Here is a 57671-nt window from a genome sequence, read left to right on the forward strand (position 1 = left end):
TCCGTATCGTCGGTCGCAACCTGGAGGCATGAGACATGGCGCGGATGGCGACGAGGCAGCGGGTGGTGGTCTCGACCATCGGGGCATGGTTCTTCGGCTTCCTGATCTTCTTCCCGATCCTGTGGATGGTGCTGGCGAGCTTCAAGACCGAGCTCGAGGCTTTTGCGATCCCCCCGTCCTTCCTGTTCTTCCACTGGACCGCGGAGAACTACGCGACCGTGCAGGAGCGCAGCGACTATTTCCTCCACGCGATGAACTCGATCATCATCGCCGGCGGCTCGACGCTCATTGCGCTTTTGATCGCGATCCCCGCCGCCTGGTCGATGGCGTTCTCGCCGACGAAGCGCACCAAGGACATCCTGCTCTGGATGCTCTCGACCAAGATGATGCCGCCGGTCGGCGTGCTGGTGCCGATCTATCTGATCTACAAGTCCTTCGGCCTGCTCGATTCCCGCATCGGCCTCGTCTTCATCCTGTGCCTCGGAAACTTGCCGATCGTGATCTGGATGCTGTTCACCTATTTCAAGGAGATCCCGCGCGACATCCTCGAAGCCGCGCGCATGGACGGCGCTACCATCGGTCGGGAACTGATTTACGTACTGACGCCGATGGCGATCCCGGGGCTCGCATCGACCATGCTGCTGAACCTGATCCTGGCCTGGAACGAGGCGTTCTGGACGCTCAATCTGTCGACCTCGAACGCTGCGCCGCTCACCACGTTCATCGCGTCCTATTCGAGTCCGGAAGGGCTGTTCTGGGCAAAGCTGTCGGCGGCTTCCACGTTGGCGATCGCGCCTATTCTCGTCCTCGGTTGGTTCAGCCAGAAGCAGCTCGTGCGCGGGCTCACCTTTGGCGCGGTAAAGTAGGAAGGGCTGCCGGATCATGGGTCAGATCACACTTCAGGATGTGCAGAAATCCTTTGGCCCCGTGCACATCATCAAGGGCGCGGACCTCGAGATTGCCGACGGCTCCTTCGTGGTGTTCGTAGGTCCCTCAGGCTGCGGCAAGACCACGCTCTTGCGGCTGATCGCGGGGCTCGAGGACGTCTCCGGCGGCAAGATCCTGATCGACGGCAAGAACGTGGTCGACACGCCGCCGGCCAAGCGCGGGCTCTCGATGGTGTTCCAGTCCTATGCGCTCTATCCGCATATGAGCGTGCGCGGCAATATCGGCTTCGGCCTGAAGATGGCGGGGCTGGCCAAGGACGAGATCAACCGCAAGGTCGAGGCCGCCGCCGCAACGCTGAACCTCACACCTTATCTCGACCGCAAGCCGCGCGAGCTCTCCGGCGGCCAGCGCCAGCGCGTCGCGATCGGGCGTGCCATCGTCCGCGAGCCCAAGGCGTTTTTGTTCGACGAGCCGCTCTCCAATCTCGACGCGGCGCTGCGCGTGCAGATGCGGATCGAGGTGACGCGGCTCCAGAAGCAGCTCGGCACCACCGCGATCTATGTCACCCACGACCAGGTCGAGGCCATGACCATGGCCGACAAGATCGTCGTGCTCAACGGCGGCAAGATCGAGCAATACGGCTCGCCGCTGGATCTCTACGAGAAGCCGGCCAACCTCTTCGTCGCCGGCTTCATCGGTTCGCCCAAGATGAACTTCGTCACCGGCGAGCACGCCTTGCAGAAGGGCGCGGCAACGATCGGCGTACGGCCGGAGCATCTCAAGATCGAGCGCGACGGTGCCGGCGGCTGGCAGGGAACGATCGCGGTGGCCGAGCATCTCGGCAGCGACACCTTCCTTTATGTCGATGCCGGTCAGCTCGGCATGCTGACGGCGCGCTACATCGGTGAATTGAGCCTGCACGCCGGCGACCATGTATCGCTGGTGCCGGAGCCCGCGCGCATCCATCGCTTCGACGCGAGCGGTAACGCCATCCGAAGCTGACAAGAAACGGCAAGAAAACCGGAAAGACCAAAATGTACCTGGAAAAATTCAAGCTGAACAGCAAGATCGCGTTCATCACCGGCGGCGGGCAGGGCATTGGGCTCGCCTGCGCCGAAGCGCTGGCTGAAGCCGGCGCCCGGGTCGTCATCGGCGATCGTGACAGCAAAGTCGCCGACAGTGCGAAAGCCGAGCTGAAGGCGAAAGGCTACGACATCGAGACGGCGATCATGGACGTCACCGACACCAGGCGCGTGGCGGAAGTGGCCAACGGCCTCGTTGCCCGCCACGGCAAGATCGACATCCTCGTCAACAATGCCGGCATCGCCCGCAGCGAGACACCGGCGGAGACCGTGACCGACGAGCACTGGCTCAACGTCATCGACGTCAATCTCAATGGCACCTTCTGGTGCTGCCGCGAGTTCGGCAAGCACATGCTCAACGCCAGGAGCGGTGCCATCGTCAATGTCGGATCGATGTCCGGATTCATCGTCAACAAGCCGCAGGAGCAGTGCTTCTACAACGCGTCCAAGGCCGGCGTGCACCATCTCACGAAATCGCTCGCCGCCGAATGGGGGGCGCGCGGCATCCGCGTGAACGCGGTCGCGCCGACCTATATCGAGACGCCGCTCAACGCCTTCGTGAAGAGCAATCCGAGAATGTACGATGCCTGGATCGGTGGAACCCCGATGGCACGGATGGGGCAGGTCGAGGAGATCGCCTCCGTCGTGCTGTTCCTGGCTTCTGAGGCCGCGAGCCTGATGACCGGCAGCATCGTGCTGGTGGATGGCGGCTACACTTGCTGGTAGGCTTGCGTCAAAATTGACGAGAGCTTCCGGGGGCGACAATGCCGCGAGCGTATATCGGCGTCGATGTAGGGACCAATAGCACGCGGGCAGGGGTGTTCGACGAGGCGGGCACCTTGCTGGCGACGGCCAAACATCCGATCAGGATCTGGCATGAGGCCGGCGATGTCGTCGAGCAGTCGTCCCAGGATATCTGGGACGCTTGCACGGCGTCGGTACGGGCCGCGATGGCGGAAGCTACAATCGCGCCCGACAGCGTCGGCGGTATCGGTTTCGATGCCACCTGCTCCCTCGTGGTGCTCGACCGGCAAGGCGAGCCGCTCACCATCAGCGCCTCCGGCGACAGGCAGCGCAACGTCATCGTCTGGATGGATCACCGCGCCACGGCCGAGGCGCGGCTGATCAACGAAACCGGTGATGCCGTGCTGCGCTATGTCGGCGGCTCGATCTCGCCCGAGATGGAGATGCCGAAACTGCTGTGGCTGAAGCGGCATATGCGCGTGAGCTTCGACACCGCAGGGCACTTCTTCGATCTTGCGGATTACCTGACCTGGCGCGCCACTGGCTCGTTGCAACGCTCGACCTGCACGGTCACTTGCAAATGGAACTATCTCGCCCATGACGGCGGCGGCTGGAGCGCGCCATTCTTCAAGCGCATCGGCCTGTCGGACTTCGTCAACGAGAAATACGCCCGCATCGGGACCGAGATTGTCGCGCCCGGCACGCGGCTCGGCGCCGGTCTAACCGGTACGGCAGCTGCCGATCTTGGCTTGTCACCGGGCACGCCGGTCGGAGCGTCCCTGATCGATGCCCACGCCGGCGGCATCGGCGCAATCGGCGGCCGCGACGGGTCGGACGGCGCCACAGATGTCTCCGACCGCCTTGCCTACATCATGGGAACGTCGGCCTGCATCATGGCGACGACCAAGGAGCCGTGCTTCGTGCCGGGCGTGTGGGGTCCTTATTACTCCGGCATGGTGCCGAATTTCTGGCTTAACGAGGGCGGGCAGTCCGCTGCGGGCGCTGCGATCGACCATCTTCTCAAATCGCATCCCGGCCACGCCGAAGCGAGCGCGGCTGCGCGCGGCGACGGCCTCGACCTCATCGAGTTTCTCGAGCGCCGCATCATCGCACGCGCAGGCGGCGCCAGCCGCGCCGCGCTGCTGGCCCGCGACGTCCATGTGCTTCCCGAGTTCATCGGCAACCGCTCGCCCTACGCCGATCCTGATACGCGCGCGGTGATCGCGGGCCTCGATCTCGACACCGACATCGCCTCGATGGAACGGCTGTTCGTCGCCGGTCTGTGCGGGCTCGCCTATGGGCTTGCCGAGGTGATCGAGGCCTTTGCCGCGCATGGCGTCCATTCCAGCATCATGATCATGGGCGGCGGCGCCAGCCGCAGTCCGCTGGTGCGGCAGATCATGGCCGATACGACTGGCCTCACCGTGGCGCTGCCGCAGACCACGGAGCCGGTGCTGCTCGGCGCCGCCATGCTTGGCGCCGTCGCCGGCGGCGCCTATGCCTCGATCGGGGAGACCATGGCAAAGATGTCGGCGCTGGGACGGAAGAGCGAGCCGACCACGCCCGACATCGCCGCCTTTCACGTCCGCAAGCGCGAGGTCTACAGATTGCTGCGCGAGGTCGATCGCCGCAGCCGCTCCGCGATGCGAGTGGGAGTTTGAAAACGGATGTTGATTTCCTGCGGCGATGCGCTGATCGATTTCGTCCCGACGCCAAACATTGACGGGCGCGAAGCGGTGATGCCCGCCGTCGGCGGCTCCTGCCTCAACGTCGCGATCGGCATGGCGCGCCTGGGCGCGCCGGCCGGCTTTGTCGGCGGCATCTCGACCGACCTGTTCGGGCGCATGATCGCCGACCACGCCGCTGCATCCAATGTCGAGCTCGCGCTCGCCACCCGCAGCGAACACCAGACCACGCTCGCCTTCGTTCGCATCGTCGCCGGCGAGTCGCATTACGCCTTCTACGACGCCGAGACCGCGACGCGGAACTGGACCTACCGGCGCGGCTCCATTCCGTTCGATACTGTTGAAGCCCTCCATGTCGGCTCGACCACACTGGTCAACGACCGGGGCGCGACCGAGACCAGGACCCTGATCGCGGACGCACGAGCGTCCTCGACAATCTCCTTTGATCCGAATTGCCGGCCCAACCTCGTGAAGGACAAGCCGGCTTATCTCGCGCGCATGGCCGAGTTTGCGGCCAGCGCCGATCTCATCAAGATGTCGGACGTCGATTTTACCTATCTGTTCGCCGACGAGCTATATCACCAGCGTGCGAGCACGCTGCTCGCACGGGGCGCGGGCCTCGTCGTCATCACCCGTGGCGACAACGGTGCGATCGCGTGGCATGCGGGGGCAGGGCAGATCGAGGTCGCCGCCCCCAAGGTCGTGGTCGCCGACACCATCGGCGCGGGTGACAGTTTTCAGGCGGCGTTGTTGTTCGCCCTGCACAAGCAAGGACGTCTCGCCCGACAACAACTAAAGGATATCGGCGCGGACGAGCTGGGCCGCGCGCTGTCCTTTGCCGCCAATTGCGCTGGGCTGACCTGCACCCGTCCGGGCGCCGATCCGCCCTGGAGCCACGAGATCAGTTGGAGCTGGTAATTCGCTTTTTCCTTCTCCCCTTGTGGGAGAAGGTGGCGCGAAGCGCCGGATGAGGGGTTGCTTCCGCGAATTCACAAGCATGAGGTCACGCGCGGAGAGAACCCCTCACCCGTCTCGCCGCTACGCGGCGAGCCACCCTCTCCCACAAGGGGCTTGTTGCGTAATCCGTCAATTGTGATTCTCTAAGGCAAAGCGTTGGAGGAATGACGATGGCGGTGAAGCAGACGGGGCAGCCGAGTTTTATTGAGGCTTGGCTCCCGAAGGGAGCAGGTGCCAATGCAGCGCCGGATCGGCTGTCGGGGTTAGTCAAGTGGTACCGGTTCGAGAAGCTGATCGGCCATTTGCGGGATGAAGGGAGCCCCGGTCGTCCAGGCTATCCGGTGCTGGTGTTGTTTCGCGCCCTGCTATTGCAGTCGCTCTATGGTCTGTCGGAACGCGAGCTCGAAGAGGCGCTGAGCGACCGGTTGTCGTTCAAGCGCTTCGTCGGTCTAAGCCTCGAAGATGCGACACCCGACCACACGGTTCTGAACCGTTTTCGGAACCAGCTGGTTGAAGAAGGTCTGTTGGAGAAGCTGTTTGGCGAACTGGATCGTCAGCTTGAGAATGCCGGCGTCATCCTCAAGCGCGGCACGATGCTGGACGCAACCTTGATCCAGGCGGTGTCGGCTCCTCCCAAGGAGGATCGTCCTTCAAACGATCCCGACGCCCGTTTTGCCAAGCGGCAGGGCAAGAGCGGTTCGACCTTCGGTTACAAGGCCCATGTGGGTGTTGATGAAGGATCCGGCTTGATCCGCGCGGTGCTGACGACGCCCGCCAATGTCAACCACCACGCCGGCTGATGAGTTGATCCGTGGCGATGAAGCCGTGGTGTGGGCCGATGCGGCTTACGATACCCATGCCAGACGAGCCCGGCTGAAGGCGGAAGGCAAAAAGCCCCGCATCGCCCGGCGTCCCAACCGCCATCACCCAGAGTTGCCACCGAGGCTCAAACGCTACAACCTACTCATCTCTCGACGACGGGCGACGGTAGAGACCACCTTCGCTACCCTCAAACGCCGGATGCGGCTGACCTACATCCGTTACGTCGGTCTCATGAAGGCAAGCGGACAAATCCTGCTCGCCTCCATCGCATTCAACATGAGGAAATGGGCCGCGATCGCGGCCTGAGCCGCCCGCCGAGGGCGACAATCACAGTCTTGGCCGGAGCCTGTCGCGACCCAGACCTTCTCTCTCGACGTCTTCAGCCTCAAAAGCCAATAGCGCAACAGGCCCACAAGGGGAGAGGGGAAGCACGTCTCACAGCCGCGCGACCGCCTTCTCGGCGCATTTCAGGAAAGTGTGGATCAGCGGAGTCTGGGAGTCGCGCCGCCAGCAGACCGCGATGTCGATGGAATCGCTTGCATCGCGCAACGGCCGGAACACGACCCCGCGCGGCGCCCCGAGCTGGGCACAGGCCGGCAGGATGGCGAGGCCTTCACCGGCGAGAACCAGGCTCATCGCCGAATGCACCGTCTGCACCCGGCTCGCAATCGGCATCACGATCTGATGCCGCCGCAGCAGGGCTGCGACCGCGGAGGAGGAGGGGTCCCGCTCCGGCGGCGGCAGCGCGATCAGCGGACGGCCCTGTAGTCGTATCATCGGCACCGCGCTCAGGCGCGCAAGCGGCGAACGGTGTGGTACCGCCAGCATGAACGGCTGCGCGCCGATCCGGGCCACCTGGATCTCGGGATGGTTGATGGCTGGCATGCAGAGCGCGACGGTGACGCTGCGGTCGAGCAGCCGCGCCTCGCGGGTCGAAGCACTGAGCTCGGCGAAATCGAGATCGATGCCGGGAATGGATCGCCGGAGCTCGGGGATGAGACGCGGCAGCATCGCGTTCGCCAGCACGAACATGTAGCCGACGGACAGCCGACCACGGCTGCCGGCCGCGACCGCGCGCGCGGCCTCGATGCCGTCAGCCGCCAGCGCCAGCGCCTCGCCGGCGCGCGCTAGCAGCGCCTGGCCCGCTTCGGTCAAATCCATGCCGCGCGTGCCGCGGCGGAACAGCGGCGCGCCGACCTCGGCCTCCAGCTTGCGGATCTGGACCGAGAGCGGCGGCTGCGCCATCCGCAGCCGCTCGGCGGCCTTGCCGACGCTGCGCGCCTCGGCGACGGCGACGAAATAGCGGAGCCGGCGAAGATCCATTGGCATACCGAAAACGTATGGGTTGGTGTTCAAAATCGTATTGGCGGCGAGTTAACAAAACTGTCATCCTGGCTGTCAATGCTATCGGCCACCGGCGGCCGGGTTCGGAGCGAAGTGACGATGAACGGTGATCCCTGCCTGCTGTCCGCAACCGTGCTGCGCGGCCTCATCGCGACAAAGCAGATCTCGCCCGTCGAGCTCACCCGCGCGGTGCTCGCCCGCGCCGAAGCGCTCCAGCCCGAACTGAACTGCTTCATCACGATCTGCGGCGACGAGGCGCTTGCCGCCGCGCGCGAGGCAGAGCGCAAGCTGATGGCCGGCGGGCCGCTCGGCCTGCTGCACGGCATCCCCGTCACCGTCAAGGACATTGTCAACACCAAGGGCGTGAAGACCAGTTTCGGCGCCATTCCCTACAGGGACAATGTTCCGGACGAGGATGCCGTCGCGGTTGCGCGGCTTCGCGCGGAAGGCGCCATCCTGATCGGCAAGACCACGACGCCCGAATTCGGCAGCAAATGCCTGACCGACTCGCCGCTGTTCGGCCGCACCCGCAATGCGTGGAGCGCCGAGCGTTCCTCCGGCGGCTCCAGCGGCGGCGCGGCGGTGGCGGTGGCGAGCGGCATCGCGCCGCTGGCGATCGCGACCGATGGCGGCGGCTCGACGCGAATTCCCGCCGCCTGCAACGGCGTTGTCGGGCTGAAGCAGAGCAACGGCGTCATCCCGCATAGCCAGGCGCTGGACGTGTTCGGCAACCAGACCTATGTCACGCCGATGACTCGGACCGTCGCCGACACCGCGCTGATGATGCAGGCGATGGCCGGCGAGGATTCTTGCGATCCCTGGTCGATCGGCGTTCCCGTGCCCGACTTCGTCGGCACGGCCGCGCCGCGCGGCGATCTGCGTGGGCAGAAGATCCTGTACTGCCTTTCGCCGCCCGGACGCCCCGTCTCTGCCGATGTCGAGGCCGGCTTCAAGGTGAGCCTCGATCGGTTGGCAGGGCTCGGCGCCGAGCTCGAGGAATTCTCCGGCGAGGGGTTCGACATCGAGCCGATCTGGCGCGCCATCAATCACACGGTCTGGCGGACGCGCTTTGCAAAGCTCGCGGCCGAGCATGGGGACGCGCTGAGCGAGGCCTTCCTCAAGCAGCTTGCGCTTGCCACCGACGTCAGCGGCGTCGCCTATCAAGAGGCGATGTTCGCCCGCACGGTGCTGTTCCGCCGGGTGCAATCCCTGCTTGCGCGCGGGCATTTGCTGGCGATGCCGACCATCACCCGCACCGCCCTGCCGATCGATCAGGATCTGTTCGGCACCATCGAGATCGACGGCAGGCAGTTTGACAGCGTCCGGCCGCACTGGTTCCCTTGGACCATGCCGTTCAACATGACCGGGCACCCCGCGATCAGTCTGCCCTGCGGCTTTGGCCGCGACGGCCTGCCGATCGGCTTGCAACTCGTGGGCCGCTTCCGCAGCGATGCCGACTTGCTGCGCGCGAGCGCGTTGTTCGAAGCCTCGCATGACCTCCTGTCCCGCTGGCCGGCTTGAGGAGAGGGACATGCAAAGGACTTGTTCGCAAAGCACTTGCCTCCGGTGCTCGGACATGTTGATCGTGCTGCGGATGAGCCCTGAATCCGAGCGCGCATGAGCGTATTTGTCCTCCGACGTGTGCTGACCTTGCTGGCGACGCTGGTCGGCGCGTCCGTGATCATTTTCCTGGTGCTGGATGCTCTTCCGGGCAACGCCGCGCAGATGCTGATGGGCGCCGACGCCTCGCCAGATGCGGTCCGCGCGCTCACCGTCAAGCTCGGGCTCGACCAGCCGCTGGCGCTTCGCTATCTGCAATGGATCAAGGGGCTGCTCGTCGGCGATCTCGGCAACTCCTATGTCTACGGCACGCCGGTCGCAAGCCTGATCGCGGAACGGCTGGTGCTGACCATTCCGCTCGCGATGATGTCCATGCTGATCACGGTGACGCTGGCGCTGTCGGCCGGCATCTACACCGCCGCCAACCACAACAAGCTCGGCGACGTCGGCGTGATGTCACTGACGCAGGTTGGCATCGCGCTGCCGAATTTCTGGTTCGCGATCCTGCTGGTGCTGTTGTTTTCGGTGCGGCTGCAATGGCTGTCCGCGGGCGGCTTTCCCGGTTGGGAGGACGGCATCTGGATCGGGATCAAGTCGCTGCTGCTGCCGGCGGTATCGCTCGCGGTGGTGCAGGCCGCGATCCTCGCACGCGTCACGCGCTCGGCGGTGCTGGAAGTGCTGCGCGAGGATTTCGTCCGCACGGCGCGCGCAAAAGGGCTCGGCAAGCGCGAGGTGCTGTGGAAGCACGTGCTGCGCAATGCCATGATTCCCGTGATGACGGTGATGGGCCTGCAATTCGCCAATCTGCTCGCCGGCACCATCGTGATCGAGAACGTGTTCTATCTGCCGGGCCTCGGCCGCCTGATCTTCCAATCGATCGCCAACCGCGACCTCATCGTGGTGCGCAACTGCGTGATGCTGCTCGCGACCATGGTCGTCATCGTCAATTTCGTGGTCGACGTGCTCTATGCCTTCGTCGATCCCCGCATCAAGGTCCACGATCTGTGAGCGCGCCGCTGACCACCCTCGTCGATGCGCCGGCCACAGCGCGCCCTCTGCCGGCCCGGACCTTCTGGCGCCGCGCGCTGCGTCATCGCAGCTTCGTGCTCGGCGGCGCGCTGAGCCTGCTGGTTCTCGCCTCGGCGCTGCTGTCGCTGCTGTGGACGCCTTGGTCGCCCTATGAGATCGACATCGCCGCAAAGCTCCGGCCGCCCTCGGCCGCGCACTGGCTCGGCACTGACGTCTTCGGCCGCGACATCGTCTCGCTGCTGCTGGCCGGCGCCCGCTCCACCATCATGGTCGGCATCATCGCGGTCAGCATCGGCCTCACCTTCGGCGTCTGTCTCGGTCTGATCGCGTCGGCCAGGCGGGGCTGGACCGAAGAGATCATCATGCGCTTCTCCGATTTCACCTTCGCCTTTCCGGCCGTGCTCTCCGCGATCATGCTCGCCGCGGTCGCGGGGCCGGGCATGGTGACCTCGATCGTCGCCATCGGCATCTTCCAGATCCCGACGCTGATCCGGCTGACGCGCGGCTCGGCCAACGCGATCTGGGCGCGCGAATTCGTGCTGGCCGCGCGCGCGGCAGGCAAGGGCAAGTTTCGCATCACCATCGAGCACGTGCTGCCCAACATCCTGTCGATCCTGATCGTGCAAGCGACGATCCAGTTTGCGCTCGCGATTCTTGCCGAAGCCGCCTTGTCCTATCTCGGTCTCGGCACGCAGCCGCCGCAGCCGTCTTGGGGACGGATGCTGAACGACGCGCAGACGCTGCTGTTCCAGTCGCCGATGCTCGCGGTCTATCCGGGCGCTGCGATTGCAATCGCGGTGCTCGGCCTCAATCTGCTCGGCGACGGACTGCGCGATCTGCTCGACCCTCGATTGGCGCGGGAGCGATGAGGATGGGTGAGCGCTCGACCATGCCGCTGATCGAGGTTGCGAACCTGGGCGTGCGCCTCAACACCAGCCGCGGGCCGGCCCAGGCTGTGCGCGGCGTCAGCTTTGCCCTGAAGCGCGGCGAGACGCTCGGGCTCGTCGGCGAATCCGGCTGCGGCAAGTCGGTGACGGCGTTGTCGCTGATGGGGCTGCTGCCGGACAGCGCCGTCGTCACCGGCAGCATCAAGCTGGATGGTGGCGAACTCGCTGGTTTGTCGGACGCGGATTATTGTCGGCTGCGCGGCAATCGCATCAGCATGATCTTCCAGGAGCCGATGACCGCGCTCAACCCGATGCACACGATCGGCCACCAGGTCGCCGAGCCGCTGCGGCGTCACAAGAAATACTCGGCATCGCAGGCGCGGCGAGAAACGATCGCCCTGCTCGACCGCGTCGGGCTGCCCGATCCGGCGAGGCGCGTCGATGCCTATCCGCACCAGTTCTCCGGCGGCCAGCGTCAGCGCGTCACCATCGCGATGGCACTCGCCTGCGAGCCGGACCTTCTGATCGCGGACGAGCCGACCACGGCGCTCGACGTCACTATCCAGGGCCAGATCCTCGACCTCGTCGCCGATCTCGTCGAGGAGCGCGGCATGTCCATGATCCTGATCTCGCACGATCTCGGCGTCATCGCCGAGAGCGTGCAACGCATGATGGTGATGTACGGCGGCACGATCATCGAGAGCGGACCGACCGACGAGGTGTTCCGCCGGATGGGACATCCCTACACGCAAGGCCTGTTCCGCGCCCGGCCGAAACTCGGCGCACGCAAGGGGACGCGGCTGATGACGATATCGGGCACGGTCCCGGAGCTCGCCGATCTGCCGTCCGGTTGCACCTTCGCCGATCGGTGTCCGCTCGTGATCGAGCAGTGCCGGGCCGCGCTTCCACCGATGGTGGACGTCGGACCCGGCCACTTCGTGCGCTGCATCCGGACCGACGTCTCCATGGCCGAACGCGTCGGAGCGCTGACCGCATGAGCACGGCGCCTCTTCTCGACGTCAAGGATATCGTGCAGCGCTACACGCTGCCGCGCGAAAGCGTGTTCCGCCCGCCGGGGCAGGTGCGCGCGCTCAACGGTGTCAGCGTGCGGGTCGACGCCGGCAAGAGCCTCGGCATCGTCGGCGAATCCGGCTCCGGCAAGTCGACCTTCGCGCGGGTGGTGATGGCGCTGGAGCGGCCGACATCGGGGCAGGTCGCGCTGCTCGGCCGCGACCTCAACCGCATCTCCGCCGACGAATTGCGCCGCGCCCGCCGCGATTTCCAGATGGTGTTCCAGGATCCCTATGGATCGCTGGACCCACGCCAGACCATCGCGCGTATCGTCGCCGAACCGCTGACCGTGCTGGAGGGGATTGATCGCACGACGCTTCATGCCCGCGTCTCCGCGGTGCTGCGGCAGGTGGGCCTGCGCGATGCCGATACGGAGAAATATCCGCACGAATTCTCCGGCGGCCAGCGCCAGCGCATCGCTATTGCGCGCGCGCTGATCACCCAGCCGAAGCTGATCGTCGCCGACGAGCCGGTCTCCGCGCTCGACGTCTCCGTGCAGGCGCAAGTCTTGAACCTGATGCAGGACCTCCAGGAGCAGTTCGGTCTCAGTTACGTCCTGATCAGCCACGATCTCGCCGTCGTCGACTATCTCTGCGACGAGGTCGCGGTGATGTATCTCGGCCGTGTCGTCGAGCAGGGGCGGCCGGAGGATTTGTTCGAGCGCTGCGCCCATCCCTACACGCGAGCGCTACTGGATGCCGTGCCGCGGGTGCGCGCCGGCGGCGGCCGGCGCCGGCGCGGGGCCCAGGCGATCGCCTCGCAATCGGCGGCCGCGACCGGGTGTCCCTATGTCTCGCGATGCGCGCTGGCCGATCAGCATTGCCGCGAGGTTCTGCCTGAGCTACGCAAGGTGGGCGAGACGCATCTGGCCGCCTGTCACAAGGCGGAAGCCGTGATGGCGTTGCCGCAATTGCCCGTCGAAGGTTAGCGTCCGCGCCGGGATTGGCGTAGGCTGGGACAACAGAAGGCCGGGGAGTTACGCATGTTCAGGAAATTATTCGTCGTTGCATGTGCCGCTGCGTTTGCTGCGGCACCCTTGCCGGTACTGGCGCAAGGCAAGAAGGACAGCGTCGTCATGGGCATGACGCTGGAGCCCCCCGGGCTCGATCCGACCAACGCCGCCGCAGCGGCGATCGCCGAAGTCACGCTCTACAACATCTACGAGACGCTGACCAAGATCAACGAAGACGGCTCGACCTCGCCATTGCTGGCGGAGAGCTGGACGGCCTCGCCCGATCTGAAGACCTATACGTTCAAGCTGCGCAAGGGCGTCAAATTCCACAATGGCGAGCCGTTCGACTCGGCCGCGGTGAAGTTCTCGTTCGAGCGCAATGCTGTCGCCACCAGCACCAACAAGGACAAGAGCCTGTTCCAGAGCTTCGAGTCCGTTGCCGCGCCCGACGCCGACACGGTCGTGATCACCCTGAAAAACCCCGAGCCGAACTTCCCGTTCTTGATGGGGCAGGCAAGCGCCTCGATCGTCGAGCCGAAAAGCGCTGCCACCAATATCACGCAGCCGGTCGGGACCGGACCTTACCAGTTCGGCGCCTGGGCCAAGGGGTCGTCGATGACCCTGAACAAATGGGCCGACTATCGCAACGCATCGGCGATCAAGCTCTCCAAGGTGACGATCCGTTTCATTTCTGATCCCGCGGCTCAGGCCGCGGCGCTGCTCTCGGGCGACGTAGACGCTTTTCCGCGCATCGCGACTCGCGTCGTTGCCCAGTTCAAGGCCGACCCGCGCTTCACGGTGCTGATCGGCGGCTCCAAAGCCAAGACCATTGTCGCCATCAATCATCGGAAGAAGCCGCTCGACGACGTCCGCGTTCGCCGCGCGATTCTCGCTGCGATCGACCGCAAGGCGATCATCGAGGGTGCCGTCGAAGGATTCGGCACGCCGATCGGCAGCTTCTACACGCCGGGATCGCTCGGCTATGTCGATACCACCGGCATCAACCCTTACGATCCCGACAAGTCCAAGAAGCTGCTCGCCGAGGCTGGAATCACCGCGCCGCTCGAGCTGTCGCTGAAGCTGCCGCCGCCGCCCTATGCGCGGCAAGGCGGCGAGATTGTCGCGGCCCAGCTCGCCAAGGTCGGCATCATCGCCAAGATCGAGAACGTGGAATGGGCGCAATGGCTGTCGCAGGTGTTCGCGCCCAACGGCCCGCATAATTTTGATCTCACCATTGTCAGCCACGTCGAGCCATTCGACCTCGTCAAGGTCACCGAGCCCGACTATTACCTCGGCTACAACAACGACGCCTTCAACGCACTGTACAAGCAGATCGTGTCGACGCCGGATGACACGGCGCGTGCCAAGCTTCTCGGCGACGCCCAGCGCATGCTGGCAACCGACGCAGCCTCCGCCTACCTGTTCCAGCCGCAATGGCCCACCGTCATCAGCAAGAAGCTGAAAGGCGTCTGGAAGGAGGTCCCGCAGTTTGAGAACGATTTCTCGATGTGGGCATGGGAGTAGGGTGGCGCAGGTCGATTGCGCGATTTCGGTGACGATCTCTCCCAACCGAAGCGATAGTCACGAGGCCGGTCCAAACAAAAACCTGAAAAACAACCCCATGCACAGTAGCCGGGGGTAGTTATTTCAATGACTTGCGCGTCACGCGATCGAATGGCTTCGCGTTGCGCGATGCCGTTGACGCGTCGGGCAAAACACTGGCATGATGGCATCATCGAAGAAGGCTGCGCCCGCTTGGTTTGATTCCGCCGGTTCGATGCTCCCCGACCTTGAACGTTCGGAACCCTCATGCGTTAGCTTGGCGCAGGATGGCCGCATGCCGTGCGATCCGGCGCGAGGGTATGCGGAGTTCGATTCTTGCTCAAACTGTACAGGTGGCCATCCGGCGACTGGCAGAAGATCGGCGCGCAGATGCCGTCCGAGATCATCTGGGCTGATCTCTTGGACGCGACCGCGGAGGAAAAGCAGTTCGTTGAACGATTGCTCGGGATACGCATTCCGTCCGAGGATTCGCTCAGCGAGATCGAAGCGTCGAGCCGCCTGATCCTCGACAACGGCACGCTCTATCTCAGCTCGCCGGCGGTCCGGCTCAACGAGGACAACGAGCCCGAGATCACTCCGGTGGGATTCGTCATCGGCCCGCGCGTGCTGGTGACGGTGCGCTTCGCGCAGCTGCCGATCTTCGACGACATCGGCGAGCGTATCGGTTCCGACGACAGCCTGGAGAACGGCATGTGCGTGTTCACCAGCCTGGTCGAGGCCATGGTCGACCGCGGCGCCGATGTTCTGGAGCATCTCGGCGCGAAGGTCGACAGGCTTTCGCGGGGCGTCTTCAAAGGCGGGCTCGTTCGCACCAAGCGGCCGGTTCGCTCCAGCCGGCGGATGCGCGAGGCGCTGGAGAACATCGGGGAGTTGGCCGATCGGCTCGCCAACGCGCGCGATGTCCTGCTTGGCGTCGGACGCGTCGCCTCGTTTGCCGGCGATGTCGGGAGTGAATGGATCACGGCCGCGTCGAAGAAGCGCCTCGAGGCCGTCTCGAAGGATGTCGCTTCGCTCGGCGATTACGAGACGCGATTGTCGGACAAGATCCAGCTTCTGCTCGATGCCGTGCTCGGCTTCATCAATATCCAGCAGAACGAGCTGTTCAAGATCCTGACCATCGTCTCGGTCGTCGGCGTGCCGCCCACGATTTTGGTCGGCATCTGGGGCATGAACTTCAAGCACATGCCGGAGCTGGACTGGACGTTCGGCTATCCGCTGGCCTGGCTTGCCATCATTGCCAGCGGCGTGCTGCCGCTGATCTGGTTCAAGCGGCGCGGCTGGTTCGAATGAAATAGCGGCGCACCGTTCGACAACGATGCGCCGCTCTTCGGGATCAGACGACTTCGGCGGCGAATGTGCCGATCCAGTCGCGGGCGAGCGTCACATCGGCTTGCGACAATTGATGGCCGGCCGGCAACACTTTGTGTTCGACCCGCGCTCCGGCTTCCGACAACAGCGAGGCAAGCTTCGCCGAATTGTTCGCCGGAACGATCGGATCAGCCTGCCCTGACAGAAGCAGGACGGGCTTGCCGCCGAGTTCAGCCTTCGGCGGATCCGACAGCGGCACCATGGCGCGCAGCAGGATCGCGCCTGCCAGCGCGTCCGGCTCCAGCAGCAACAGCGCGGCTGCGATGTTGGCGCCGTTGGAGAAGCCGACCGCGACCGGCGCGGCGAGGCCGTAGCGCTGCCGTGCCTCCGCGACGAAGCCGCCGAGTTCGTGCGCGCGGCGGCGCACGTCGTCCTCGTCGAACACGCCTTCGGCCAAGCGGCGGAAGAAGCGCGGCATACCGTGCTCGAGCACGCGGCCGCGCGGCGAGAGCAGGGCCGAGCCGGGCGAGATCATCTTGCCAAGCCCGAGCAGATCGTTCTCGTCGCCGCCGGTGCCGTGCAGCAGCAGGAGTGGAGGAGAGTCCGCGCTGGTTGCGGGCTCGAAACGATGGATGAATGAATTCTCGGTCACGACACCCTCTCTTCCAAATTCGGCAGAACACCCTCGATCTGCTTGCGCTGCGCTTCGAGGAAGCTCGGCAGCTTCAGGTCACGTCCCAGTGTCGCAACGGGCTCGTCGACGGCGAAGCCGGGGATATCGGTCGCGATCTCGAACAGCACGCCGCCGGGTTCGCGGAAGTAGATCGAGCGGAAATAATTGCGGTCCCTCTGCTCGGTCGGGTGCAGGCCGTGATTGGTGACGAGCTTTTGCGCCATCTTGCCCTGCTCGGCGTCGTCGACCGCGCGGAAAGCGATGTGGTGCACGGAGCCGCCGCCTTGGTGCCCGCGCAAGAAGCCCTTGGCCTCGTAGATGTCGACGACGCTGCCTTCGACATCGCCCGGTGCCTTGAAGCGGATCACCGAGCCTTCGCGCGCCGTCTCCTTGAAGCCAAACACGTCGGTGAGGACGGCCGCCGTCTTTGCCGCGCTGTCGAGCAGCAAGGTCACGCCGTGGAAGCCGCGGATCGCATGCTCGGCGGGGACGTCGCCATTGCTCCAGCCGGGCTCGCTCTCGGCACCGGGAATGCCCACGAGCGCGAGTGCCATGCCATCGGGGTCCGTGAACGGCAGCACGGATTCGCCAAAGCGCTTCTCCAGCGCCTCGTAAGCGATGCCCTTCTCGACGAAGCGCTGCGTCCAATAGCCGAGCGAGCTTTGCGGCACGCGGAAGGCGGTCTGGTGCGTCTCGCCGACGCCGCGGCGCCCGGCCGGCACGCCGGCCCAGGGAAAGAAGGTCAGGATGGTGCCGGGGCGGCCGGTCTCGTCGCCATAATAGAAATGATAGGTGCCGGGATCGTCGAAATTGACCGTCTTCTTGACGAAGCGCAGGCCGAGATCCCGGGTGTAAAAGCCGAAATTCCTGATGGGGTCGCCGGCGATCGCGGTGACATGGTGCAGTCCAGACATTGGTCGTCCTCCTGAATTCGGGGAGCGGTCTTGCTCTGGCCGGAAATATCGTTCCGCTTTAGATTGGAGACAATCCATGCAAATATGACGTCTATGTCTACGATTTGGAAACAATCGCCGGCGCCAGTCCATGGATAAGGTCGCCAGTCTCCGGGCCTTCGTAAAGGTGGTCGAAAGCGGCAGTTTTGCCGAGGCGGGCCGGCAGTTGCGGCTGTCACGCTCGGCGATCAGCAAATACATCGCCGATCTCGAAGAGAGCCTCGGCGTGCAGCTCCTTAACCGGACCACGCGCCATGCGAGCCCGACCGAGAACGGCCAGCGCTATTTCGAGCGCGCGGTCGTGATCCTGTCGGAGATCGAGGCGGCCGACCAGGCCGTGGCGCAAGCCCAGTCGGCGCCGCGCGGCCTGTTGCGCGTCAACGCGCCGATGTCGTTCGGCACCCTGCGGCTCGGGCCGGTGCTTGCCGATTTCATGTCGCGATATCCGGAGCTGCAGCTCCAGCTCGTGCTCAGCGACGATCTGCTCGATCCCGTCCAGGACGGCTTTGATGTGACCTTGCGGATCGCGGAATTGGAATCGTCGAGCTTGATCGCGCGAAAGATCATGCCGGTAGCGCGCATGATCTGCGCTTCTCCGGATTATCTGGCGCGTCACGGCACCCCAAAACATCCGCAGGATCTGCGCGGGCACGCCTCGCTGACCTACGGCTTCCTGCTCACGGGCAATCAGTGGAAGCTCACCGGCATCGACGGCGATCACTGGATCCAGCCGGCCTGGTCGCTCTGCGTCAACAATGCCGAAGTGCTGCGCGATGTCGCGATCAAGGGCAGGGGGCTCGCGCTGCTCCCGGAGTTCATCGCTGCGGATGCTTTGCGAAAGGGCGAACTGCGAACGGTGCTGGACGAGTATTCCGCGCCGCCGCTCGCGCTCTATGCGGTCTATCCGCCGACCCGGCATCTGTCGGTGAAGGTGCGGCTGTTCATCGATTTCCTGGTGGAGCGGTTTGGCCGGGATGACGAAGCGGGTGTGCGAACCCGCTAACGGGGCGCAGGGCTATGAGCGCACGACCAGATTTTCCCTAGTTTTCGATCTCGAACCGAACCGCGACATCCTCGCCAACGCGCGCAAGCCTACGCGCTCGTGTCCTCGCAATCGCAGATGAAAAGTCGTGGACCATCTCCTTGACGTCGGGCACCAATTTGGCCGTGGTCACGACTTTGATTACATAGGGAGGTTTGAGGGCGTTCATCCCGCCTCCAAAAATCGAGTCTAGAAAAGCTCCCATAATGTCGCCATGCCATTCCGGCGCCCCTATCGCAATCTTAAGCGCCAGTCGAAAGTCCTGAACAGTTTTCCAGCTGCTGGCGTCGAGTTCTATTTCGCGCATCGTCATGCCGAGGGGATCGTCTAGTTGACCGTACGATCTTCGGCAGGCCAGAGCAATTCATCCAGCGTACTCATCGAAGCGTTTCGAATCGCGGCGAGCTCGCGTGCGGCGCTCTGGGATTCCGGCGAGGACATCGAGGCTGCTGCCAGCTCGACCTCGCTGCAGCGCTCGAACAGGCGGACCAGGCCGAGCGCGCCGGCGGCGCTGCCGAGCTGGTGCGTGGACCGCGCGAGCTGCTTGCGATCGCCGGCCGCGGCGGCTTCGGTAATGTCCGTGATCAGCTTCTCGCTGGTCTCCCGCAGCAAATGATGGAGTTTTGCGATCTGCGCCGCGCCCAGCAGCTCCTTCTGGTCGGCAAGGAAATGCCGGTCGATCAATGCGCCTACCGCGAGCTGCGTCGCGGCCGGCTGGTTCTGGGCATCGTCCTCGATCGCCTCGCGCAGCGCATTGATCAGGATCGGCTTGCTGACGATCCTGGCAATGCCTGCGCCCGCGAGCCGCTCGCGGGCGCGGCGTGACATGTCGGCGGTTACCGCGATGATGCGCGGCATCGTGGGCAGACCGAGCTTTCGAATCCGCGATGCCGCCTCGACGCCGTCCATGTCGGGCATGTGCAGATCCATCAGGATGATATCGAACGCGTGATCGCGGGCGAGTGCGATGGCCGACGCGCCGTTCGTGGCGATGGTGGCGTGGTGGCCGAGCCTCTTCAACATCGCTTCGCCGACCTCGCAATTGACGGGGTCGTCGTCGACCAGCAGCACGCGAAGCTGCCGCGATGGCGGCTGGTCCGCGCCTTGCGCGATGCCGCTCGCGGCGAGGCCAAGCGGGACCTCAAGCATGAACGAGCTGCCCGCACCCGGCGTGCTCGCCACCGTCAGCTCGCCGCGCATCAGGTGGGTGAGGCGCCGCGCGATCGCCAGTCCAAGGCCGGTGCCGCCGAACCGCCGCGCGATGCTGTCGTCGGCCTGGACGAAATCCTCGAAAATCCGCTCGTGCATGTCGGGCGCGATGCCGATGCCGGTATCGCGAACGGTGATGCGCAGCAGGACATGATCGTCATGTCCGTCGGCCGCTGCGCTCAGGCCGATGCCGCCGCGCGGGGTGAACTTGATCGCGTTGCCGATCAGATTGAGCAGAATGCGATTGAGCCGCACCGGATCGCCGTGCACGGAGGTATTGATCGTCGCATCGCAGGCGAGATCGAAGGAGAGGCCCTTGTGAGAGGCCTGCGGCCGCATCAGATCGGCCGCCGTTTCGATGAGCTGGTCGAGGCGGAAATCGCGGGTCTCCAGAGTCTCGGCGCTGGCCTCCAGGCGCGCATATTCGAGGATGCCGTCGACCAGCGCGATCAGCGTTTCGCCCGACGCGGCCGCCGTCGTGAGGTGACGCCGCGGCGCCTCGCCGAGGCTGCCATCGTCGAGCAGTTGCAGCACGCCCATGACGCCGTTCAGCGGCGTGCGCAGCTCGTGGCTGACGACCGCGAGAAAGCGCGATTTGGTCTCGTTGGCCGCCACCGCCGCGCTGCGCGCGCGCTCGGCGGCATCGTGCTCGGCAAGGGCCTGGTCGCGGGTCTTTTCCAGTTCGGAGGTGCGCTCGATCACCTTGCGCTCGAGCGTCGCATAGGATTCGCGCAAGTGAGCGGCCATCCGATTGAACTGATCGCCCAGCGCCTCCAGCTCGTCACCAGTCTTGATCGCGAGCCGCAGGCCGAGGTCGCCACTGCCGATCCGCCGCGCGCCTTGCGTCAGGATCTGGATCGGCACGGTCATGCGCCGGCTTAGAAACAGAGAGACCAGCACCGCACATGCCAGCAGGATGACCAGGAGAAAAGTCGAGCGTCCGATCGACGCATAGATCGGCGCGTAGGCTTCGGTGAGCGGCAGCTCGACGAACACCAGCCAGCCCAGCGAGGGGACCGTCGCGGAGGTCGACAGCACGCGTTGACCGGACGGATCTTCCTTGACCAGGCCGCCGGCGGGCGGCCCGACGCCATCGAGCGCGGCGCGCACGTCGGCATGGCCGGAGAGATCGCTGCGACGCAATGCCGGCCACAAATCGGGATGCGCGATCAACAACCCCATCCGATCGACCACATAGGCCTTGCCGGTGTTGCCGACTCTGATCCCGGCGACGAGGTCCCAGATGAAGCGAAGATTGACCTCGGCGACAATCACATCCGGCGTGAGGCCCGTTCCGCGCGTGGCGAGCGTCATGAACGGCTCGGTGTCGCCGAGGAAGTAGACCGGCCCGCAATAGGCGCGGCTTTCATTGGCGCCGCGGAAGGCCTGCGAAGCGGAGAGGTCGGCCTTGCTGCCGATCCTGTCCGCGACACGGCGCGACACGCGCACCTGCTCGCGGCCTTGGGCGTCGAGCTCGGCGATTTCCGCAATCGCAGGCGAGAGGCGCAGGAGGCGGATGGCGTTAAGGCGCTGGTCCTCGTTCGTGGACAACTCGGGGGGCAGGCGCGAGAGCCACCTGATCTGGTTTTCGATCTGGCCAATGAACTGGCCGATCTGGATGGCGGCGCTTGCTGCCTGCTCGCGCTGGGTCGCCGCCAGGAGCTGCTTCTGCTCGCGATAGGAGAACCAGACGTCGAAGCCGGTGTTGATGGCGAGCGCGGCAAAAGCGAGTGCGACGATCGAGTAGAGATATTTGCGGAACAGCCGGCCGGGAGGTGGCCGCAGATCTCCCTGGTCGATCGTCTCGTTCACTCGCGGATCTCGTCGGCGCGCGCGAGCAGCGTGAATGGGATCGTCAAATCCAGCGTGCGGGCGACCGTGCGGTTGATCAGGAGCTCGTATTTCCGCGGCGACTGCACCGGCAGATCGCCGGCCTTGGTGCCGCGCAGGATGAGATCGACATAGTCAGCCGAGCGCACTTCGAGCGTCGGCCCGTAGCTCATCAGCCCGCCCGCATCCATGAAATAGTAGAACGGGTAAATCGTGGGCACGCGATATTTGGCCGCCGCGGCCACCGCAGCCTGCCGGTGGACCACCAGGAAGCTGTCGACCAGCGCAATCATCGCCGCCTTGGGCGCTTCGGAAAAGGGCCTGACGGCTTCGTCGATCTCCGATGGCGCGCTGACGGGGGCGGGGACCACGGACACGCCGGACAGTGCTGCCTCTTGCTCGATGGAATCGAGGAAGAAGCGGCCGCCGCGAGGCGTGGTCGCCGGGTTGTACAGGATACCGACGCGCGCAAGATCCGGCACGGCCTCCCGGATGAGCTGAAGCCATTTGCCACCCATCTCGGCGCTGCTGTTGGTGAAGCCGGTCACGTTGCCGCCGGGGTGGGCGAGGCTTTCGACGAAGCCGTTGCCGACGGGATCGTTGGCGGTCGCGAACACGATCGGGATGGTTTTCGTGGCTTCCAGGACGGCCGCGGTTTCGACCGTCGAGCCGGTCAGGATCACATCCGGCTTGAGCGCCAGCAATTCCTGGACCGCGGTTTTCAGTCTATCCGGCGCACCGAAGGTCGAACGGAGCTCGAGGCGGAAATTGACGCCTTCGACCCAGCCTCGCTGCCTCAAGCCCACGATGAGGCCGCCCAGGCGGGAGGTCGGGCTGTCGATCATGCTCCTTCTGGTCAGTTCGTCGTCGAGCGGCAATGCCGTCAGCGATGCCACGACCCGCACGCGATCAGATGCTGCGCCGAGCGCCAGCCACCCCGCGGCGGTTGTGCCCGCAAGGCGAATGAACCCGCGGCGATCGACCGCGAGAGCGGAAGGCCGTTCGGTCATGACATTCTTTGCATGGTGGCTTGCCCCAACCCGATGCTTAGCGCGAACGGCCGGCATCCACAATTGATGAAAAAATGCGTTTGTGACTGCTCGTTCGCAGCGTTTGGCGGCCCGATACCGTATTCCTACGCCGCCAAAGAGTCGCCGTTTCGAGCCTCGTCTCCTCCGTGACACCTTGTAACGCACCGCGGCGTTGCAACATTTTCCGTCTCGGTCGTGATGACGGTTCGGGGAGGCCGATTTCGTAGCTGCCGATTTTTGAAGCGTTGTTTCTACTTTTTCGAAGGTTTTCGATGCGCAAAATCTATCTCGTTCCAGCCCTCGTCGGCCTGCTCACCACCGTTGCAGCGGGACCCCTTGCGGCCCAGGGCGCCGTACCGAAGCAAAAAGCTGCGCCGGCACCGAAAGCCGCCGGTGCAGCTCCCGCAGCAGCCGGTACGCCGGTCGCCGCCGGCGCGACGTCGGCAGCCGCGGCCGAGACAGCGGCCCCGGACGACAAGTCCAAGGCGACCGATTCCAAGTTGATCGACGGCTTCCGCTCGGCCAAGTTCGGGATGAACGAGGCCGACGTGCGCGCGGCGATAGCCAAGGATTTCGGCGCAAAGCCCGACGCCGTCAGGGCGCAGGACAATGCGTCCGAGCTGACGCACAGCCTGCTGTATTCGGCGCCCGAGCTGCTGCCCAACGGCGGCACCGCCGAGCTCTCCTACGTGTTCGGCTACAAGTCCAAATCTCTGATCCAGGTCGGCGCGGTCTGGTCGAAGGGCACCGACGCGGCGATCACGCCGGAGAAGCTGTTCTCCAACGCCAACATCCTGCGCGCCCATTTCCTCAGCGAGGGCTTCAAGCCCGACTCCATCGCGGTCAACATGCCCGTCAACGGCGGCATCGTGATGTTCCGCGGCAGCGACGCCAAGGATCGCTCGGTCATCCTGCTTCTCCAGGGCACGTTCGAGAACAAGGACAACAACCAGCGCGTGCTGACGCCGACCAGCCTGCTGCTGTTCTACGTGGCCGACGCCAAGAGCCCCGACATCTTCAAGCTGCCGCCCGGCCAGTTCTGATGCCGCGCGGCCACGACATTCTCCCACCCGGTTGTGGATCGGCCCCAGTGCCGATGAAGAGGATCTGAAATGCGCCGACCATCTGCAAGGCGAGACAATGACGAGCTGACGCTGCGGGGGCTTGCGCGCTTCCGTTCGATGTCACTGCTCTGCGCGATGCAGATGGTCTTCCTGCCGGTGTTCAGCGTCCGCCTGCAGGCGCAGCCGGCGAACGTGATCACGCCGGACGGCCGCACCGGGACCAGCCTGCAGACGTCCGGCAGCGTCACCAACGTCACGACGTCGACCGTCTCCGGCACCAGCGCCTTCAACTCGTTCTCGCAGTTCAGCGTCGGGCAGGGCAACACAGTCAATCTGCAATTGCCGACCGGCACGCAAAATCTCGTCAACATCGTTCGCGACGCACCGGTCTACGTCAACGGCACACTGAACTCCTACATGAATGGCGCGATCGGCGGTAACGTCTATTTCGCCGATCCCAAGGGCTTCGTGGTCGGCCGCAGCGGCACGGTCAATGTCGGCAGCCTCAACGTCTCGACGCCGACGCGCGAGTTCACCGACAGCCTGATCGGCGCGCAGGGGCAGATCAACGGATCGGCCGTCGCCAATCTGATGGCGGGCTCGTTCCCGGTCTCGCCGGACGGCAACATCCGGATCTACGGCCGGGTCAATGCCATCGATGGCGTGCGCCTGACCGGGCAGAACGTCCTTGTCGGTGGCGCCAGCCAGCGCGACATTGCCAATCTCGATCACGCCGCGAAGTTCGCAGCCTCGGTCAATTCGAAGGGGCTGCGCAGCGCCGCCGCGATTTCCGTGCGCAACGGCTCCATTCACATCGGCGCCGTCAACAACGCCAGCGTCAACGGACGGCTGACCGCGCGCAGCAAGACCTCGACGCCGAGCAACATCACGGTCGTGGCCGGCAACCAAGCCGAACTCGGCAGGAATGCGCGGTTGAGCACGGCAAGCAGGACCGCGGATGCCGGCGGCGTCCTCGTCAAGGCCGGCAACGACGTGACCGTGAAGAGCGGCGCGAAGATCAATGCCAGTTCGAAAACCGGCAATGCGGGCCTGGTCGAGCTGAGCGGAAATGGCGTCATCGACGTCGGCAGCGGCGTCACCATCAACCTTGCCGCACCGAACGGCCGGGCCGGCACGCTGCTGATCGACCCGACCGATGTGGTGATCGGCGACGCCAGCCAGGGCGACGTCGGCGTAACCCTCGGGAACACGTCCGTCGCCAACGCCATCGCGGCGCTCAGCGCTGGTGGCACCTATCTGGTTCAGGCTGACAATTCGGTCACGCTGGCCGCGCATGCGGTGATCGATGCCCGCAATCTCGATGCGACCAAGACTCACTCCGTCGGCAACGCCATCAATGTCGAGATCGACGCGCCCACCATCAGCATCGTCAACGGAGCACAGATCCTCGCCCAGGCGATCAATATTGGTGGAACGACCTACGACAGCGGCAGGGTCACGCTTGCAGCCACGGCGAGCCAGTCCCTGATGTCCGGCCACGCGCATGCGACCACGGGCATCACCGTTGACGGCACGATCACCGGCGGCGCGATCTCGATTAGCGCGAGCTCCACGGCGGTGGCGAGCTTCACGAGCTCACTCGCTTCGACCTTCGCGCTTGTCGGCGAGTCGGTCCCAGGCATGATCCTGGGCCTCAACGGAGGCTATGTCGCGGCGAGCTCAACCGCGACCGTGAACATCAACGGCCATGCCAATATCTCCGGCAGCGGCAACGTCTCGATCAGCGCGTACGGGTCGGAGAGGGCTGAGGATCCCGTTATCGCCTCGTCGCTCCTCGGCGTATCGCCGGTCGGCGCTGCGGTCGTGGTCGGGAACATCGCCGGCAACGTCACCACCAACGTAGCAAGCAATGCGACGATCAGCGCAGGTGGTAGCCTCGGCATCAAGGCCACCAACGATGCCACGATGAACGTCACGGCCGTATCGCTGACCTCGAGCGCGGTTCTCGTGGCGACGGTGGCCTATTCGACGGCGTCGGTGACGACCACGGCAAACGTCGCGACCGGCGCCCACCTGAGCGTCGGCACCGCGAGCGGATCGACCGGTGGATTCGCGCTGCGCGCGCTGAATAACAACAGCTTCTCGACGTCCGCGACCTCCGTGGGGCTGGATAATCCGGCCCTGAACGGCGGCGTCGGCGGTGCCGTCGCGATCAGCAACGTCAACACCTCGGCGACCGCGACCCTCGGGTCGTCGCTGGGGTCCAGCACGTCGAACCGGATGAACGGCTCGGTGACGGTCGAGGCGACCTCGAACACGACGTCGAATTCGACGATGTCCTCGACCATCACAGGTACGCCGGCTTTGATCGCCGGACTCCAGGGTGCCCTGGTCGTGGGCACGATGAATCCCAACTTGTTCTCCCAGCAGTTCAGCACGCTTTTCACCGCGGATCTGAACCTGAAGGCGGCGGCGGCCTTGACGATCGCGCGCAGCACGGAGAGCGCGACGGCGGCGATTGCGCAAAACCCCAGCGGCGGCGCGCCGTCGATCTATACGTCGGGCAACGTCGCCGTCATCAGCAACGTGATCGACGTGGGCGTGCGCAGCATTGCGACGGCCTCGGCGATCAGCTCGAGCCCGGTCGATGGTCAGTCGACGGCCGTTGCCGCAGCGGTCGCGTGGGGCGATTTCACGCACAATTCGAACGCCTATATCGGCGACGCGACCCTGATCAATGCGCCGGAGATCGGCGTCTCGGCAAACACCTATATGCCGATCACCAACACCTGGTTGCAATGGGCCTCGCTGACGGATGTGCTGAGGCATCTCAACGGCAATCTCGGCGTCGGCGGCAGCATCTTGACCAGCTACGCCAACTCGACCGCGGACGCCGGCGACACCGTCGGCATCGCAGGGTCGTTGAACAATTTCATGGTTCACAACAACACCACGGCCTGGGCCGCGACCGGTGCCAACCTGACGTCGACCTGCACGGTTGCGAGTTGCGGCAGCGGCGCATGGACGGCTGCGCTGGACAGCGGGGCGACGCAGGCCTTCGACGCGACACTCGCCATCGCGGCGACGGCCTATTCGGCCTCGATCGACGCTGCGGGCAATGTCGGCACGCTCGGCTTCCTTCCCGGCAACACCTCGGGCGGCTCCTCGCTGGGCGGCGCGCTCAATCTGGTCCAGTTCTGGAACAATACCATCGCCGGCGTGGCGTCCGGCGCTTCGCTCGGCGCGACCGACAACGTCTCCATCACGGCATCGACGACCGACCAGTTCTTCGGCGTCGCGCCGACGTCCGGCAAGGCGGCCGGCGCCCTGGCGCTGAACGGGATTACGTCGATCGCGCTCGTGAACAACACGACGCATGCCTCGATAGGCATCGGCGCCACGGTGTCGGCTCCGACGGTGAATGTGCTCGCGCAGCAGGATCTGTCGATGCTGTCGGTTGCCGGCGCGGTGTCAGCCGGCGGCAACTCCGCCGTCGGCCTCGCCGTCGCCTATCTCGGCGCGACCACCGACACCGCTGCCTATGTCGGTGACAATCACAGCGATATCCGGTCGGGCCCGTTCAGTTCGGACGATCCGTTCTCAGGGAACGGCGGCGGTAACGGGTCGGTCACGGCCGACCATCTGGCGATTTCCGCGACGACCGCGGGCGGGATCACCGCGGCGTCGATTGCGGCTGCGATCTCGGAACCTTCGGTGTCGGACTTCGGCACCAAGGCCGGTGCCGTCGGCGCAGCCGCGACCGGCGGAGCGGGCGGGATTTCAACCGCGCTGGCCAAGGTTGGCTCGTCGTCGGGCGCCTCCAGCAGCGGCTTCACGATCGATCTTGCCGGCAGCTCTTCCATCAGCGATGTGAGCCTTGCCACGACCGCCTCGATCACCGGCGCCACGATCAACCGCTACTCGCCGAGCCCAACGGCCACCTTGTTAGTCCAGGCGCTCAACGACACCATCCTCAACAACGGCTCGGGCGGCGCCGCCGCCAATCTGGGAGGGAGCGCCGGCTCGACGAGCGTGGCCGTCGACGGCACCATCGCTGCGGCGATCTCGAACAATGTGACCAAAGCCTTCATCTCCAACTCCACGGTCAACAACCAGCAGTCCGTGACCGTGCAGGCCTTGAACGGCGGATCGGAAACGGTCGTGGCGATCGGCCTTGCCGCGTCAACGCGGTCCAACGCCGCCTCGATCGCTCTGTCCGTCGGCATCATCACCGACAGTGCGCAGGCCTACATCGAAAATTCGACGATCGCCGGCGGGAGCACAGGCGTCCTGCGGGCTCTCGAGGTCGATGCCTATCAGACCAGCAACATCGCGGTCGGCGGCGGTTCGCTCTATATTTCCGGCGGACAGGGCGGCTTCGGCCTCGCCATGACGTATGCTTCGATCGGCGATCCCTCCGGCGGCAACGCGACTGACGCGCACATCAAGTCCACGTCGATCAGCAATTACGACTCGCTTCTGGTGCTCGCCGACAATGCCAGCATCGTCGCGGCCGGTGCCGCGTCGGCCGGGGCAGGGTCGAACGGCCTGTCGGGTTCCATCGTCGTCGACGAAATCACGTCCACGACCACGGCCTATATCAGCAGCAACTCGACGGTGAACATCAACGTCGGGCGCGTGACGGTGCTGGCGGACAGCGGCGCTGTGTCGGACCTCGATACGGCGCTCGGGAATCTCGTCAAGAAGTCGAACAACAATCATCTCGCGTCGGACACGTGCACGGCCGCCGCCGGCAACGGCACGGCGAATTGCATAGATTTTAGCGCGGCGGCGCTCAACGACGGCACGGCGAACGGTCCGGGCGCCAGCATCATCTCCGTTGCGGGCATTATCCAGGCCGGCAAGAACAATGTCGGCGCCTCCATGGTGTACGATACCATCGCGACGACGCATTCGGCCTATATCGCCAACGTCCGGATGTCGACGATCGGCAGCGTCAGTGTGAATGCGGTCGACACCACGAAGATCCAGTCGGTCACGATTGGCTTCGGTCTGGCGACCGGTCAGTTTGCCGGCGTCGGCGGCATGACAATCAGCTCGATCGCCAATAATGTTTCGGCGGCAATCGGCAACAACCAGTCCGACACGACGCAATCGACCGTGACGGCCTCCGACATCTCCGTCACCGCGACCGACAATTCCAGCATCACCGGCGCCGCCGCCGTCGCTGGCGCCTCGACGCAAGGCAGCGCAGCGGGCCTGGCCCTCGTCTACAGCAGCATTGCCAACAATGTCAGTGCCGGCGTCACCGGCTCCAAGCTGACCGCCTCCGGCAATGTCGTCGTCAACGCGAACTCGAATGCCGATATCTCGACGGTTGCCGTCGGTATTGCGATTTCCTCGCAGATCGGCCTTGCCGGTTCGGTCGCCACCAATCTGATGGGAACCAACGTCACCGCCAGCATCACCGGCGGGGCCGACGTCGCAGCGAATAACAACGTTGCCGTGATTGCCGGTAATAATGACAAAGCGGGCGTTTTCGCCGGCGCCGTGTCCATCAGCAAGGGCGCGGCAGGCGGCGCGGGCTCGATGGTCACGAACAAGATCACCGGCACCACCGCGGCCTATATCAGCGGGACGACAACCAAAGTGGATGCGCGCGGAACCAGCACGAGCGACGTGCTTTCCGTCAACAGCGGCACGCTCGCGCACGCGATCGATCTCGGCGGCTTCAGCGCGCCCACCGACACCACGCCCGATCTGAGCGAGACCCAGGAGAGTGTGCGCGGCCTCGCCGTCGTCGCCAGCTCGCACCAGGCCGTCGTCACCAACGTCGCCACCCTGTCCGCGGGCTCGGGCATCTCCATCATGATCAATCCGATCACCAATGTGATGAGCGGATCCACGAGGGCCTATATCGACGGCGCGGCGATCGACACTCGGCTGGCAAGTTCGACGCTGGACCCGCAGATCGATGTGGCCGCCAGCAGCTTCTCCTATTCGGGCGCGTTCGGCGCCGGCGTGGTGCCGCCAACCGGGAGCGGGGGCGGCGGTGCGACCATTCTCAGCACGACGATGTCGCGCGACACCGAGGCCTATATCACCAATGCGACCGTTGGTGGCGTGCAGTCGGCGAGCGCAACGGTGGGCGCCGTCACCGTGAAGGCCAATGCCGAGCAGGACGCATCGTCGATCGCGGTCGGTTTCGGCACCGGCTCGGTCGGGCTGAACGTCTTCGTCGCAACCACCGAGGCCTATGTCGACGGCGGCTCCCTCACGGCGTCGTCGCTCACGGTCAATGCCTACGACGCCACTGGTATCGCGTCGGCGAACGGCTCGGGCGCTTATGGCAGCCAGGCCGCGATCGGCGCGGCGTTCCTTGTTCAGGTCTCGGCGAACCGGACCGAGGCCTATGTCGGCGACGAGTTCCACTACCAGGGCATCGGCGCGGCACATACGACCGCGGTCAATCTGAGCGGCGCGCTCGACGTCGAGGCTACGACGAAGAACCGCTTCCAGGCTTATTCGATCGGCGGGGCACTCTCGACCGGCGCGGCGGCAATCGCCGGCATGGCCAACATCGAGATTGCCAACAACACCACCATCGCTGGCGTCTACGACACCACGCTGCAGTCCCCCACTGGCGGTTCGGCTGGTGCGGTCACGATCAACGCCACCGAGGACGTGGCGATCAAGGAGATCGCCGGCGCGCTTTCGATTGCCGGCAGCGGGTCCGGCGTCGGCGTGGGCGCGGCGGCGAACGTGATCGTCTTCAAGAGCCAGACCATTGCGGAAAGCCGCAACAGCGACCTCAATTCGTCCGGCGCGATCAACGTCGGCGCGCTCAGCACCAAGGAAGTCCTGTCCTACGCGGTCACCGCCGGCATCGGCGGCAGCGTCGGCATCGGTGCGACCGTCGGCGTCATCATCATCGGCACCAACACCGCCGATCCGGATACGCAGGGCGAGCAGACCGGCCAGCTCAATCAGGGCAACAACGGCACCCTCGCATCAGTGAACGCGGGCACCAATTCCTCGCACGGCAGCGACGCGGTCGCGGGCGGCACCTCGGGCAATCCGAGCAACGCCAACGCAACCTCGACCTACGACGTCAGCACCGTCCTGACCGGCGGCAATGACGGCGTCACCGCCCAGATCGCGGGCGGCAATGTGACCGGCACGCAGGTCAACGTCGCCGCCACCAGCGCCAACGCGACCAAGATGTTCCTGCTCGGCGCGGGCTTTGCCAAGAACGTCGGCATCGGCGCCGGCATCGGTTACACTAGCGTCGACAGCAGCGTCCTCGCCAATCTGAGCGCGATCGTCTCCGCGCCGTCCGTCACGGTTGGGGCGCGGGTCAAGGACGCCGATACCGGACCTTATTCGGGCAAGACCGTCGACAGCGAGGCGATCGCCGGCGGTGCAGCGCTCTATTTCGGCGCGGATGCAGCCGTGGCGGTCGGCAACGTCGCCAATACCGTCACGGCCCAACTCGGCGGCTCCGTGACCGGAACGGGCGGCACCGGCGCCACTGGCGTCGCCGTGATGGCGATGGACAGCTCGACTCAGAGCGTGACCGCGGGCGGCGGCACCGGCGGCCTTGCAGCCATCGGGGTGTCGATCGCGACCACGGGACGATCGAGTTCGGTCGCGGCGAAGGTGCTGTCGAACGCGACGGTGAACAGCTCGATCCTTGCGGTTGGCGCCGCCGAGGCCGGCGCAATGTCCGCTTCCGCGACTGCGGTCGCCGGCGGTATCGTCGCCGGTGACGGCGCAGTTGCGACAGCGAAGGAAAATTCGACGGTCCTGGCAGAGATCGGTTCCAACTCATCGATCACCACGTCGGCGACGGGCGCCGGCACGCTGGTGTCGGCATCGATCACGCCCAAGCTTTCGAGCAAGGCGATCGGTGTCGCGGTCGGCGGCGGCGCCATCGGCGTGTCCGTCGCGGAATCGATGGTGACGGCCACCGTCACGGCCGATGTCGGCGACAACACCACCTTCTCGGGCGGTGCGCTCGGTGTGACCGCCATGGCGCTGGTGCCGACCGGCGGCACGACGACTTACGCCTGGTCGCTCGCGGGCGGCGGCGGCTCGTTGATCGGTGCCCAGGGCAGCTATGCCAGGGCGTCCGAGAACGCGACGGTGAGTGCGTATGGCGGCATCGGGATCCATCTTCCCAATGCCGACGTGGTCATTGCCGCAGAGAACGACAGCAGCCAGTACGCCGAGTCGACTGGCCTCTCGACCGGGTTCCTCGCCATTGGCGCGACCGTCGCACAGGTCTCCTCGAGCGCCCACACCTACGCCTATCTCGGGGCCGGCGCGGTCACCGCCGCGTCCAACACGGGCGTTCTCCAGATCACCGCCACGGGCACGGATACCAACGTCGCCAGCGCGCTCGTCGGTGCGGGCGGCACCTATGCCGGCGCAGCAGCGGTTGCGACGACGGCGACCACCGCGGTCACCGACGCCATGCTCTATGGCGAGGCGACGGACAACACACTTTATTTCGGCGGCCTCAACATCAAGGCCAAACATACGACGAATTATGCCGGCAGCGGTGATGCCTATCAGGCCTCTACGGCGGGCGCCTCCGGTGGCAGCGCGCAGAACGATGTCACGTCGGCGACCACCGCTGAAATCGGCACGCATCTGATCGTCAACTCGGCCGGCGGCGATATGGTTGTGATCGCCAACGACGTGGTCAACCAGGCTGGTGGCGGGGCGCGGTCTGGTTCCGGCGGCGTGTTTGCCGGCGCGGCGGCGCTCAGCAAGTCCAGGGTCACGCAGACCGTCACGACCAACATCGACGCCGGTACGATCCTGAGCCTTAATGCCGATCCGAGAACGACGACGGGCGCAATCAACATCGAGGCCTACAACACGCTGAGCACGACCGACACGGTCAATTTGAGCGCCGCGGGCCTGTTCGCCGGCGGCGGCGCCGAATCCGACATGACGGCAAATGCCACGCTCACGGTCAACATTCAGGCCAGAGAGCTGTTCAGCGCCGGCAACATCTATATCGGCTCGGCGTCGCGGATGGCGGCAAACAATTACGCCAACGCCAGCCTCTATGGTGCGGTCGGCGGAGTCGGTGCCAGCACGAACGCATGGGTGCATGCAACGCAGAACGTCAATGTCGGCAGCACCTCGACAGTGGAGGCCTGGGGCAAGATCAACATCGCCGCAGGCCTGGCCGGCGACGGCAGCGTCTACAGCAGCGTGGCCGCGAACGCGACGACGGTGGTCTACAACAACACGGTCGTTGCCATCTCGGGCCTCTATCGCGGCACCGCCAACGCCGACGACGACACCAGTCTGACGCTTGCCATCGGCTCGAAGGTGCTCGGCGCCAACGACATCTCGCTCACCGCGACGCCGGGCCAGGTTACGGCCTCCGGCCTCGGCAGCAACTACAATCCGTACCTGGAGATCTTCAGCGCGAAGAACAGCGACAATCACAGCAACGACAACAGCGGCGGGACCGGCAATGTCGCGCTCAACGGCCTCGTGGTGGCCGGCATCCACAATGACGAAACGATCACGATCGCGCTTGGCGCGAGCACGCCGACCCTGTCTACGACGAGCCCCTACGATCCGCTCTCGCTCGAATACGTCTCCGACGTCGATCATTTCAATCGGGTGATGAGCTGGAACCACCAGACGATCCAGTACACCATCGTGGGCGGCTTCAATCCTTACCAGACGATCGTCGCTCAACTCGCATCTCTGAGTGGCCTGACGTCGACGCAGGTCCAGACGGCGCTTTCCGCCACGCAGCCCTCGATCACGTTTGGCGGCACCGATCCGACCGGCGAGATCCAGCGCCAGATCAATACCCTGATCCAGCAGGCGCCGTTCGCTGCCAATGCATCCGGCAACGCCTTCGCGTTCGGCGATATAATGGTGTCGGCCGGCAACGTTTCGATCCTGGCGCAGAGGCTGTCCGGGGCAGGTGGCGCAGGTCTTGCCGCACCATCGGTGATCGCGCGCTCTTCGCCCATGATCAAGATTGAAAACCAGGGCCTCGATTTCGTCGCGCTGTCGAACCTCACGATCACCAACGTGACGGGGGGGCTGGTCACGCACCCGCAGGTCGACCCGGGGTCGTCGTCGAACGTGACTTTCACGTCGAACAACAGCGCGACGCCGATCATCGACATCTCGGCGGTCTATAACCGCAAGGATCCCAACACGGGTCTCGGTGTCGACCAGAACGGCAACACCCTGACGCGCACGCCCGACATCTACTTCGACGGCGTCGTCACCAACGAGAACGGCCTGCTCAAGATCACCAACAATCTCGGCAACGTCGTCGCATCGCAGACGTTCGATGCTGCGACAATCCAGATGGTGGTGCCGAACGGCTCCTTCACCTTCAATGGCGGCGTCGGCAGCATCTTCAGCTCCAACCACGACGTGGCCTCGCAATGGGCCAATACCGAGTACAAGCCGGCTGACAACGACACGCTGACGGCGGTGATGGCGGCGGCGACCTATCTCGGTGCCTATGGCGCCTACGACAGCGGCGTGCATATCGCTTCCGGCGGCAATCACCCGTATTCCTATTATTGCTGCGCCTCCGGCAGCGCGGGCGTCGCCGGTACGGCGAGCAACAGCACTGTCTTTACGGCGCGGCTGCTGGATCTCTATTACGACGGCCTTTCGCTCTATTCGGCGATCTTCCTGCCGATGGGTTCGGGTGCGCCGGGCAACGGCAACGAACATGCCGGCAGCACTCCCGACGCGTCAACGCTCGCGACGATCGAGGGGCCGACCAGGCAGACCATCAGCACCGCCCCATGGGAGGCAAGCACCTATGATGGCCAGGGCGTCTATAGCGGCTCCAGCCCGTTCAACTGCTCGCATTGCTCCGCCTACTTCCAGGTTATCAACATCCAGCCCGATGTGATCACGCCGAAGACGGCGAACACGGCGACCAACCCGCCGGCGAATGCGCCCTTCATCATCGGCAAGGCGATCATCCTGTCGGCATCGGTTCTCAACATCAACGGCACCATCCAAAGCGGCTCGAGCAGCAACTATTCGGTCAATATCGGCACCGGCGCGCTGAACGCCATCAACGCTCTGAAGGCCGACAGCTCGGCCTTTGCCCAGGCCCAGACCAACGCGCAGCACGGCAGCTATGTGGATTTGACGCAATATCTGTCGAAGGTAAGTGGCAGCGACGTCCAGGTCGGCGCGAGGTACAATGCCGCCGCCGACCAGATCCTCCTGAATGGCGTGGTGCAGGGGTCCGGCGGCTACGTCTACCTGAACGGCAAGATCATCTCGACCTCGACCGACGGCACGCCGCAGGGCAACATCATCGTCAACGGGGGCGCCGGCACGATCACGGTGAACAACACCACCGGCCTTCAACTCGTCACCAACACGATCAATACCGGCGTCAGCGCAGCCAGCGTGATCGAGATCGTCGATCAGCTCAAGGCGCAGACGACGTGGTACGTCTACAATCCTGCCGCCCCGGGCGGCCAGCAGGTGTCGACGTATCGAACCAACAGCGTCAATGCGAGCCAGTACGACGGCTCGATGCTTGCCGCGACAAGCGGCACGGCCGGCCTGCAGTACGCGCCGCAAGCCAACATGTACTACCAGTGGGTCGACACCGCGCGGCTCGATCGTTCGACGACGAGCACGCAGTTCGACTATGGCTGGCAATACACCTCGCGGGATCCCAACAGCGGTAGCTCCTTCGTCCGCACCACCAGCCTGGTCTCGGACGTGCAGCAGGTCGCCAACGGCGCCACCACGGGACAATTGCAGAGCACGAATTACCAGGAGGTCGTCACCGCGACCGGTTCGGCTCACGGCGGCGGCGGCAACACCCATTCCGACAAGTGCTGCGGCGCGGATGGACAGTACGATTGGTTCCAGGAGATCTTCGATCACCTGACGCTGACGCTGACCAACACCGTCAAGGCATCGAACCCCATCAACATCCAGTTCAACGGCGGCGGCGCCAGCACGGTCGCGGTCACGTCGAACTCCGGCATCGTCATCAACGGCCCCATTAACAACCTTCAGGGTGCGACTTCGGTCGTGGCCACGGGCGCCAGTTCGGCCATCACGGTCGGCGCGAACGCCAACAACCCGGTGATATCGGGCACCAGTGTGTCGCTGTCGGCGGCGGGCGGCATCGGCAGCATCGGTGCCGGCGGGGCGCCGGTCTCCGTGCAGGTCTATGGCGGCAGCCTCACCGCCAATTCGATCGACCACGATATTGCGATCGCGGCCGTGGGCTCGCTGTCGATCAACCAGGTCAAGGTGAACTCGACCGTGGCCGGCGACGCGCCGCAGGGCAGCGTCTTCATCTCGGCGACCGGCGACATCAACTCGGCGTCCGCCTACAGCGTCGCCAACTCTGTCGTCGTCGGCAAGAACATCGAGATCAGGTCCACCGGCGGTGCGATTGGCGCGGTGACCGGCGTCAGCAACGGCGCGACCGTCCTCACCAACATCAATCCGCTCGTGATCCAGGCGACCGGCACGACGCTGGTCGACGGCAGCGTCGATGGCGGCATGCTCAACAGCTATTCGACGACCGGAACCTACATCGTGCAGTCCAAGGGCGATCTGCGGCTCGGCACGGTCGAGTCGAAGAGCGGCCCGGTGTTCCTCGAGGCCGCGGCCTCCGATGGGGCGCAAGCCAGGATATTGAACGGCCTGTCGTCCGGCGGCCTCACGGCCGAGCAGAGCGCGCATCTGGCGGATGTCTGGACCAGCCTGGACCTCCTCAGCGGCAACGGCGCGACCGCAACCGTCAACAGTTACCAGACCATGGTCACGGCGGCCTACAACGACTACTTCCAGCTCAAGAACGTCGCCTTCGCGAACGGCAACACCTATAGCCCGACCTCGGTGGGCCTGACCGTGCTGCGGGCGCAGGTAGCCGCCAAGCTCGGCATCGATCCTTCGGCGGTCTCGACGACGGACATGCAGAATGAGGCCACGACGCGCTTGCTGAAGGACCAGTTCCTGCTCGGCATGATCGACACGGTTCAGGTCAAGGCCTCGCTGACCACATTGCTCGGCACCGCGCCCTCTGACCCTCTGGCGACGCTGTTCGGCAGCACGCTCTCGTCGAACCTGTTCACCAGATTGTTCGACGGCGTGGCAACTGGCCATCAGCTTATGCCGACCAACACGGCCCTGCAGACGGCGCTTGCGACCTACAGCTCGAACTATGCCTATACGCTCGCTCCGACCGAAAAGCTCTACGGGATGATCACAGCGGGCTCGCAATGGACTCAGAGCCAGCTCGCCTACACCGTCTCTTCCTCAGCGGTCGGTGCACCGCCACCGCCGATCAGCGAGGATGTCGCGGCCAACATCAAGGCCAGCCAGGTCATGCTGTACACACCGAACGGTTCGGTCGGCCAGCTCGCGGCGCCTCAGACGTTCACGTTCACGAGTGTCAATGCCTCGTCGCTGACGTCCGCCCAGAAGGGACTGCTCGCCTCGGCCGGTCCCGGACAGCTCGTCGTCAACTCCTCGACCGACCCGACGACCGGCGTCGTGACCTACAACGTCACGCTGTCGCAACAGAGCCTCGTCATTCTGGACAATCCAACCGCGGTCACCGCCAAGGCGCTGTCGGAGGTCTATCTCGGCAGCAAGAACAGCCTCGTGCTCGGCGGCATTGCGGCCGCGAGTTACGGTCCGATCGCTGCCGCGCAGGCCGGCGGCATCCAGGTGACCGGCAGGGGTGACGTCAAGCTCGATGCGGTGGGCAGCATCTCCGCGGGCGTGAGCGGGGTTCCTGTGATCTCCGGCGACATTCCCAACCTCTCCCTGATCGCCGAGCACGGCAACATCGGCAGCGCTGGCGCGGCCGGAGCCGACCCGGCGGCCAACGCGAACGCGATCCAGATCGCCTTCGCGAGCCCGACCAGCGATCATCTTGATCAGGTGTCGTCCGGACTGGGCGTCTATGTGAAGCAGACCACCGGCGACCTGGTCCTCGGCAACGTCTCAGCGACCGGCGCCATCCAGTTGGCCGCGACAGGCAGCATCTATGCCGAGGCTGGAACCAACTTCGCCGATCGCACGGCGGTGCATATCGTCGGCACGGATCTCGATCTGCGCGCCGGCGGCGATATCAGCTTCAACGGCGCGACGTTCCAGCCGCTTCAGGTGCAGCTCTCCGGCGCGCTCACAGGCTCCGCGGTCGGCGACCTCAGCATCCTGGTCGTGGCGCACGATCTCGCGGTGGGTGCGACCGGCACCTACGGCGCGCTGACTGCGGGCGGGACACTGACGCTGAACGTGCCGCACGGCGCGATCAGCATCAATGCCGATGTCACCAGCGTTGGCCTGATGCAGCTGCTCGCAAACGGCGCTGTGACTTTCGCCGATGGCACCAGCGCGGCGCCGGTGGTGGCCAGCAGCTCCTCGGGCGGGGTGACGCTGGCTTCCGCCTCACTGTCGATGGGCGCCTATTCGGCCATCAACGCGGCCGGCGTGATCTCAGTGATCACCACGGGCAACGCGACCATCGGCCAGCTCAACTCGTCGCTGTCCTATGCGGCGGCCTCGAACGCGCCGTCGATCGTCGTTACCGCCGGCGGCGTCGCTTCGCCCGGAGCGATCATCGACAACGGCGACGGTCAAACGAAGATCGTCGCGTCCGGCTCAGGGGCAGAAGTCTCGCTAGACGCATCGAACGGCATCGGCAGTGCGGCGGCCCGCCTCATCCTCAGCGCGGCTCGGCTTTCGGCGAGCACGAGCGCCGGTGGCATCTACCTGAAGGCTCTCACCGACACCGAGGCAAGCCTGTTGTCCGCAGTGAAGGGTGGCGTGGATCTGGTTGGTTCAGGCGGCTTGACGCTCGACCAAGTACTGGCGGGCACGGCCACGGGTGCGAGCGGCAGCTTCAGCGCCGTCGCGAACAATGGCAGCATTGTCATCGGCACGGCCGACAGCAGCGGCTCGCAAACGGTCCACGCCAGCCAGAACGTGACGTTCAAGTCGCTGGTTACGACCGGCTACAGCGGTGATGTCGGTAACATCAACGTCACGGCCGACAACGGCTTCATCCTGGCGCAGACGGTGATGTCGGGCGGCGTGACGACGCTCGGCTCGGTTTCGGCCCATGGCGGGGCGACACTGGTTGCAGCCTCGACCATCACCGGCAACACGCTCGCCGCCAGCACCGGAGCGGGCCTGTTGAGCGCCGGCGGGCCGATCAACTGGAACGTCCTCAACGTCGGCACGACGCTCAACGCGACCGCGGGCCAAGGCAGCATAGGCTTCAAGATCGCGCAGAGCGGCGGCACACAGACCATCCACGCCCACGACAACGTCAGCTTCGACGCGCTCACGTCCACCGGCTACAGCGGCGATGCCGGCAGCATCAACGTCAATGCAGACAACGGCTTCATCCTGGCGCAGACGGTGATGTCGGGCGGCGTGACGACGCTCGGCTCGGTCTCCGCCCATGGCGGGGCGACGCTGGTCGCAACCTCGACCATCACCGGCAACACGCTCGCCGCCACCACCGGAGCGGGCCTGCTGACCGCCGGCGGCGCGATCAACTGGAACGTCCTCAACGTCGGCACGACGCTCGACGCGACCGCGGGCCAGGGCAGCATCGGCTTCAAGACCGCGCAGAGCGGCGGCACACAGACCATCCGCGCCCACGACAACGTCAGCTTCAACGCGCTCACGTCCACCGGTATCAACGGCGATGCCGGCAGCATCAACGTCAATGCGGACAACGGCTTCATCCTGGCGCAGACGGTGATGTCGGGCGGTGTGACGACGCTCGGCTCGGTCTCCGCCAACGGCTCGGCCAGGCTGATCGCGGCGGGCAGCAACACCGGTCATAACCTCACGGCCACGACCGGCAGCGCTGTCTTGAGCGGCACTGTCGTTCATTGGGATAATCTCACGGCCGGCGGCACGCTCGACGTCACCGCGACTGTCGGGGGGATCACTCTCGGCACCGCCATCAGCGGCGGCACACAGACTCTGCATGCCGTCAACGACATTGTCTTCAACCAGCTCACCACGGCGGGTATCCCGGGTGATGCCGGCGATATCGACCTGCGCTCCGATGCCGGTTCGATCCGGGGCGGATCGATCTTCGCCAACGGCGACACGCACTTCGCTTCGGCGGGCTCGGTCTCGCTCGACCGGATCAGGGGCAACACGGTCAAGCTGTCCGCGCCGGGTGACCTGACGATCGGTTTCGTCAGCGTGGTGAGGGAGCTCGACCTTGCGGCGGATACGATCAAGGTCAATGGCGAGCAGATCCGCTCGACGCCGCAGGTCCCGCTGATCATGAACGTGACCGGCTACAACGGCGGCACGGCGACTTCGGCCAACGTCTCGATCGATCCGGACGGCATCATCATCAACCAGTTCAGGGTGGTGGATGCGAACTTCTGGACCGACGCCCACGCCGTGGCGATCCTGAACGGCTATGTCCCGGGTCAGCTCATGCTGACGACGGCAACCCAGCAGGTGCTGCTCAACAACCGGACGCCGGCGCCGTCCAACTGGCCGTCGCTCCAGCTCTACCAGCCGGGTGGCGTGTTCACGATGAGCCAGGTTGGGAACGCCAATGTCAGCAACACCTATGTGGTGTTCTACACCGGCGGCGTCTCCGCGACCGTCACCAATTACGGGCCGACCCACACCTGCTGCAACGACTTCACCGGCGCCAGCATGATCCGCAACATCTCCGTCGACGGCGAGGGCAACGAGAACATCGAGACCTGGCTCGCGAAGAAGGACGGGGGGACGTTCTACCTGCTCGGTCTCTCCGGCAAGGCGCGGCTCGATGCGCTGCTGACGCCGCGACCGGTCGAAACCATCGGGGCCGGACCCGCCGTCAACATCGAGGGATTGAGCGACATGCGCAAGCTGCGCCGGCAGGGTCAGCGCGTGGGACGCACCGGCTGGAACGACGCGGCGATCGGGGCGGCGAAGCCGGCCATTGGCCGTCTCGCACAGGCATGGTAACGGGACCAGGGATGCGGATTCTGGGGGCAGCGTTAGGGCTTGGGCTGGCAGCGTCGTGCATCGTCCCCGCGCGGGCGCAGATTCCGTCGATCAATCCCGGCGTGATCCAGAACGACGTCGACCGGCAACGCCGGCAGCTCGAACAGCAGAGCGCGCCGCCCAAGCTCAACGGGCCGGCGGTGATTGGCGGCGAGCGGGAGAAGTCCCAGCTCCTGAAGCCGGGCGGGCCGAAATTCCGCCTGCACAAGGTCGAGTTCGACGCCTCCAAGTTCATTACGCCGGCCGAGCTCGACGAGATCGCGAAGAAGTACGTCGGCAAGAACGTCGACATCGCCTCGCTGTTGCAGCTGGTCGCCGACATCAACGCCCTCTATACCGAGCGCGGCATCGTCACGGGCATTGCGACGCTGCCCGAGCAGGATGCCAAGGGCGGCATCGTCCGCATCAAGCTGACCGAAGGCCGGCTCCAAAAGACGACCATCGAGGGTAACAAGCAGACCCGCCCCGACTACATCCTTCAGCGCGTGAAGGAGCCCGAAGGCGAGGTGCTCGACGTTCCGAAACTCAATCGCGACGTGATCTGGTTCAACCGGACCAACGACGTGCAGATCAGGGCGCTGCTGCAGCCCGGCACGAGCTTCGGCCTGACCGATCTCCAGTTCGCCGTGATCGAGCCGCCGGTCGACACCTTGCAGCTCTTCACCGACAACCAGGGCGCGGAAAACACCGGGCGTTGGGAGGGTGGGGCCTTCTACAAGCGCCACGGCCTGTTCGGCGTCGACGACCGCCTGACCTTCTACGGCGTCCGTTCCGACGGCAATCTCAACGGCAATGTCGCCTACAGCATCCCGGTCAATCCCTGGGGCGGCCGCGCCGGTGTCAGCTATACCGAAGGCAAGATCAAGATCATCCAGGGACCGTTCGTCGCGCTCGACGTCACCGGACGCTCGAGCCAGGCCGCGGTCAATTTCAGCCAGCCGGTCTGGGTGACCCAGAACTGGCTGGTGCTGCTCAACGCCGCGGAGACCGAGGGCAAGACGGTCAGCCGCTTCGCAACGGTGGCCGTGACCCAGGACCATTACGACAAGGCCACGGCCGGCCTCTCGGTGACCAATTCCGGCAATACCTATTCGATCACGGTCTCGCCTGCGGTGAACTACATCGCATGGCAAGACCACGTGCTCGGCAACAACCGCGCGTTCAACATCTATACCGGCTCCATGTTCGCGACCAGCGCCGCGGGGCCTGCAAATTTCAGCACCAACGTGCTGGCGAGCTGGCAGTACACACAGGAAAAGCTGCTGCCGGGCGACCAGATCTTCTCGATCGGCGGTCCCACCACCGTGCGCGGTTATCCCTCCAACTCGGCCTCCGGCGACAGCGGCTATTATTTCAACGCCGAGCTGCACTACAACTGGTCGCAATGGCTCCGGGGTTTCGACACTTACATCTTCACCGACTGGGGGGCGGTGTACTCGACGTTTCCGGGAATCACCGAACTGGGCTCGGTCGGCGTCGGCTTCTCCTGGACCTACGCCTCGTTCATGACGTTCGAGGCGAATTACGCGACGCCGCTGAAGATGGCCGTCTCGACCCAGCACCACTACGAGGCCTATGGCCGCGTCGTTCTCCGGCCGTTGTTGATGTTCCAGAAGCAGGAAAGCCCCGCGCCGGTTGCGGCGGTTGCCGGCAGGAGCAAGTCGTAGGGCGTATGGGGCACGCGCTTAACGCCGCAGTGTGAATTCTTCCGCGCCGCGCCGCTGCTCCCACTTCGCCTGTTCCAGCTCGGGCCGGTCGCATTCGACTTCCGGATAACCGATGCAGAGATAGGCGATGAATTTCCAGGTGTCCGGCACGTCGAGAATGGCGTGGATGCGATCCGGATGGAGGATCGATACCCAGCCAAGCCCGATGCCCTCGGCGCGCGCGGCGAGCCACATCGCGGTGATCGCCGCGACCACCGAATATTCCGTCGTCTCCGGCATCGTCGCGCGGCCGAGGCCGTGACCGATGTCGCTGGCCTTGTCGGCGAACACGGCGAGGTGCCCCGGGGCCTGTTCGAGACCCGATAGTTTCAGCGTGGCATAGCGCGCTGCACGTTCACCGGCATAGGCATTCAGCGCGTCGGCGTTGCACGCTTTGAAATCGTCGACCACGGTGCGACGCCGCGCGACGTCGTCGACGATGACGAAGCGCCAGGGCTGGCTGAGTCCGACCGAGGGCGAGAGACAGGCCGTCTCGATCAGGCGATCGATGGCGCCGTCAGGCAACTGATCGGCGCGAAAGCGGCGCACGTCGCGGCGCCACACGAACAGCTCGCGCAAGTGCTGGCGGAAGGCGTCGTCGAATTCGACCATCGCGTCACCCTCCGATCTGGAAAGCTGCGGCAACCAGGAGGATCAAAATCTCGCCGGTCTGCTCGAACGCGCCGAGGATGTCGCCGGTCTGCCCGCCGATCTGGCGGATGGCAAGTCGCGCCAGCATCAAGCCGGCGAGGGAGAGCAGGATCAGGCTCACCAACGCCTTGCCGGGCCCAAGCGTGAGCGTGAGCGTGAGGATTCCAACAGCGAATGCGATCGCAACGCTGCCGCCCGGCGGTGATCCGGCGCTCGCCGATAGGCCATCAGGTCGCGCAGGTGCGACCTGCGACATGAAGGCCGGCAAGCCCGCGCGGGCCGCAGTATGCGCAGCGCACAGCGCGAGCGCGACCGCCCACGGATTGGCGATCGCCGCGAGCGCGCTCCAGCGCAGGCCGAACGACAGGATCAGCGCGCAGACGCCATAGGTGCCGATCCGGCTGTCGCGCATGATCTCGAGCTTGCGCTCGCGCGTGCGGCCGCCGCCGAGCCCGTCGGCCGTGTCGGCAAGGCCGTCCTCGTGCAGCGCGCCGGTGATAAGGGCGGTCGCGGCCAGCGCGAGCAGGGCGGCAAGGTTCGGTGTCAGACCGAACCGGCTCGCGACCTTGTAGACCAGGGCGCCGGCAAGGCCGACCAGCAGTCCCGCCACGGGCAGGGCCCAGGTCGCGCGCGCGACGGCGCCGTCAGCTGCGGGCTTCGACGGTGCCACGGGGAGGATCGTCACGAACGATGCCGCCATCCTGAGATCGGCGATGACGTCCTGCAAGAATTCGGCGCGCGGCATCATTTTAATTTCATCGGCAGGCCGGCGACGACGAACTCGGCCTCGTCGGCAACGGCCGCGATGGCCTGGTTCATGAACCCGGCGGCGTCGCGGAAGCTCCGCGCCAGCGCATTGTCGGGGACGATGCCGAGGCCGACTTCGTTGGTGACGAAGACAACGGGGCTCTTCTGGGCGCGCAGGAACATGGCGAGCTTCATGACTTCGTGATCCCAGTTGCGCTGCGCATGCATCATGTTGGAGAGCCACAGGGTCAGGCAGTCCACCAGTCTAGGGCCGCCGCCATCGGTTTCGATCAACGCCTGCAGAAGATCGAGCGGTACCTCTCGCTCGATCCAATCGGTTGAGCGTCGTCTGCGATGCTTTTCGATGCGTGCTTCCATTTCCGCGTCGAGCGCCTCGGCCGTCGCGATGTAGACGGGTCGGCCCGGAAAGCTGCGTGCGCGTTTTTCCGCATGGGCGCTCTTGCCCGATCGCGCTCCGCCCGTGATCAAGATGATGGCCATAACGGTCTCCTGTGGGCCTGACTAATCACCAAACGCGGCCAAAAACAAAGCCGAAATCCGCCAATCAGGGGCTTGCGCTCCGGCCACCCTTTGCGCAACAGGGGCAGGACAGGAGACGGGTGTGGGTTTTGCGGGTGCGATGGCGGTGGCGATGGCGGTGGATGCCCTGTTGGGCTGGCCGTCGTGGTTGTTCGCGCGGATCGGCCATCCCGTCACCTGGCTGGGCCGGATGATCTCTGCCATCGACACCGCCTGGAATCGATCGTCTGATCCGCCGGCGTTTCGCCGCGCCGCCGGTCTTGCCGGAACGCTCGCGGTGATCGGGCTCGCCGTTGCGCTCGGCTGGGCGCTTCAGTCCCTGCTTCCCTTGGAGATCCAGGTCGTGCTGGTCGGCGTCCTCGCCTGGCCGCTGGTCGCGCTGCGCTCGTTGCTCGACCACGTTGCTGCCGTCGCAAATCCCATGCGGGCCGGTGACATCGCCGCCGCGCGCGACGCGGTCTCGCGCATCGTCGGCCGCGATCCCCTGACGCTCGACGAGGCCGGCATCGCGCGCGCGGCGATCGAGAGCCTCGCCGAGAATGCGTCCGACGGGATCGTCGCACCCGTGTTCTGGGGCGCGCTGTTCGGTCTTCCCGGCATTTTGGGTTACAAAGCGATCAACACGCTGGACTCCATGATCGGCCATCGCTCCGAACGCCACGAAGCTTTCGGCTGGGCCGCGGCGCGCATCGACGACGTCGCCAATTTCGTTCCGGCGCGGCTGACCGGATTTCTGTTCGTGCTGTTGGCGCCACGGCGATCAGAGGCGCTGTCCTGCATGACGCGGGATGCACGCCGTCACCGTTCGCCCAATGCCGGCTGGCCGGAAGCAGCGATGGCGGGTGCGCTTGGTGTGCGGCTCAGCGGTCCGCGGATCTATCACGGCAGCACCACGAACGAGCCATGGCTGAATGAAGGTGCGCGCGATCCGCTTGCCGCCGACATCGATCGGGGATTGACGGTCTACCGCCGCGCCATGCTGCTGCTCGCCGGCCTCCTTGCGATCCTGGCCTTCGCGTGAAAGAACAGCGCATGCGCGAGCACGGTGGAAATCTCGATCAGGCCCAGCAGCGGTTCGGCGGTCGCGCGGAGGACTGGATCGATCTGTCGACCGGGATCAACCGCCTGCCTTATCCCGTGGGCGAGGTGAGCTCGCGCGCGTGGAGCGCGTTGCCCTCGCGCGGCGAAATCGAGGCGCTGCATCAGGCGGCGCGGCACGCTTACCGCACGAGCGCGGCGGTTGTCGCGCTCGGCGGCGCACAGGCCGCGATTGAACTGCTGCCGCAACTCGCGCCGCCCGGCCGCGCGCGCATCCTCGCGCCGACCTACAACGAATATGCCGGGGTCCTCTCGGCTGCGGGCTGGGAGGTCCAGGAGGTCGGGGAGCTCGACGCACTGGCGGGCGCGGACCTCGCCATTGTCGTCAATCCCAACAATCCCGACGGCCGATGCCACACACCAAGGGATTTGCTGTCACTGCTGCCGCGCGTCGGCCGTCTCGTCGTCGACGAGAGTTTTGCCGATGTGGCACCGCAGCTTTCGCTTGCATCCGAGGACCGGCCGGGGCTGCTGATTTTGCGCTCCTTTGGAAAGTTTTACGGCCTTGCCGGCCTGCGGCTCGGCTTCGCGCTCGGCAATTCCTCCGACATCGCCAGGCTCGCATCGATGTCGGGGCCTTGGCCGGTCTCGGGACCGGCGATCGCGATCGGTTGCCGCGCTCTGCATGACGATGCCTGGGCCGAGGCCACGTCCGCGCGGCTGGCGCGAGACTGCGTTCGCCTCGACGGCATGGTGCGGTCGCAAGGCTGGACGCTCGTTGGCGGCACGCAGCTGTTTCGTCTCTACGAGACGCCTGACGCGCTTGCGGCGCAGGAGAGACTGGCGCGTCGCCATATCTGGTCGCGCGTGTTCGCGCGGGAGCCGACATGGCTGCGCCTCGGGCTTCCGGGCGGCGACTCCGAATGGACGCGCCTGGCCGAGGCGCTAGCGCGCTAGCGCGAGCAGGCCGTCGACGTCGAGATGTTGCTCGATGTGATCGGCAAGCGCATCGAGCGCACTCTCGACCCTGGCGTGATAGGGCTCGTTGCCTGCGGGAATGTCGAGCTTCGCCAAGAACGCCTTGCGGAAATCATCCGACGTGAACAGGCCGTGCAGATAGCTGCCCTGCACGCGTCCGTCGCGTGAGATCGCGCCTTCCAGTTCGCCGTTCAGCCTTGCGAATGGCCGCGTGCGATCCGGCCCATCGGTGCGGCCGATGTGGATTTCGTAGGCCTCGATCGGCTGATCCGTCGCGGCATGCACGGCCGCGACACGCGTCAGCGTCTTCTGCGGGGTCATCACCGTCTCGACGTCCAGAAGTCCGAGACCCGGTGTATCGCCCGCGGGTCCCTCGATCCCCTCGGGATCAGTGACGCTTCGTCCGAGCATCTGATAGCCACCGCAGAGGCCGAGCACATGGCCGCCTCTGCGGTAATGAGCCAGGAGATCGATGTCCCAGCCCTGAGCGCGCAGAAAGGCGAGGTCGCCGCGGGTGGATTTCGAACCGGGAATGATGACGAGGCGCACATCGCCGGGAATTGCCTCGCCCGGCCGCACCATCACGAGATCGACGCCAGGCTCGAGCTTGAGCGGATCGAGATCGTCGAAATTGGCGATCCGCGACAGCGCGAGACAGGCGATCTTGCATTGGCCCGGCTTGCGCGCATCGCTCAGGCCCAGCGCATCCTCAGCCGGCAGCTCGCCGGCGCGCGCGAACCAGGGCAGCACGCCGAAGCCGCGCCATGCGGTCTTTTCTTCGATCAGCTTATAGCCGTCGTCGAACAGCGTGGGATCGCCGCGGAACTTGTTGATGACAAATCCCTGGATCATCGCGGCATCATCCGGGTCGATCACCGTCTTGATGCCGACGAGTTGCGCGATGACACCGCCGCGGTCGATGTCGCCGACCAGCAGGACCGGCACGCCAGCCTTGCGCGCAAAACCCATATTGGCGATGTCGGCCTTGCGCAGGTTCACCTCGGCCGGACTGCCGGCGCCTTCCACCAGCACGAGATCGGCGCGCGCCTTCAGCCGCTCGAAGCTCTCCAGCACCGCAGCCATCAATGACGGCTTCATCGCCGCATATTCGCGCGCACGCGCGGTCGCGATGCGTTTTCCTTGCACGATCACCTGCGCGCCGACATCGGTCTCGGGCTTGAGCAGCACCGGGTTCATGTCGGTGTGCGGCTCGACGCCGGCGGCGAGCGCCTGGAGCGCCTGCGCGCGACCGATCTCGCCGCCGTCGACCGTGACGGCAGCATTGTTCGACATGTTCTGCGGCTTGAACGGGAGCACGCGCAGGCCGCGTCGCACAAAGGCGCGCGCGAGGCCGGCGACGATGAGCGACTTGCCCACGTCCGAGCCGCCCCCCTGGATCATCAATGCGCGCGCCATCGCGAGTTTCTTAGAACTCGACGCCGGCTTGCGCCTTGATGCCGGAGCGGAAGGGATGCTTGATCAGCGTCATCTCGGTGACGAGATCGGCGATCTCGATCAGCTCGTCCTTGGCGTTGCGCCCGGTGAGCACGACATGCGTCATCGGTGGCTTCGAGGTCACCAGGAAATCGACAACTTCGGCGATGTCGAGATAATCGTAGCGCAGCGCGATGTTGATCTCGTCGAGCACGACCATGCGGAGATTCTGGTCGAGGATCAGCTCCTTCGCCTTCTCCCAGCCGGCACGCGCAGCGGCGATGTCGCGGGCGCGGTCCTGCGTCTCCCAGGTAAAACCCTCGCCCATGGCGTGGAATTGGCAGAGGTCGCCGAAATGGCCGGTGAGCATGCGGCGCTCGCCGGTGTCCCAGGCGCCCTTGATGAACTGCACGACCGCGCAGGGGAAGCCATGGGCGACGCAGCGGACGATCATGCCGAAGGCCGAGGACGACTTGCCCTTGCCGGCGCCGGTGTGGACGATGATGAGGCCCTTTTCGCCGCTCTTGGTCGCCATGATCTTGTCGCGGGCGACCTTCTTCTTCGCCATTTTCGAGGCATGACGGGCGTCAGTTTCGTCGGCCGTCTGGGTATCCGGTTCTGACGTCATCGGACGGGGTCCTTCGGCTTGACAAGAGGCGGTCGGGGGCAAATGGTGACCCGGCGTTGGTTCCTGTCCTACGACAGGCGAAGAGGGAATGCGATAGGGTCCGAATCGGCAAGATTTGGTTCCAAAATGCAGCCGCCCCCGCGACCGTGACCGGAGAGATGCCCGAAGCCACTGACCCCTAGGGGATCGGGAAGGCGGGGATCGAAGGGGAAACCCTGCTCCGGAAGCCGGGAGACCTGCCAGCGCGGACGATTTTGGACCGGCGGACGGGGTGTTCCGCGACGGGGAAACGGACCTTCGCAAGAACGGTTCGTGGGCCTCATCGCTTCCCGCTGTTTATTCTGGAAGAAGCGATGACCGTCACACTTCATGTCTGCATTACCTGCCGCGCCGGCCAGACGCTTGGCGAGGGCGAGACGACGCCGGGCAAGCGCCTGCATGGTGCGATCCTTGAGGCCGGTGTGCCCGACGGCGTCAGCGTGGTTCCCGTCGAATGCCTGTCTGCGTGCAACCAGGGTTGCTCGGTCGCGCTCAGCGCGCCCGGCCGCTGGTCCTATGTTTATGGCCGTCTGTCGGATGCGAATGCGAGCGACGTGGTCGCGGGCGCCGCGGCCTATGCGGCCGCGCCCGACGGCCTCGTGCCCTGGCGCAGCCGCCCGGAGATCTTCCGCAAGCAATCGCTTGCCCGCATTCCCCCCATTCCCACCTTGGCCGTCGTGCCGGAGGCCGCCGAATGAATTCGCTCGCAAAAGTCCCGGTCACGGTCGTCACGGGCTTTCTCGGCTCCGGCAAGACCACGCTGATCCAGCATCTGCTTGCCAATGCCAACGGCAAGAAGCTCGCGGTGCTCGTCAACGAGTTCGGCAGCGAGGGCGTCGATGGCGAGATTCTGAAATCCTGCGCCGATGCGAATTGCCCGGAAGAGAACATCATCGAGCTCGCCAATGGCTGCATCTGCTGCACCGTCGCCGACGATTTCATTCCGACCATGGAGAAGCTGCTGTCGCGCCCGGTGCGCCCCGATCATATCCTGATCGAGACCTCGGGCCTGGCGCTGCCCAAGCCGCTGTTGAAGGCGTTCGACTGGCCGGAGATCCGTTCGCGGATCACGGTCGATGGTGTGATCGCGCTCGCCGACGCCGAAGCTGTCGCCGCCGGCCGTTTCGCGCCCGATCCTGACGCCGTCGAGGCGCAGCGTGCGGCGGACGAGAATCTCGACCATGAGACGCCGCTGTCGGAAGTGTTCGAGGACCAGATCGCCTGCGCCGACATCGTGCTGCTGACCAAGGCGGATCTTGCGGGCGCGGCAGGGCTCGAAGCCGCCAAAGCGGCGATCACCGCCGAGATGCCGCGCCGCGTGCCGATGCTGGCGATCACCGACGGCGCGATCGACGCGCGCCTCATCCTCGGCCTCGGTGCTGCCGCCGAGAACGATCTCGCCGCGCGTCCCTCGCATCACGACGGCGAGGAGGACCACGAGCACGACGATTTTGCGTCCATCGTGATCGATCTTCCCGAGGTCACTGACATCGACGCGCTGGTTGCATCCGTTCAGCGTCTGGCGCGCGAGCAGAATGTGCTGCGCGTCAAGGGTTACATCGCGATGGAAGGCAAGCCGATGCGCCTCTTGCTGCAAGCGGTCGGCGAGCGCGTGCGCCACCAGTTCGACAAGCCCTGGGGTGCGGGTGCGAGGCAGTCAAAGCTCGTCGTGATCGGCGAGCACGGAAACATTGATGAGGCCGCGATCAAGGCGGGACTAGGTATCTGATGCACGTCGTCTTCCGCGAGAGCCGCGGTCTCGAGGAGACCGCGATACCAAGGGACATCGGCCAGGACCCGGCCGATCTCGTGGTGCTCTCGTATTCGGATTCCGATCTAGCGGCGTTCGCGGCCGGTTGGCGCCGTGGTCGCGACAGCCTGCCGTCGCTACGGCTCGTCAATCTCGCCGAACTGCGTCATCCGCTCTCGGTCGACACCTATATCGAGCGCACGCTTGCGCAGGCGCGCGGCATCCTCGTGCGTCTGATCGGCGGGGAATCCTATTGGTCATATGGGCTCGCGGCCCTGCAGCAATTGGCGAAGCAGCGCGGCATCGTGCTGGCCGTGCTGCCGGCCGACGGCCGCGATGACACGCGGCTGGATGCCTATTCGACCCTGCCGGTCTCGACATTGCGGCGGCTCAAGGTGCTCTGCGACACCGGTGGCCCTGTCGCGTCGCAAGCCGCAATCGCGCAGCTTGCGTTGGCTTCGGGCCTCTATGCGGGACCTATTATCGGCGAGATGACCGTGCCGGAGATGGGCTTTTACGATCCGGCGCGCGGTGTCATGGCGATGCCGCAGGCCCGCGAAGGGAAGCCGCACGCACTGGTGATCTTCTATCGCTCCTATCTCACCGCCGCGGACACTGGCCCGGTCGATGCCCTGATCGCGGCGCTGCGCGGGAAGGGGTTCGACGCGCTTGGTGTGTTCGTCACCTCGCTGAAGGCCCCGGGCGTTGCGGATTGGTTGCGCACGTATCTCGCGCAAAATCCTCCGGCCGCGATCGTCAATGCGACGGCGTTCTCGGCGATGGGCGACGACGGCACGATGCCGTTCGATGCCGCATCCTGCCCGGTGTTCCAGGTCGCGCTCTCCACGGCACGGCGCGAGGACTGGGCGAGCTCGCTCCGCGGCCTGTCGCCCGGCGACCTCGCGATGCATGTGGTGCTGCCCGAGGTCGATGGCCGCCTGTTTGCGGGCGTGGTGAGCTTCAAATCGGCCGCGATGCGCGATCCCGATTTGCAATTTTCGCATCTGGCACACAGGCCCGACGAGGAGCGCGTGAAGGCCGTGGCCGCGCGCGTTGCGGCCTGGCAGCGCCTTGCGGAGAAGCCGGCCGCCGAAAAGCGGATGGCACTCGTGCTCTCGAACTATCCGGGCCGCCCGCATCAGATCGCGCATGCGGTGGGGCTCGATGCGTTGGCCTCGGTCGAGGCTTTGGCGTCCGACCTCGCGGAGACCGGCTTCGATGTCGATCCGGTCCATGCGCTCGGTGAGACGCTGCTCAAGCAGACCTTGAGCTGGAGCGTTGCCGATTACCGCGCTGCGCTCTCGTGCCTTCCGCAAGTCCTGCAGGATGATCTCGCGCAAGCCTGGGGCGCGCCGGAGACCGATCCGGGTTGCGGCGACGGCGCGTTCCATTTCGCCGCGATTCCATGCGGCCGGTCGATCATCGCGGTTCAGCCGGAGCGCGGCGATGCGACCAGGCGCGATGCCGAGTATCACGATCTCGCCCGTACGCCGCGCCATGCCTATGTCGCGTTCTATCTCTGGCTCCGAGCGCAGGGCTGTGATGCCGTCGTGCACATGGGCGCGCACGGCACGCTGGAATGGCTGCCCGGAAAATCCGTGGCGCTGTCGCAGGCGTGCTGGCCGGAAGCCCTGATTGGCGATTTGCCCGTCATCTATCCCTTCATCGTCAACGATCCCGGCGAAGCCGCGCAGGCCAAGCGGCGCCTGGGTGGCGTCACGATCGGCCATCTGCCGCCGCAGCTCGCCGCATCGGCGGTGCCGGACGGGCTGCGCAGGCTCGAACAGCTCCTCGACGAGTACTCGACGGCCGATGGCCTCGATCCCGCCCGCCGCCAGCGTCTGATCGCCGCGATCCGCGACGAGGCACGCGCGGCTGGCCTCGAAGACGATCTTGGCCTCGATGCAGCGGCCGCACCGGCCGAAGCGATCCCGCGGATCGACCGCTTCGTCTGCGATCTCAAGGAAAGCCAGTTCGGCGACGGCCTGCACGTGTTCGGCCGCGGCGCCTGCGGTGAAGCGGAACGCGACGCGTTGCGGGCCGCGCTTGCAGGACGGCGCGTCGCGCCGGGGCCGTCAGGCTCACCGTATCGCGGCCGTCAGGACGTGCTGCCGACCGGGCGCAATCTCTTTGCCGTCGATCCGCGCGCGGTGCCGACGCCGTCCGCGCATGCGCAAGGCATCAAGCTCGCGGAAGAATTACTCCGTCGTCATCTGCAGGATCATGGCGACTGGCCGAAGGGCCTTGTCGTCGATCTCTGGGGCTCGGCGACGATGCGCACCGCGGGCGAGGAGTTTGCCATGGCGCTGCATCTGGCCGGCCTCGCACCGCGCTGGGATCATGCTTCCGGCCGTGTGACCGGCTACGACATCATCGCGCCTGCCGAGCTTGGCCGGCCCCGCATCGACGTCACGCTGCGCGTCTCGGGCCTGTTTCGCGACGTCTTCTCAGGCCTCGCGCAATTGTTCGAGGCGGCAGCCGAGGCGCTGTCGGCCCGCGAGGACGAGGGCGACGAAAATCCATATCGCCATCGCACATCGCGCGTGTTCGCCCCGCGTCCCGGACAATACGGCGTCGGCCTCTCGGCAATCCCGGACGACTTCACGCCCGAGACGCGCCACGCCGCCGGCGAAGCCTGGCTGTCGGCATCGTCATGGGCGTTCTCGGCGGACGGCGAGATCAGGCTCGATCGTGCCGGCATCGAGAAGCGGCTCGCATCCGCCGATGCTTTTGTTCACGTGCAGGATTTGCCGGAAACCGATCTTCTGCTCGCGGCCGACTATGCCGCGCATGAGGCCGGCATTGCGGCGGCCGCAGCCCATCTCGGCGCGACAGGGCCATCGCTCTATCATCTCGACGCGACGCGCCCCGAGCAGCCGCACGCGCGTACGCTGACCGAGGAAATCTCCCGTGTCGTCCGCGCGCGCGCGGCCAACCCGGCCTGGATCGCGGGCATGATGCGCCACGGTTTTCGCGGGGCGGCCGAGATCACCGCAACGATCGAGCACATGGCCGCCTTCGCGCATCTGGCCGGCGCCGTGCCGCCGCATCTGTTCGACCTCTATTACGATGCGACGCTCGGCCATGACGACGTCCGCGCCTTCATGGCTCGCGAAAATCCGGCGGCACTCGCTGCGATGGAGACGTGTTTCGCGCGCCTGCATGAAGCCTCGCTCTGGCGGACGCGCCGCAATTCGATTGCGGCTGCGCTGCGGGAGGCGTCATGAGCGCTTCCGTGGTCAAGGGCTGGTGTCCCGGCGCGCTGCGCCCGATGCAATCCGGCGACGGGCTCGTGGTCCGCGTGCGTCCGTTCGGCGGCCGGCTCGAAGCTGCCCAGATCTCCGGACTGGCCCATCTCGCCGAACGCCATGGCAACGGCCTGATCGACGTGACCAGCCGGGCCAATCTCCAGATCAGGGGCGTCAACGAGACCAGCCACAGGCTGCTGCTCGACGGCCTTGCGCAACTGGCGCTGCTCGACCCGGATGCTGAGACCGAATCCCGTCGCAACATCCTTGTGACGCCGTTCTGGCGTGCGGGGGACGCGACCCAATCGCTCGCCGCCGAGCTCGAGGAGGCGCTCGCTGACAGCAAGCTCGAACTTCCAACCAAGTTCGGCTTCGCCATCGATGACGGCACCTCACGCGTGCTTGCGGGCGATTCCGCCGACGTGCGGATCGAGCGCGATCGTTCCGGCGGCCTGCTGGTGCGGGCTGATGGCGACAAACTTGGCCGCTCCGTCGCGCGTGGCGAGGCCGTGACCACCGCGCTCGCATTCGCCGACTGGTTCGTGACCTCAGGCGGCGCCAGAGGGGGGCGAGGGCGGATGGCGGCGCATCTTGCCACTGGCGCAATCCTGCCCGCGGCACTCCGCGGCGAGGCCGAGCCGGCGCCGATCATGGCCGCGGCGCGTCCCGGCCTCTATGCGCAAGGCGCGATGGTCGGCGTCGCCTTCGGGCAGATGGCGCATGCGACGCTCAACCAGTTCGCCGGTTGCGGACATGCGCTGCGCATGACGCCATGGCGGATGGTTTTGAGCGAAGGCAAGCGCGCCATGCCGAACGCGACTGGTCTCATCACCGAGGCCTACGATCCTGCGCTGCGCGTCATCGCCTGCAGCGGCGCGCCACGCTGTCGCGAGGCGCATGCCGATACGCGTGGCCTTGCCGCGGCCCTGGCCCCGAACATCGGCGCGGCCGCACGGCTCCACGTCTCCGGCTGTGCCAAGGGCTGCGCCCATTCCGGTCCCGCCGCCATCACTCTGGTCGCGACCGGCGCCGGCTTCGACCTCGTGCGCGCCGGGTCGACACGCGATGAGCCCATCCTGCGTGGGCTGAACCGCGACGACATTGTCCGAGATCCCTCCATCCTGATGGGAGGGCACTGATGCCGCACTCGTACGAGACCGACGGCGCGGCGATCTACCGGCAGTCCTTTGCGACCATCCGGGCCGAAGCCGATCTTGCGCGCTTCACGCCGGACGAGGAGCAGGTGGTGGTGCGGATGATCCATGCCGCCGGCATGGTCGGCCTCGAAGCGCATATCCGCTTCACATCGGGCATGGCGGTCGCCGCGCGCGCGGCCCTGCAGAGGGGCGCACCGATCCTGTGCGACGCGCGCATGGTCTCCGAAGGAATTACGCGCGCGCGGCTTCCCGCCGCCAACGCCGTCATCTGCACGCTGGGCGACGAGACCGTTCCCGCGCTCGCGCAGTCCATGCGCAACACCCGTTCGGCTGCGGCTTTGGAGCTATGGCGGCCGCATCTCGACGGCGCGATCGTGGCGATCGGCAATGCTCCGACCGCGCTGTTTCACCTCCTCAACATGCTGGAGGACCGGGACTGCCCGCGGCCTGCGGCGATCATCGGCTGTCCGGTCGGCTTCGTCGGCGCGGCCGAATCCAAGGCTGCGCTGATGGCCACTCCCCCGGTGCCGGCGCTGACGGTCGCGGGCCGCCTCGGCGGCTCCGCGATCACGGTCGCCGCCGTGAACGCGCTCGCGAGCCGGAGCGAATAGCGATGGGACGCATCATCTGCTGCGGTCTCGGCCCCGGTGCCCCTGACATGATGAGCGTGCGCGCCGACCGCATGGTGCGCGGCGCGATGCATGTCGCCTATTTCCGCAAAAAGGGCCGGCCGGGCCAGGCGCGCCGCATCGTCGAGGGCATGCTGGCGGCCGACGTCACCGAATATCCGATGGAATATCCTGTTACGACCGAGATCGCCTTCGACACGCCTGAATACGTCCAGCTGCTTGCCGGCTTCTACGACGAATGGTCGGAACGTCTGGCGCGGCTGGCGCGCGCGGTCGACGTCGTCGTGCTCTGCGAGGGCGATCCCTACTTCTACGGCTCCTTCATGCATCTGCACACACGCCTGCAGGGCCGCATCGAGATCGAGGTGATCGCCGGGATTCCCGGCATGGTCGGCTGCTGGAACGGCGTGGGACAGCCGATCGCGCTCGGCGATGACGTGACGACGGTGCTCATGGGCACGCTCGCCGAGGACGAGCTCGAACGCCGCATGCGCGATTCCGATGCGCTCGTGATCATGAAGACCGGGCGCAATCTTGCAAAGGTGCGCCGCGCGCTCGCGTCCGCCGGACGGCTGGACGACGCGTGGCTGGTCGAGCGCGGCACCATGCCGGGCGAGCGCGTGGTGCGGCTCGCCGAGATCGGTGCCGCCGACTGTCCTTATTTTGCGATCGTGCTCGTGCACGGCAAGGGCCGGCATCCGGACGGCGCCGAATGACGGGCACGCTGACCATCGCGGGCCTCGGGCCGGGCAGCGATGCGCTGGTGACGCCCGAAGTCTCCGCCGCGCTTGCCGCCGCGACCGACATTCTGGGCTACGCGCCCTATGTCGCGCGCGTGCCAGCGCGGGCAGGGCTCACTTTGCATCCTTCCGACAATCGCGAAGAGCTGCAGCGTGCAAGCGAGGCATTGCGGCTCACGGCCGAAGGCGGGCAGGTCGTCATCGTATCCTCCGGTGACCCCGGCGTCTTCGCAATGGCCTCCGCCGTGTTTGAGGCGCTCGAACAGGTGCCGCAATGGCAGGAGCTGCCGATCCGTGTGCTGCCCGGCGTCACCGCGATGCTGGCGGCTGCCGCGCGCGCCGGCGCGCCGCTCGGCCATGATTTCTGCGCGATCAACCTCTCCGACAATCTCAAGCCGTGGGCGGTGATCGAGAAGCGCCTGCGGCTCGCCGCGGAGGCCGATCTTGCCATTGCGATGTATAATCCGCGCTCGGCCAGCCGGCCGGAGGGTTTTGGCCGCGCGCTTGCGGTGCTGAAGGAGGCCGGCTGCGGCGAGCGCCTCGTGATCTTCGCGCGCGCGATCAGCGCCGCCGATGAAAAGATCGAGACCGTCAGGCTGAAGGAAGCGACACCTGAAATGGCCGACATGCGCACGTTGGTGATCGTCGGCAACTCGCAGACGCGCCGCGTCGGCCGCTGGGTCTATGCGCCGAGGCAGGTGCGATGACCGAGCCACTGCATGATCTCGGCCACGGTCTCGACCCGCAACCGTTCCGGCAGCTGCGGTCGCGCGATCATGATCACCGGCAGGCCGAGCACCCGCGCAGCGTCGATCTTGGCGCGCGCGCCGTCGCCGCCCGAATTGCGGGCGACGATCCGGGTGATGCCTCGCGCGCGCAGCATCTCCAGTTCGCCCTCAAGCGTGAACGGCCCACGCGAGACGATGACGTCCGCGGCAAAGGGCAAGGGCGCATCGGGCGGATCGACGAATCTCAGCGTGTAGGCGTGCTGCGGCTTGGTCGCGAACGGCGCGATGTGCTGGCGGCCGATGGCGAGGAACACATTTGCCGGCGCCTCGGGCAGTGCGGCGACCGCGGCGTTGACATCAGGTACTTCGATCCAGTTGTCGCCGGGCATTTTGGTCCAGTGCGCACGCTCGAGAGCGATCAGCGGCGTGCCGGTTTCCGCGCATGCCGCGACCGCATTGCGGCTCATCTCGGCGGCAAAGGGATGCGTTGCGTCGATCACATGCGTGATGTGCTCGCTGCGGATGTAATCGACAAGACCGCTGACGCCGCCAAAACCGCCGATCCGCGTCGGCAGCGGCTGACCGGCGGGCGCGCGGGTGCGGCCGCCATAGGAATACACGGCAACGATGCCGGCGCGCGCGATCTCCGCCGCGAGCAGGCTCGCGTCGGCCGTTCCGCCCAGAATGAGGGCGCGCGTCATGGCTGATCCCTGGCTGACCATCATCGGCATCGGCGAAGATGGCCTTGCCGGGCTGCCCGAGGCAAGCCGAAAGGCGCTCGATGATGCCGAAACCGTGTTTGGCGGTGAACGGCATCTTGCGCTTGCCGGCGTGACCGGGCGCGGCCGTCCATGGCCGGTGCCGTTCGATGCAGATGCCGTGTTGAGCTGCCGCGGCCGCCCGACGGCGGTGCTCGCCTCCGGCGATCCGTTCTGGTTTGGCGCCGGCGCGAGCCTTGCCGAGAAGCTCCATGGCGACGAATGGATCGCGCATCCGGCTCCCTCGACA

The 57671-nt window shown here is 65.7% G+C and carries 39 protein-coding genes, 1 pseudogene and 1 riboswitch (2 of these 41 running past the window's edge); of the genes and pseudogenes, 28 read left to right on the top strand and 12 right to left on the bottom strand.

Features of this window, described 5'->3' with window-relative positions:
• The 7 genes and pseudogenes from ABIB80_RS12465 to ABIB80_RS12495 all read left to right on the top strand — a co-directional run.
• Positions 1–32, top strand: the 3' portion of a protein-coding gene (locus ABIB80_RS12465) for a carbohydrate ABC transporter permease (RefSeq protein ID WP_219680968.1). It extends 841 nt beyond the left edge of the window; 32 of the gene's 873 nt are visible here — the last part of the coding sequence; its start codon lies off the left edge, out of view; its stop codon occupies positions 30–32.
• A 3-nt stretch (positions 33–35) separates the two neighbouring features.
• Positions 36–866: a carbohydrate ABC transporter permease gene (locus ABIB80_RS12470; RefSeq protein ID WP_354127514.1), complete on the top strand. Its 831-nt coding sequence runs from the start codon at positions 36–38 to the stop codon at positions 864–866.
• Between the two features lie 16 nt (positions 867–882).
• Positions 883–1890 carry an ABC transporter ATP-binding protein gene (locus tag ABIB80_RS12475; RefSeq protein ID WP_219680971.1) on the top strand — a complete coding sequence of 336 codons (1008 nt, stop codon included), beginning with the start codon at positions 883–885 and terminating at the stop codon, positions 1888–1890.
• Between the two features lie 32 nt (positions 1891–1922).
• Entirely contained in the window at positions 1923–2696 is a 774-nt protein-coding gene (locus ABIB80_RS12480; RefSeq protein WP_354127515.1) for an SDR family NAD(P)-dependent oxidoreductase, read from the top strand.
• A gap of 38 nt (positions 2697–2734) precedes the next feature.
• Positions 2735–4375 carry an FGGY-family carbohydrate kinase gene (locus ABIB80_RS12485; protein ID WP_354127516.1) on the top strand — a complete coding sequence of 547 codons (1641 nt, stop codon included), beginning with the start codon at positions 2735–2737 and terminating at the stop codon, positions 4373–4375.
• 6 nt (positions 4376–4381) lie between these two features.
• Positions 4382–5317, top strand: coding sequence for a carbohydrate kinase family protein (locus ABIB80_RS12490; protein WP_354127517.1), 936 nt, complete (start codon positions 4382–4384; stop codon positions 5315–5317).
• A gap of 209 nt (positions 5318–5526) precedes the next feature.
• A pseudogene (locus ABIB80_RS12495) lies at positions 5527–6484 on the top strand (IS5 family transposase).
• A 129-nt stretch (positions 6485–6613) separates the two neighbouring features.
• On the opposite strand, the gene ABIB80_RS12500 reads toward ABIB80_RS12495, so the two are convergent.
• Positions 6614–7501: a LysR family transcriptional regulator gene (locus ABIB80_RS12500; protein WP_354127518.1), complete on the bottom strand. Its 888-nt coding sequence runs from the start codon at positions 7499–7501 to the stop codon at positions 6614–6616.
• 120 nt (positions 7502–7621) lie between these two features.
• Between ABIB80_RS12500 and ABIB80_RS12505 the strand changes: the two genes are divergently transcribed.
• The 7 genes from ABIB80_RS12505 (at position 7622) to ABIB80_RS12535 (ending at position 15874) form a co-directional block, all read left to right on the top strand.
• Positions 7622–9043, top strand: a complete 1422-nt coding sequence (locus tag ABIB80_RS12505; RefSeq protein WP_354127519.1) for an amidase — start codon at positions 7622–7624, stop codon at positions 9041–9043.
• 96 nt (positions 9044–9139) lie between these two features.
• Positions 9140–10090 carry an ABC transporter permease gene (locus tag ABIB80_RS12510; RefSeq protein ID WP_007593201.1) on the top strand — a complete coding sequence of 317 codons (951 nt, stop codon included), beginning with the start codon at positions 9140–9142 and terminating at the stop codon, positions 10088–10090.
• Positions 10087–10980 (top strand): ABC transporter permease, encoded by an 894-nt coding sequence (locus tag ABIB80_RS12515; RefSeq protein ID WP_007593200.1) that lies wholly within the window; start codon positions 10087–10089, stop codon positions 10978–10980. The genes ABIB80_RS12510 and ABIB80_RS12515 overlap by 4 nt, the downstream gene beginning before the upstream one ends.
• 2 nt (positions 10981–10982) lie before the next feature.
• Positions 10983–11996 carry an ABC transporter ATP-binding protein gene (locus ABIB80_RS12520; protein WP_354127520.1) on the top strand — a complete coding sequence of 338 codons (1014 nt, stop codon included), beginning with the start codon at positions 10983–10985 and terminating at the stop codon, positions 11994–11996.
• Complete coding sequence (locus ABIB80_RS12525; RefSeq protein WP_354127521.1) at positions 11993–12997, top strand: ABC transporter ATP-binding protein; 1005 nt, start codon at positions 11993–11995, stop codon at positions 12995–12997. The genes ABIB80_RS12520 and ABIB80_RS12525 overlap by 4 nt, the downstream gene beginning before the upstream one ends.
• A gap of 54 nt (positions 12998–13051) precedes the next feature.
• Positions 13052–14545: an ABC transporter substrate-binding protein gene (locus ABIB80_RS12530; RefSeq protein ID WP_354127522.1), complete on the top strand. Its 1494-nt coding sequence runs from the start codon at positions 13052–13054 to the stop codon at positions 14543–14545.
• 354 nt (positions 14546–14899) lie between these two features.
• Entirely contained in the window at positions 14900–15874 is a 975-nt protein-coding gene (locus ABIB80_RS12535) for a magnesium transporter CorA family protein (RefSeq protein ID WP_354127523.1), read from the top strand.
• Positions 15875–15917: 43 nt separating this feature from the next.
• Here the strand turns inward: ABIB80_RS12535 and ABIB80_RS12540 are convergent, their stop codons facing one another.
• Positions 15918–16544, bottom strand: a complete 627-nt coding sequence (locus ABIB80_RS12540) for an alpha/beta hydrolase (RefSeq protein ID WP_354127524.1) — start codon at positions 16542–16544, stop codon at positions 15918–15920.
• Positions 16541–17479, bottom strand: a complete 939-nt coding sequence (locus ABIB80_RS12545) for a ring-cleaving dioxygenase (protein WP_354127525.1) — start codon at positions 17477–17479, stop codon at positions 16541–16543. Before ABIB80_RS12545 ends, ABIB80_RS12540 begins: the two co-directional genes overlap by 4 nt.
• Positions 17480–17609: 130 nt before the next feature.
• Here ABIB80_RS12545 and ABIB80_RS12550 point away from each other — a divergent pair, with 130 nt between their 5' ends.
• On the top strand, positions 17610–18521 hold the full coding sequence (locus ABIB80_RS12550) for a LysR family transcriptional regulator (RefSeq protein ID WP_354127526.1): 912 nt from the start codon (positions 17610–17612) through the stop codon (positions 18519–18521).
• Between the two features lie 37 nt (positions 18522–18558).
• Here the strand turns inward: ABIB80_RS12550 and ABIB80_RS12555 are convergent, their stop codons facing one another.
• From ABIB80_RS12555 to ABIB80_RS12565, 3 genes are read right to left on the bottom strand one after another with little or no spacing between them, the layout of a single operon-like run.
• Positions 18559–18873 (bottom strand): hypothetical protein, encoded by a 315-nt coding sequence (locus ABIB80_RS12555; protein ID WP_354127527.1) that lies wholly within the window; start codon positions 18871–18873, stop codon positions 18559–18561.
• Positions 18874–18887: 14 nt separating this feature from the next.
• Positions 18888–21581 (bottom strand): hybrid sensor histidine kinase/response regulator, encoded by a 2694-nt coding sequence (locus ABIB80_RS12560; RefSeq protein ID WP_354127528.1) that lies wholly within the window; start codon positions 21579–21581, stop codon positions 18888–18890.
• Complete coding sequence (locus ABIB80_RS12565; protein WP_354127529.1) at positions 21578–22609, bottom strand: ABC transporter substrate-binding protein; 1032 nt, start codon at positions 22607–22609, stop codon at positions 21578–21580. Before ABIB80_RS12565 ends, ABIB80_RS12560 begins: the two co-directional genes overlap by 4 nt.
• Positions 22610–22902: 293 nt before the next feature.
• Here ABIB80_RS12565 and ABIB80_RS12570 point away from each other — a divergent pair, with 293 nt between their 5' ends.
• From ABIB80_RS12570 to ABIB80_RS12580, 3 genes are all read left to right on the top strand, one after another.
• On the top strand, positions 22903–23673 hold the full coding sequence (locus ABIB80_RS12570; protein ID WP_354127530.1) for a hypothetical protein: 771 nt from the start codon (positions 22903–22905) through the stop codon (positions 23671–23673).
• A 69-nt stretch (positions 23674–23742) separates the two neighbouring features.
• Complete coding sequence (locus ABIB80_RS12575) at positions 23743–40611, top strand: leukotoxin LktA family filamentous adhesin (RefSeq protein WP_354127531.1); 16869 nt, start codon at positions 23743–23745, stop codon at positions 40609–40611.
• Between the two features lie 11 nt (positions 40612–40622).
• Positions 40623–42317 (top strand): ShlB/FhaC/HecB family hemolysin secretion/activation protein, encoded by a 1695-nt coding sequence (locus tag ABIB80_RS12580; RefSeq protein ID WP_354127532.1) that lies wholly within the window; start codon positions 40623–40625, stop codon positions 42315–42317.
• 18 nt (positions 42318–42335) lie between these two features.
• Here the strand turns inward: ABIB80_RS12580 and bluB are convergent, their stop codons facing one another.
• Genes bluB through cobU form a run of 3 tightly spaced genes read right to left on the bottom strand, consistent with a single transcriptional unit; the run spans position 42336 to position 44255 of the window.
• On the bottom strand, positions 42336–42968 hold the full coding sequence (bluB, locus tag ABIB80_RS12585) for a 5,6-dimethylbenzimidazole synthase (protein WP_354127533.1): 633 nt from the start codon (positions 42966–42968) through the stop codon (positions 42336–42338).
• Positions 42969–42972: 4 nt separating this feature from the next.
• Complete coding sequence (gene cobS / locus ABIB80_RS12590) at positions 42973–43755, bottom strand: adenosylcobinamide-GDP ribazoletransferase (RefSeq protein ID WP_354127534.1); 783 nt, start codon at positions 43753–43755, stop codon at positions 42973–42975.
• Positions 43752–44255: a bifunctional adenosylcobinamide kinase/adenosylcobinamide-phosphate guanylyltransferase gene (gene cobU, locus ABIB80_RS12595; RefSeq protein WP_354127535.1), complete on the bottom strand. Its 504-nt coding sequence runs from the start codon at positions 44253–44255 to the stop codon at positions 43752–43754. Before cobU ends, cobS begins: the two co-directional genes overlap by 4 nt.
• A gap of 121 nt (positions 44256–44376) precedes the next feature.
• On the opposite strand from cobU, the gene cbiB reads away from it, so the two are divergent.
• Both cbiB and cobD read left to right on the top strand, forming a co-directional pair.
• Positions 44377–45315: an adenosylcobinamide-phosphate synthase CbiB gene (gene cbiB / locus ABIB80_RS12600; RefSeq protein ID WP_354127536.1), complete on the top strand. Its 939-nt coding sequence runs from the start codon at positions 44377–44379 to the stop codon at positions 45313–45315.
• A gap of 11 nt (positions 45316–45326) precedes the next feature.
• Positions 45327–46289, top strand: coding sequence for a threonine-phosphate decarboxylase CobD (cobD, locus tag ABIB80_RS12605; protein WP_354127537.1), 963 nt, complete (start codon positions 45327–45329; stop codon positions 46287–46289).
• On the opposite strand, the gene ABIB80_RS12610 is transcribed toward cobD, so the two are convergent.
• On the bottom strand, positions 46278–47726 hold the full coding sequence (locus ABIB80_RS12610; RefSeq protein WP_354127538.1) for a cobyric acid synthase: 1449 nt from the start codon (positions 47724–47726) through the stop codon (positions 46278–46280). The genes cobD and ABIB80_RS12610 overlap by 12 nt on opposite strands.
• 10 nt (positions 47727–47736) lie before the next feature.
• Positions 47737–48372 (bottom strand): cob(I)yrinic acid a,c-diamide adenosyltransferase, encoded by a 636-nt coding sequence (gene cobO / locus ABIB80_RS12615; protein WP_007593167.1) that lies wholly within the window; start codon positions 48370–48372, stop codon positions 47737–47739.
• Positions 48373–48412: 40 nt separating this feature from the next.
• Positions 48413–48630, top strand: a riboswitch (cobalamin riboswitch).
• Positions 48631–48725: 95 nt separating this feature from the next.
• On the opposite strand from cobO, the gene ABIB80_RS12620 reads away from it, so the two are divergent.
• From ABIB80_RS12620 to cobJ, 7 genes are read left to right on the top strand one after another with little or no spacing between them, the layout of a single operon-like run.
• A complete protein-coding gene (locus ABIB80_RS12620; RefSeq protein ID WP_354127539.1) occupies positions 48726–49109 on the top strand; it encodes a DUF1636 family protein in 384 nt (127 codons plus the stop codon).
• Positions 49106–50140, top strand: coding sequence for a cobalamin biosynthesis protein CobW (cobW, locus tag ABIB80_RS12625; RefSeq protein ID WP_354127540.1), 1035 nt, complete (start codon positions 49106–49108; stop codon positions 50138–50140). Before ABIB80_RS12620 ends, cobW begins: the two co-directional genes overlap by 4 nt.
• A complete protein-coding gene (gene cobN, locus ABIB80_RS12630; protein WP_354127541.1) occupies positions 50140–53388 on the top strand; it encodes a cobaltochelatase subunit CobN in 3249 nt (1082 codons plus the stop codon). The genes cobW and cobN overlap by 1 nt, the downstream gene beginning before the upstream one ends.
• On the top strand, positions 53385–54548 hold the full coding sequence (cobG, locus tag ABIB80_RS12635) for a precorrin-3B synthase (RefSeq protein ID WP_354127542.1): 1164 nt from the start codon (positions 53385–53387) through the stop codon (positions 54546–54548). Before cobN ends, cobG begins: the two co-directional genes overlap by 4 nt.
• Entirely contained in the window at positions 54548–55177 is a 630-nt protein-coding gene (locus ABIB80_RS12640) for a precorrin-8X methylmutase (protein WP_354127543.1), read from the top strand. The genes cobG and ABIB80_RS12640 overlap by 1 nt, the downstream gene beginning before the upstream one ends.
• A gap of 2 nt (positions 55178–55179) precedes the next feature.
• The gene (locus ABIB80_RS12645) at positions 55180–55911 is read left to right on the top strand and encodes a precorrin-2 C(20)-methyltransferase (protein ID WP_354127544.1); all 732 of its coding nucleotides are present in this window, start codon (positions 55180–55182) and stop codon (positions 55909–55911) included.
• Positions 55908–56642, top strand: a complete 735-nt coding sequence (gene cobJ, locus ABIB80_RS12650) for a precorrin-3B C(17)-methyltransferase (RefSeq protein ID WP_354127545.1) — start codon at positions 55908–55910, stop codon at positions 56640–56642. The genes ABIB80_RS12645 and cobJ overlap by 4 nt, the downstream gene beginning before the upstream one ends.
• Here the strand turns inward: cobJ and ABIB80_RS12655 are convergent.
• Positions 56618–57364 (bottom strand): cobalt-precorrin-6A reductase, encoded by a 747-nt coding sequence (locus tag ABIB80_RS12655; protein ID WP_354127546.1) that lies wholly within the window; start codon positions 57362–57364, stop codon positions 56618–56620. The genes cobJ and ABIB80_RS12655 overlap by 25 nt on opposite strands.
• Between ABIB80_RS12655 and cbiE the strand changes: the two genes are divergently transcribed.
• A protein-coding gene (cbiE, locus tag ABIB80_RS12660; RefSeq protein WP_354127547.1) for a precorrin-6y C5,15-methyltransferase (decarboxylating) subunit CbiE crosses the window boundary here: on the top strand, positions 57363–57671 show its start. 873 nt of this gene lie beyond the right edge of the window; the window shows 309 of its 1182 coding nt (coding positions 1–309); its start codon is at positions 57363–57365; its stop codon lies off the right edge, out of view. The two genes, ABIB80_RS12655 and cbiE, sit on opposite strands and share 2 nt — an antisense overlap.

Origin of the sequence: Bradyrhizobium sp. i1.15.2 (assembly GCF_040548425.1) — a bacterium.
In the GTDB taxonomy this organism is placed as follows: Bacteria; Pseudomonadota; Alphaproteobacteria; order Rhizobiales; family Xanthobacteraceae; genus Bradyrhizobium; species Bradyrhizobium canariense.

Bases quoted from the DNA above. Each gene is read 5' to 3' on its own strand.
- ABIB80_RS12470 (WP_354127514.1), top strand. From the start codon at position 36: ATGGCGCGGATGGCGACGAGGCAGCGGGTGGTGGTCTCGACCATCGGG.
- ABIB80_RS12475 (WP_219680971.1), top strand. From the start codon at position 883: ATGGGTCAGATCACACTTCAGGATGTGCAGAAATCCTTTGGCCCCGTG.
- ABIB80_RS12480 (WP_354127515.1), top strand. From the start codon at position 1,923: ATGTACCTGGAAAAATTCAAGCTGAACAGCAAGATCGCGTTCATCACC.
- ABIB80_RS12485 (WP_354127516.1), top strand. From the start codon at position 2,735: ATGCCGCGAGCGTATATCGGCGTCGATGTAGGGACCAATAGCACGCGG.
- ABIB80_RS12490 (WP_354127517.1), top strand. From the start codon at position 4,382: ATGTTGATTTCCTGCGGCGATGCGCTGATCGATTTCGTCCCGACGCCA.
- ABIB80_RS12500 (WP_354127518.1), bottom strand. From the start codon at position 7,501: ATGGATCTTCGCCGGCTCCGCTATTTCGTCGCCGTCGCCGAGGCGCGC.
- ABIB80_RS12505 (WP_354127519.1), top strand. From the start codon at position 7,622: ATGAACGGTGATCCCTGCCTGCTGTCCGCAACCGTGCTGCGCGGCCTC.
- ABIB80_RS12510 (WP_007593201.1), top strand. From the start codon at position 9,140: ATGAGCGTATTTGTCCTCCGACGTGTGCTGACCTTGCTGGCGACGCTG.
- ABIB80_RS12520 (WP_354127520.1), top strand. From the start codon at position 10,983: ATGGGTGAGCGCTCGACCATGCCGCTGATCGAGGTTGCGAACCTGGGC.
- ABIB80_RS12525 (WP_354127521.1), top strand. From the start codon at position 11,993: ATGAGCACGGCGCCTCTTCTCGACGTCAAGGATATCGTGCAGCGCTAC.
- ABIB80_RS12530 (WP_354127522.1), top strand. From the start codon at position 13,052: ATGTTCAGGAAATTATTCGTCGTTGCATGTGCCGCTGCGTTTGCTGCG.
- ABIB80_RS12545 (WP_354127525.1), bottom strand. From the start codon at position 17,479: ATGTCTGGACTGCACCATGTCACCGCGATCGCCGGCGACCCCATCAGG.
- ABIB80_RS12550 (WP_354127526.1), top strand. From the start codon at position 17,610: ATGGATAAGGTCGCCAGTCTCCGGGCCTTCGTAAAGGTGGTCGAAAGC.
- ABIB80_RS12555 (WP_354127527.1), bottom strand. From the start codon at position 18,873: ATGACGATGCGCGAAATAGAACTCGACGCCAGCAGCTGGAAAACTGTT.
- ABIB80_RS12565 (WP_354127529.1), bottom strand. From the start codon at position 22,609: ATGACCGAACGGCCTTCCGCTCTCGCGGTCGATCGCCGCGGGTTCATT.
- ABIB80_RS12570 (WP_354127530.1), top strand. From the start codon at position 22,903: ATGCGCAAAATCTATCTCGTTCCAGCCCTCGTCGGCCTGCTCACCACC.
- ABIB80_RS12575 (WP_354127531.1), top strand. From the start codon at position 23,743: ATGCGCCGACCATCTGCAAGGCGAGACAATGACGAGCTGACGCTGCGG.
- ABIB80_RS12580 (WP_354127532.1), top strand. From the start codon at position 40,623: ATGCGGATTCTGGGGGCAGCGTTAGGGCTTGGGCTGGCAGCGTCGTGC.
- bluB (WP_354127533.1), bottom strand. From the start codon at position 42,968: ATGGTCGAATTCGACGACGCCTTCCGCCAGCACTTGCGCGAGCTGTTC.
- cobS (WP_354127534.1), bottom strand. From the start codon at position 43,755: ATGATGCCGCGCGCCGAATTCTTGCAGGACGTCATCGCCGATCTCAGG.
- cobU (WP_354127535.1), bottom strand. From the start codon at position 44,255: ATGGCCATCATCTTGATCACGGGCGGAGCGCGATCGGGCAAGAGCGCC.
- cobD (WP_354127537.1), top strand. From the start codon at position 45,327: ATGCGCGAGCACGGTGGAAATCTCGATCAGGCCCAGCAGCGGTTCGGC.
- ABIB80_RS12610 (WP_354127538.1), bottom strand. From the start codon at position 47,726: ATGGCGCGCGCATTGATGATCCAGGGGGGCGGCTCGGACGTGGGCAAG.
- cobO (WP_007593167.1), bottom strand. From the start codon at position 48,372: ATGACGTCAGAACCGGATACCCAGACGGCCGACGAAACTGACGCCCGT.
- ABIB80_RS12620 (WP_354127539.1), top strand. From the start codon at position 48,726: ATGACCGTCACACTTCATGTCTGCATTACCTGCCGCGCCGGCCAGACG.
- cobW (WP_354127540.1), top strand. From the start codon at position 49,106: ATGAATTCGCTCGCAAAAGTCCCGGTCACGGTCGTCACGGGCTTTCTC.
- cobN (WP_354127541.1), top strand. From the start codon at position 50,140: ATGCACGTCGTCTTCCGCGAGAGCCGCGGTCTCGAGGAGACCGCGATA.
- cobG (WP_354127542.1), top strand. From the start codon at position 53,385: ATGAGCGCTTCCGTGGTCAAGGGCTGGTGTCCCGGCGCGCTGCGCCCG.
- ABIB80_RS12640 (WP_354127543.1), top strand. From the start codon at position 54,548: ATGCCGCACTCGTACGAGACCGACGGCGCGGCGATCTACCGGCAGTCC.
- ABIB80_RS12645 (WP_354127544.1), top strand. From the start codon at position 55,180: ATGGGACGCATCATCTGCTGCGGTCTCGGCCCCGGTGCCCCTGACATG.
- cobJ (WP_354127545.1), top strand. From the start codon at position 55,908: ATGACGGGCACGCTGACCATCGCGGGCCTCGGGCCGGGCAGCGATGCG.
- ABIB80_RS12655 (WP_354127546.1), bottom strand. From the start codon at position 57,364: ATGACGCGCGCCCTCATTCTGGGCGGAACGGCCGACGCGAGCCTGCTC.